This is a genomic window from Salipiger sp. PrR003, assembly GCF_010500785.1.
GTDB lineage: Bacteria > Pseudomonadota > Alphaproteobacteria > Rhodobacterales > Rhodobacteraceae > Salipiger > Salipiger pacificus_A.
On record NZ_JAAGOV010000098.1, the window covers coordinates 1 to 56199 of the forward strand.

At 67.8% G+C, this 56199-nt stretch carries 54 protein-coding genes (1 of these 54 only partly in view); 30 read left to right on the forward strand and 24 right to left on the reverse strand.

The annotated features are described in order from the left end of the window. Positions 1 to 324 precede the first annotated feature (324 nt). Positions 325 to 789, forward strand: coding sequence for a GNAT family N-acetyltransferase (locus tag G0D83_RS28210; RefSeq protein WP_164197819.1), 465 nt, complete (start codon positions 325 to 327; stop codon positions 787 to 789). Positions 790 to 793: 4 nt separating this feature from the next. Here G0D83_RS28210 and G0D83_RS28215 read toward each other — a convergent pair whose 3' ends face one another. Next, entirely contained in the window at positions 794 to 1309 is a 516-nt protein-coding gene (locus G0D83_RS28215) for a DUF2478 domain-containing protein (protein ID WP_164197820.1), read from the reverse strand. Positions 1310 to 1387: 78 nt separating this feature from the next. On the opposite strand from G0D83_RS28215, the gene G0D83_RS28220 reads away from it, so the two are divergent. The 4 genes from G0D83_RS28220 to glp are packed head-to-tail and all read left to right on the forward strand — an operon-like array spanning position 1388 to position 5557. Continuing rightward, on the forward strand, positions 1388 to 2263 hold the full coding sequence (locus tag G0D83_RS28220; RefSeq protein ID WP_164197821.1) for a formate dehydrogenase accessory sulfurtransferase FdhD: 876 nt from the start codon (positions 1388 to 1390) through the stop codon (positions 2261 to 2263). Then, positions 2260 to 2910, forward strand: a complete 651-nt coding sequence (gene mobA, locus G0D83_RS28225) for a molybdenum cofactor guanylyltransferase MobA (protein WP_164197822.1) — start codon at positions 2260 to 2262, stop codon at positions 2908 to 2910. The genes G0D83_RS28220 and mobA overlap by 4 nt, the downstream gene beginning before the upstream one ends. Further along, on the forward strand, positions 2907 to 3398 hold the full coding sequence (mobB, locus tag G0D83_RS28230) for a molybdopterin-guanine dinucleotide biosynthesis protein B (protein WP_164197823.1): 492 nt from the start codon (positions 2907 to 2909) through the stop codon (positions 3396 to 3398). Before mobA ends, mobB begins: the two co-directional genes overlap by 4 nt. Then, complete coding sequence (glp, locus tag G0D83_RS28235; protein WP_164197824.1) at positions 3395 to 5557, forward strand: gephyrin-like molybdotransferase Glp; 2163 nt, start codon at positions 3395 to 3397, stop codon at positions 5555 to 5557. Before mobB ends, glp begins: the two co-directional genes overlap by 4 nt. A 19-nt stretch (positions 5558 to 5576) precedes the next feature. Here the strand turns inward: glp and G0D83_RS28240 are convergent, their stop codons facing one another. Next, positions 5577 to 5804, reverse strand: a complete 228-nt coding sequence (locus G0D83_RS28240; RefSeq protein ID WP_164197825.1) for a sulfurtransferase TusA family protein — start codon at positions 5802 to 5804, stop codon at positions 5577 to 5579. Positions 5805 to 5956: 152 nt separating this feature from the next. Here G0D83_RS28240 and G0D83_RS28245 point away from each other — a divergent pair, with 152 nt between their 5' ends. Both G0D83_RS28245 and fdhF read left to right on the forward strand, forming a co-directional pair. Continuing rightward, a complete protein-coding gene (locus tag G0D83_RS28245; RefSeq protein ID WP_164197826.1) occupies positions 5957 to 7651 on the forward strand; it encodes an NAD(P)H-dependent oxidoreductase subunit E in 1695 nt (564 codons plus the stop codon). A 147-nt stretch (positions 7652 to 7798) separates the two neighbouring features. Further along, positions 7799 to 10567 carry a formate dehydrogenase subunit alpha gene (gene fdhF / locus G0D83_RS28250; protein ID WP_164197827.1) on the forward strand — a complete coding sequence of 923 codons (2769 nt, stop codon included), beginning with the start codon at positions 7799 to 7801 and terminating at the stop codon, positions 10565 to 10567. Positions 10568 to 10587: 20 nt separating this feature from the next. On the opposite strand, the gene G0D83_RS28255 is transcribed toward fdhF, so the two are convergent. The 6 genes from G0D83_RS28255 to G0D83_RS28280 all read right to left on the reverse strand — a co-directional run bounded on the left by G0D83_RS28255 (position 10588) and on the right by G0D83_RS28280 (position 17080). Beyond that, entirely contained in the window at positions 10588 to 12531 is a 1944-nt protein-coding gene (locus G0D83_RS28255) for a HAMP domain-containing sensor histidine kinase (protein ID WP_164198047.1), read from the reverse strand. Between the two features lie 103 nt (positions 12532 to 12634). After that, positions 12635 to 13132, reverse strand: a complete 498-nt coding sequence (locus tag G0D83_RS28260) for a DUF6505 family protein (protein ID WP_164197828.1) — start codon at positions 13130 to 13132, stop codon at positions 12635 to 12637. A gap of 10 nt (positions 13133 to 13142) precedes the next feature. Then, the gene (locus tag G0D83_RS28265; protein ID WP_164197829.1) at positions 13143 to 13853 is read right to left on the reverse strand and encodes a biotin/lipoate--protein ligase family protein; all 711 of its coding nucleotides are present in this window, start codon (positions 13851 to 13853) and stop codon (positions 13143 to 13145) included. Beyond that, positions 13850 to 14914, reverse strand: coding sequence for an Mrp/NBP35 family ATP-binding protein (locus G0D83_RS28270; protein ID WP_108970326.1), 1065 nt, complete (start codon positions 14912 to 14914; stop codon positions 13850 to 13852). Before G0D83_RS28270 ends, G0D83_RS28265 begins: the two co-directional genes overlap by 4 nt. 4 nt (positions 14915 to 14918) lie before the next feature. Further along, entirely contained in the window at positions 14919 to 15110 is a 192-nt protein-coding gene (locus tag G0D83_RS28275) for a DUF6494 family protein (RefSeq protein ID WP_108970325.1), read from the reverse strand. Positions 15111 to 15133: 23 nt separating this feature from the next. Next, complete coding sequence (locus G0D83_RS28280) at positions 15134 to 17080, reverse strand: 4Fe-4S binding protein (protein WP_164197830.1); 1947 nt, start codon at positions 17078 to 17080, stop codon at positions 15134 to 15136. A gap of 374 nt (positions 17081 to 17454) precedes the next feature. Here G0D83_RS28280 and G0D83_RS28285 point away from each other — a divergent pair, with 374 nt between their 5' ends. The 11 genes from G0D83_RS28285 (at position 17455) to G0D83_RS28330 (ending at position 28672) form a co-directional block, all read left to right on the forward strand. After that, positions 17455 to 17988, forward strand: coding sequence for a DUF3305 domain-containing protein (locus G0D83_RS28285; protein WP_164198049.1), 534 nt, complete (start codon positions 17455 to 17457; stop codon positions 17986 to 17988). After that, complete coding sequence (locus G0D83_RS28290; RefSeq protein ID WP_164197831.1) at positions 17985 to 18620, forward strand: DUF3306 domain-containing protein; 636 nt, start codon at positions 17985 to 17987, stop codon at positions 18618 to 18620. The genes G0D83_RS28285 and G0D83_RS28290 overlap by 4 nt, the downstream gene beginning before the upstream one ends. 17 nt (positions 18621 to 18637) lie before the next feature. After that, a complete protein-coding gene (locus G0D83_RS28295; RefSeq protein WP_108970322.1) occupies positions 18638 to 19252 on the forward strand; it encodes a molecular chaperone in 615 nt (204 codons plus the stop codon). Between the two features lie 50 nt (positions 19253 to 19302). Continuing rightward, positions 19303 to 19497 carry a twin-arginine translocation signal domain-containing protein gene (locus G0D83_RS28300; RefSeq protein WP_092424675.1) on the forward strand — a complete coding sequence of 65 codons (195 nt, stop codon included), beginning with the start codon at positions 19303 to 19305 and terminating at the stop codon, positions 19495 to 19497. Between the two features lie 124 nt (positions 19498 to 19621). After that, a complete protein-coding gene (locus G0D83_RS28305; RefSeq protein WP_164197832.1) occupies positions 19622 to 22600 on the forward strand; it encodes a formate dehydrogenase subunit alpha in 2979 nt (992 codons plus the stop codon). 12 nt (positions 22601 to 22612) lie between these two features. Further along, positions 22613 to 23206 (forward strand): formate dehydrogenase FDH3 subunit beta, encoded by a 594-nt coding sequence (gene fdh3B / locus G0D83_RS28310; RefSeq protein WP_095882707.1) that lies wholly within the window; start codon positions 22613 to 22615, stop codon positions 23204 to 23206. A gap of 113 nt (positions 23207 to 23319) precedes the next feature. After that, positions 23320 to 24540, forward strand: a complete 1221-nt coding sequence (locus G0D83_RS28315) for a formate dehydrogenase subunit gamma (protein WP_108970425.1) — start codon at positions 23320 to 23322, stop codon at positions 24538 to 24540. A 5-nt stretch (positions 24541 to 24545) separates the two neighbouring features. Then, positions 24546 to 25844 carry a c-type cytochrome gene (locus G0D83_RS28320; RefSeq protein ID WP_164197833.1) on the forward strand — a complete coding sequence of 433 codons (1299 nt, stop codon included), beginning with the start codon at positions 24546 to 24548 and terminating at the stop codon, positions 25842 to 25844. A 6-nt stretch (positions 25845 to 25850) separates the two neighbouring features. Next, positions 25851 to 25982: a hypothetical protein gene (locus G0D83_RS32605; protein ID WP_255455681.1), complete on the forward strand. Its 132-nt coding sequence runs from the start codon at positions 25851 to 25853 to the stop codon at positions 25980 to 25982. Positions 25983 to 25989: 7 nt separating this feature from the next. Continuing rightward, positions 25990 to 27366, forward strand: coding sequence for a sigma-54 dependent transcriptional regulator (locus G0D83_RS28325; protein ID WP_164197834.1), 1377 nt, complete (start codon positions 25990 to 25992; stop codon positions 27364 to 27366). Between the two features lie 40 nt (positions 27367 to 27406). Beyond that, positions 27407 to 28672: a lytic transglycosylase domain-containing protein gene (locus G0D83_RS28330; RefSeq protein ID WP_164197835.1), complete on the forward strand. Its 1266-nt coding sequence runs from the start codon at positions 27407 to 27409 to the stop codon at positions 28670 to 28672. Here G0D83_RS28330 and G0D83_RS28335 read toward each other — a convergent pair. The 5 genes from G0D83_RS28335 to pobA form a co-directional block, all read right to left on the reverse strand. Then, a complete protein-coding gene (locus tag G0D83_RS28335; protein ID WP_235940347.1) occupies positions 28669 to 29580 on the reverse strand; it encodes a helix-turn-helix transcriptional regulator in 912 nt (303 codons plus the stop codon). The two genes, G0D83_RS28330 and G0D83_RS28335, sit on opposite strands and share 4 nt — an antisense overlap. 34 nt (positions 29581 to 29614) lie before the next feature. After that, positions 29615 to 30436: a substrate-binding domain-containing protein gene (locus tag G0D83_RS28340; RefSeq protein ID WP_164197836.1), complete on the reverse strand. Its 822-nt coding sequence runs from the start codon at positions 30434 to 30436 to the stop codon at positions 29615 to 29617. A gap of 57 nt (positions 30437 to 30493) precedes the next feature. Beyond that, the gene (locus tag G0D83_RS28345; RefSeq protein ID WP_203595142.1) at positions 30494 to 31261 is read right to left on the reverse strand and encodes an ATP-binding cassette domain-containing protein; all 768 of its coding nucleotides are present in this window, start codon (positions 31259 to 31261) and stop codon (positions 30494 to 30496) included. A gap of 24 nt (positions 31262 to 31285) precedes the next feature. Beyond that, on the reverse strand, positions 31286 to 31993 hold the full coding sequence (locus tag G0D83_RS28350) for an ABC transporter permease (RefSeq protein WP_164197837.1): 708 nt from the start codon (positions 31991 to 31993) through the stop codon (positions 31286 to 31288). A 160-nt stretch (positions 31994 to 32153) separates the two neighbouring features. Beyond that, entirely contained in the window at positions 32154 to 33323 is a 1170-nt protein-coding gene (gene pobA / locus G0D83_RS28355; RefSeq protein ID WP_164197838.1) for a 4-hydroxybenzoate 3-monooxygenase, read from the reverse strand. 89 nt (positions 33324 to 33412) lie between these two features. Here pobA and G0D83_RS28360 point away from each other — a divergent pair, with 89 nt between their 5' ends. The 9 genes from G0D83_RS28360 to G0D83_RS28400 all read left to right on the forward strand — a co-directional run bounded on the left by G0D83_RS28360 (position 33413) and on the right by G0D83_RS28400 (position 42405). Continuing rightward, on the forward strand, positions 33413 to 34258 hold the full coding sequence (locus G0D83_RS28360) for a helix-turn-helix domain-containing protein (protein ID WP_164197839.1): 846 nt from the start codon (positions 33413 to 33415) through the stop codon (positions 34256 to 34258). 75 nt (positions 34259 to 34333) lie between these two features. Then, positions 34334 to 35317 (forward strand): type I glyceraldehyde-3-phosphate dehydrogenase, encoded by a 984-nt coding sequence (locus G0D83_RS28365; protein ID WP_164197840.1) that lies wholly within the window; start codon positions 34334 to 34336, stop codon positions 35315 to 35317. A 120-nt stretch (positions 35318 to 35437) separates the two neighbouring features. After that, complete coding sequence (gene uraH / locus G0D83_RS28370; RefSeq protein ID WP_164197841.1) at positions 35438 to 35791, forward strand: hydroxyisourate hydrolase; 354 nt, start codon at positions 35438 to 35440, stop codon at positions 35789 to 35791. 167 nt (positions 35792 to 35958) lie between these two features. Continuing rightward, positions 35959 to 37044 (forward strand): ABC transporter ATP-binding protein, encoded by a 1086-nt coding sequence (locus tag G0D83_RS28375; RefSeq protein ID WP_164197842.1) that lies wholly within the window; start codon positions 35959 to 35961, stop codon positions 37042 to 37044. A gap of 25 nt (positions 37045 to 37069) precedes the next feature. Further along, positions 37070 to 38038: an ABC transporter substrate-binding protein gene (locus G0D83_RS28380; protein WP_164197843.1), complete on the forward strand. Its 969-nt coding sequence runs from the start codon at positions 37070 to 37072 to the stop codon at positions 38036 to 38038. Between the two features lie 4 nt (positions 38039 to 38042). Then, a complete protein-coding gene (locus G0D83_RS28385; RefSeq protein ID WP_370457338.1) occupies positions 38043 to 39779 on the forward strand; it encodes an ABC transporter permease in 1737 nt (578 codons plus the stop codon). After that, positions 39767 to 40792 (forward strand): MBL fold metallo-hydrolase, encoded by a 1026-nt coding sequence (locus G0D83_RS28390; RefSeq protein WP_164197845.1) that lies wholly within the window; start codon positions 39767 to 39769, stop codon positions 40790 to 40792. The genes G0D83_RS28385 and G0D83_RS28390 overlap by 13 nt, the downstream gene beginning before the upstream one ends. A gap of 3 nt (positions 40793 to 40795) precedes the next feature. Further along, positions 40796 to 41377, forward strand: a complete 582-nt coding sequence (locus G0D83_RS28395; RefSeq protein ID WP_164197846.1) for a dual specificity protein phosphatase — start codon at positions 40796 to 40798, stop codon at positions 41375 to 41377. After that, positions 41374 to 42405: a LacI family DNA-binding transcriptional regulator gene (locus G0D83_RS28400; protein WP_164197847.1), complete on the forward strand. Its 1032-nt coding sequence runs from the start codon at positions 41374 to 41376 to the stop codon at positions 42403 to 42405. The genes G0D83_RS28395 and G0D83_RS28400 overlap by 4 nt, the downstream gene beginning before the upstream one ends. Here the strand turns inward: G0D83_RS28400 and G0D83_RS28405 are convergent. The 11 genes from G0D83_RS28405 to flgB all read right to left on the reverse strand — a co-directional run bounded on the left by G0D83_RS28405 (position 42395) and on the right by flgB (position 52424). Beyond that, on the reverse strand, positions 42395 to 42793 hold the full coding sequence (locus G0D83_RS28405) for a PIN domain-containing protein (protein WP_164197848.1): 399 nt from the start codon (positions 42791 to 42793) through the stop codon (positions 42395 to 42397). The two genes, G0D83_RS28400 and G0D83_RS28405, sit on opposite strands and share 11 nt — an antisense overlap. Before the next feature lie 15 nt (positions 42794 to 42808). Then, positions 42809 to 43033 (reverse strand): AbrB/MazE/SpoVT family DNA-binding domain-containing protein, encoded by a 225-nt coding sequence (locus G0D83_RS28410; RefSeq protein WP_108970304.1) that lies wholly within the window; start codon positions 43031 to 43033, stop codon positions 42809 to 42811. A gap of 726 nt (positions 43034 to 43759) precedes the next feature. Then, positions 43760 to 45964: an NADP-dependent isocitrate dehydrogenase gene (locus G0D83_RS28415; RefSeq protein WP_164197849.1), complete on the reverse strand. Its 2205-nt coding sequence runs from the start codon at positions 45962 to 45964 to the stop codon at positions 43760 to 43762. A gap of 202 nt (positions 45965 to 46166) precedes the next feature. Next, positions 46167 to 47291, reverse strand: coding sequence for a flagellar biosynthesis protein FlhB (gene flhB, locus G0D83_RS28420; protein ID WP_164197850.1), 1125 nt, complete (start codon positions 47289 to 47291; stop codon positions 46167 to 46169). A gap of 18 nt (positions 47292 to 47309) precedes the next feature. Next, complete coding sequence (locus tag G0D83_RS28425; RefSeq protein ID WP_164197851.1) at positions 47310 to 48065, reverse strand: flagellar biosynthetic protein FliR; 756 nt, start codon at positions 48063 to 48065, stop codon at positions 47310 to 47312. Continuing rightward, the gene (gene flhA, locus G0D83_RS28430; RefSeq protein ID WP_164197852.1) at positions 48066 to 50165 is read right to left on the reverse strand and encodes a flagellar biosynthesis protein FlhA; all 2100 of its coding nucleotides are present in this window, start codon (positions 50163 to 50165) and stop codon (positions 48066 to 48068) included. It lies immediately after the preceding gene. After that, a complete protein-coding gene (locus G0D83_RS28435; protein WP_164197853.1) occupies positions 50165 to 50971 on the reverse strand; it encodes a lytic transglycosylase domain-containing protein in 807 nt (268 codons plus the stop codon). The genes flhA and G0D83_RS28435 overlap by 1 nt, the downstream gene beginning before the upstream one ends. Next, positions 50971 to 51240 (reverse strand): flagellar biosynthetic protein FliQ, encoded by a 270-nt coding sequence (locus tag G0D83_RS28440; protein ID WP_108970298.1) that lies wholly within the window; start codon positions 51238 to 51240, stop codon positions 50971 to 50973. The genes G0D83_RS28435 and G0D83_RS28440 overlap by 1 nt, the downstream gene beginning before the upstream one ends. Before the next feature lie 19 nt (positions 51241 to 51259). Continuing rightward, positions 51260 to 51589 (reverse strand): flagellar hook-basal body complex protein FliE, encoded by a 330-nt coding sequence (locus G0D83_RS28445; RefSeq protein WP_108970297.1) that lies wholly within the window; start codon positions 51587 to 51589, stop codon positions 51260 to 51262. 11 nt (positions 51590 to 51600) lie between these two features. Beyond that, the gene (gene flgC, locus G0D83_RS28450) at positions 51601 to 52011 is read right to left on the reverse strand and encodes a flagellar basal body rod protein FlgC (RefSeq protein WP_108970296.1); all 411 of its coding nucleotides are present in this window, start codon (positions 52009 to 52011) and stop codon (positions 51601 to 51603) included. A gap of 11 nt (positions 52012 to 52022) precedes the next feature. Beyond that, entirely contained in the window at positions 52023 to 52424 is a 402-nt protein-coding gene (flgB, locus tag G0D83_RS28455) for a flagellar basal body rod protein FlgB (RefSeq protein ID WP_108970295.1), read from the reverse strand. 67 nt (positions 52425 to 52491) lie between these two features. On the opposite strand from flgB, the gene fliI reads away from it, so the two are divergent. From fliI to G0D83_RS28470, 3 genes are all read left to right on the forward strand, one after another. After that, positions 52492 to 53838 carry a flagellar protein export ATPase FliI gene (gene fliI / locus G0D83_RS28460; protein WP_164197854.1) on the forward strand — a complete coding sequence of 449 codons (1347 nt, stop codon included), beginning with the start codon at positions 52492 to 52494 and terminating at the stop codon, positions 53836 to 53838. Positions 53839 to 54343: 505 nt separating this feature from the next. Further along, entirely contained in the window at positions 54344 to 54952 is a 609-nt protein-coding gene (locus G0D83_RS28465; RefSeq protein WP_164198057.1) for a sugar transferase, read from the forward strand. A 136-nt stretch (positions 54953 to 55088) separates the two neighbouring features. Next, positions 55089 to 56199, forward strand: the 5' portion of a protein-coding gene (locus tag G0D83_RS28470; RefSeq protein ID WP_164197855.1) for an MFS transporter. Its footprint extends 128 nt past the window's final position; 1111 of the gene's 1239 nt are visible here — the first part of the coding sequence; its start codon is at positions 55089 to 55091; the stop codon falls past the right edge of the window.

Genomic DNA, 56199 nt, shown 5'->3' on the forward strand with positions numbered 1-56199 from the left:
CCCAACGCCATCCAGATGGACCCGGCGGCGCGCCGCGAGATCGTCCAGTGGTACCGCGCCGCGACAAAGGGCTGAGCACGCGCCGGCCCTGGCGTGAGCGTGGCACCATGTCCCGCGCCGCTCGAGTCGCGGCCCCCCCCGGGGTGGAAACAGCAGGATCAGGAAGTCCGCGGCGCGGCTCCGTCCCACGCCTTTTGTGCCAAGCGCCGCCGCCAGCTGATCACGTTGTTGTTATGACCCGGGTGCATGGCGGGATCTCCGAATTGTCGGTGGTCCGACAGGCCGCCCATCTCTATCTCACCGCCGGTGCAGAAAGGATGACCCATGGCGACCGCAGAGGCAGTGCTGACCACCGTAACGACCGAAGGCTCCGTCCATCGGGCGGCGGCGCTGCTCTATGGCCATTGGAAACGCCTCAGCGCCGCGGCGATCCGCAGCCGCTTTCACAGCCGCGTCGGCGACGAGTGGCTGAAGCGCCGCGCCGAGTCCTGCCGTCCTGATCTGGTTCTGGGACTGGAGGCCGACGGCGACACCCGCGCCGTGCTCGAGATTTACCGCGTTGCCAAGACCCATGCCGAGATCGCGCTCTCGGTCGAGGATGCCTACCAGGGGCGCGGCTACGGGCGGCAGCTCTTTTCCGCCGCGCTCGGCCATGCGCGGGACATGGGGATCGAGACCGTCGAGGCCAGTTTCTCCCACGACAACCGCGCCATGCTGCAGATCGCGCTCAGCGCGGGTGCCAAGATCATCGCCGAGAGCGGCAACCGCTGCGCGACGATCTGGCTCTGAGGCTTTAGGCCGCCTTCGCCTCGCGGATCCGCGCGCGGCACCAGTCGGTCACCGCATCGACATCCGGAGCAAGCGGCTCGGCCAGGTCCTCGGCGAAGGCGAGGAAGGCATCCAGGTTGCCGGCGTTCACTGCCACAAGCACCGGCACGCCCGCCGACAGCGCCTCGCCGATCACCGGACGGAAGCCGCGGCCGTCGACCTCCTGCTTGCCGAACTTGTTGACCAGCAGCAACGCCGCGCCCTTCTGCAGCCCGGCGCTCACCAGCCCGACAACCCTTTCGAGCCCCTGCGGATCGAGCCGACACCCGCGCGACAGCGCCCCGAGGTCCTGGCTGATGCGCACGACGTCCGTGCCGCTCAGGACCTGCAGGTCCATGTGGCACTTGCTGGTCGGCCCGGTCTCGATGTTGTGCTGCACAGCGCCGGCGAGCGGCACGCCCTCGGCGCGCAGGCGGTCCGCCACCTCGCGCATCAGCACATCGACCTCGCCGCGGCCCAGACCCGTTACGTACCCAAGCATGCTCGTCCCCTTGAAACTCCGCGTCGCAGGTTACAAGATGCCCGACGTGCAGGCCAGAGGAGGCGCAAGATCACCCGCATGCCCGAAATTCCCCTGCTCCCGAACCCCGCCGACCCGCGCCTCACCCGGCGCATCTCGGGCACCGACCAGACCGGTGCCGAGACCGAGATCTCGGTGGTCGAGGAGCGCCCGCTCACCATCTATCTCAACCGCCAGGAAATCGTCACCGCGATGACCATCGGCGACTATCCCGAGTATCTGGCGCTGGGGTTCCTGCGCAATCAGGGGATGCTGCGCGCCGATGACGTCGTGACCGGCGTCGATTACGACGACGAGATCGAGACCGTCGTCGTGCGCACCCTTCGCGAGACCTCCTACGAGGAAAAGGTGCAGAAGAAGACCCGCACCTCGGGCTGCGCCGTCGGTACCGTCTTCGGCGACATGATGGAGGGGCTCGAGGGGCTATCCCTGCCGCAAGCCGAGGTCCGCACCTCTTGGCTCTACGCGCTGGGGAAAGAGATCAACACCACCCCCTCGCTCTATCTCGAGGCCGGGGCGATCCATGGCACCGTGCTTTGCGAGCGGGACAAGCCCTTGGTCTACATGGAAGATGTCGGGCGGCACAACGCCGTCGACAAGATCTCGGGCTTCATGTTCCAACATGGGCTGGGGCCCGAGGACAAGATCCTCTACACCACCGGGCGGCTGACCTCGGAGATGGTGATCAAGACCGCGCTGATGGGCATTCCTGTGCTGGCCTCGCGCTCGGGTTTCACCGCCTGGGGCGTCGAGATTGCCCGGCAGGTGGGGCTGACGCTGATCGGCCGGATGCGTGGGCAACGCTTCGTGTGTCTTTCGGGCGAGGAACGGCTGGTACGCGATGTGGATCCTGCCTCGGTGCCCGAGGAAGACCGCAAGTCCCGTCGCAAATCCGCCGGTGAGGCCGCAGAATGAGCCGCCCGCTGCAACAGCCGCTTGGGGTGATCCTCGCAGGCGGCCTCGCCACGCGCATGGGCGGCGGCGACAAGGGGCTGCTGGAGATCGGCGGCGCGCCGCTGCTGCAACGCGTGATCGACCGGATCGAGCCGCAAGTGGGCGGGCTGGCGCTCAACGCCAACGGCGAGGCCGCGCGCTTTGCCCGCTATCGCCTGCCGGTGCTGCCCGATACGATCGCCGGCTTCCCCGGCCCGCTGGCGGGCGTGCTGGCGGGTCTCGACTGGGCCGCCGAGCAGGGGGCCGACAGCATCGTGACGGTGGCCGCCGACACGCCCTTCTTTCCCTGCGATCTGGTACCGCGCCTGCTGCTCGCCGCCGAGGAGGCGCCGCACCTGCTGGCGTTGGCCTGCACACCGCGCTCCGGGGACGAAGCGCTGAAGTCCGGCGGCGGCAAGAAGATCAACCGGCACCCCACGTTCGGCCTCTGGCCGGTGTCGCTGCGAAACGATCTGCGCGCGGCGCTCGAAGGCGGTCTACGCAAGGTTGTGCTCTGGACCGACCAGCACGGCGCGGGCGAGGCGCTGTTCTCCGCCGAGCCCTTCGATCCCTTCTTCAACGTCAACACGCCCGAAGATCTGGCGCGGGCGCAGGCTCTGGCGTCGTGAGGATCTACGGCGTCACGGGCAGCAAGAACTGCGGCAAGACCGGGCTGATGGAGCGGCTGGTGGCGGAGGTCTGCGCCCGGGGTCTGTCGGTCTCGACGCTCAAGCACGCGCATCACAGCACCGATGTCGATCAGCCCGGCCGCGACAGCTACAGGCACCGGCAGGCCGGCGCGCACGAGGTGCTGCTCGCCTCGCCGCATCGCTGGGCGCTGATGCACGAGCTGCGCGATGCGCCCGAGCCACCGCTGGAGGAGCTGCTGACCAGGCTGAGCCCGGTCGATCTGGTGCTGATCGAGGGCTACAAGACCGCGCCGCACCCGAAGATCGAGGCGCATCGCGCCGAGACCGGCAAACCGCTGCTCTCGCCCGCCAACGCCAGCATCCGCGCCGTGGCCGCCGACAGCGTGGTGGAGACCGCCCTACCCCGCTTTGACCTCGACGACACCGCCGCCATCACCGATTTCATCCTGCGCGAGGTGGGCTTGTGAGCTTCGACACTTTCGTCGTCGTGGACTGGTCGGGGGCCTCGAAACCCTCGCCCGCCAAGCCGTCGAAGGATGCGATCTGGATCGGCATCGCCCGCGAAGGAAGCGTCGAAGCCAGCTACCACCGGACCCGCGCGGACGCGACCGACACCCTCGCCACCCTCTTTGAGACCGAGCGCGATGCCGGGCGGCGGGTGCTGGCGGGGTTCGACTTCCCCTTCGCCTATCCGGGGGGCTTTGCCGAGGCGCTCACCGGTACGCCGGGTCCGCTGCGGCTCTGGGAGGCGCTGGCGGCGCGCATCGAGGATGCGCCGGACAATGCCAACAACCGCTTTCAAGTCGCCGCCGAGCTGAACGATCTCTTCCCCGGGATCGGGCCGTTCTGGGGCTGCCCCGAGACGTTTGACGACCCGCGCCTGCCGAGCAAGGGCACGCGCCGGGACGGCCACAGGATGCCTGAACGGCGCACGTGCGACGCCACCCCCGGCGCGCAGACGGTGTGGAAGCTCTACACCACCGGCTCGGTCGGCTCGCAGGCGCTGCTCGGAATCCCCCGCCTGCAGGCCCTGCGCGCGCGCTTCGGCGCCGATCTCTCGGTCCGCCCCTTCGAGCAGCACGACACGCCGATCACGCTGGTCGAGCTCTTTCCCTCGCTGATCGCGAAGACCGTGGCCGCGCTGGCCGAGCCGGACGAGATCAAGGACCGCGCGCAGGTACGCATCCTTGCCGGGGCGCTGCGCGCGCTCGACCCACAACAGCTTGACGCCATGACCCGAGAGGGCGACGCAGTGGAAGGCTGGATCCTCGGACTCGGCCACGAGGAGACCCTGACCCGGGCCGCGCATCGCGCCTTTCCCCAACCCTGCGAGGCCCCCATGCCCTCCGATCCCGACAGCCCCCTCCTTCCGCCGCGCCTGCGCGACGACTGTTTCGCCATGCCGCAGGGCGTGAGCTGGGTGCCCGTCGACGAGGCGCTCGCCAAGCTGCGCGCCGCGCTCAGCCCGGTGACCGGCACCACGACGATTGCCACGGCCCGCGCCGCGGGCCGCGTGCTGGCGGCGGATGTGGCGGCCAAACGCTCGAACCCTCCGATGCCGAACTCCGCGGTGGATGGCTACGGCTTTGCCCATGCCGCAACCGGCAGCGGCGTGCAGCACCTGCCGCTGGTGGCGGGCCGCGCGGCAGCCGGGCAGCCCTATGCCGACGCCGTGCCGCCGGGCGATGCGGTGCGCATCCTCACCGGGGCGATCCTGCCCGAGGGGGTCGATACGGTCGTGCTCGAGGAAGATACCAACACTGATGGCACAACTGTGGTCTTCGACGGGCCGCTCAAGCCGCGCGCCAACACCCGCAAGGCCGGCGAGGACATGGCTGCCGGCGATCTTGCCCTGCGCAAGGGCCGCCGCCTGCGCGCGCCCGACCTGGCGCTGGCCTCGGCGCTCGGCATCGCCGAGCTGCCGGTGCACCGTCCGCTGCGGGTGGGCGTGCTGTCGACCGGCGACGAGATCATCGCCTCGCCGGAGCTGCCCGCCGCGCCGCATCAGATCTGGGACGCCAACCGTCCCATGCTGCTGTCGCTGGCGCAGGGCTGGCACTACGAGCCGGTGGACCTCGGCCACGTCGGCGACGACGCCGCGGCAATCGCGGAGCGCCTGCACGAAGGCGCGCGCGAGGCGGATGTGATCCTGACGTCGGGCGGCGCCTCGACGGGCGACGAGGACCACGTCTCGGCGCTGCTGCGCGCCCGCGGCACCCTGTCGAGCTGGCGCATCGCGCTGAAACCCGGGCGTCCGCTGGCGCTGGCGATGTGGGAGGGCGTGCCGGTCTTCGGTCTGCCGGGCAACCCGGTGGCGGCGCTGGTCTGCGCGCTGATCTTCGCGCGCCCCGCCCTGTCGCTTCTTTCCGGCGCGGGCTGGACCGAGCCGCAGGGGTTCACCGTCCCCGCCGCCTTTGAAAAGCGCAAGAAGCCGGGCCGGCGCGAATACCTGCGGGCACGGCTGAACGAAGACGGCGCGGCGGAGGTCTTCGGCTCAGAAGGCTCGGGGCGGATCAGCGGGCTCTCGTGGGCGGACGGGCTGGTGGAGCTGCCGGACGGAGCGCGCGAAGTCACGCCGGGTACGCCGGTGCGCTACATCCCCTACGCGTCCTTCGGGCTGGTCTGAGGCAGGCCGAAGCCGGACCTCAGCCCTTGCGGATCAGGTAGACCTGCGCCGCGCCCTCGTCCGCCTGACCCACCAGCGCATGGCCGGCCTCGTTGCAGAAATGCGGCACGTCGATCACCGCCGCCGGGTCGGTCGCGACCACCCGCAGCACCTCGCCCGTTCCCATGCCCTGCAGGCGCTTGCGCGCCTTGAGCACCGGAAGCGGGCAGAGCAGCCCGCGCGCATCAAGTTCCTGATCCCAAGTCATGCCTTCTCAATAGCAGACGGCCCGGCGCTGTCCATCCGTCTGCTGCCGCCTTTGATAGAGAACGCCTATCAACTGACGGCACAGCGATATTGACCGGCAATGACCCTATGCCCCAAGAACGGATACCCACCGCGACGACAGGGAGGCATTCGATGGCGCTGGATCAGCAGCAGGGGATCTGGAAATCCGGCCGCAAGGGCGGCAAGGGACGCGCCACGCCGAAGGGCCGACAGCTCGACGACCGCGCATGGGACGAGGTGAAGGCGCTGCTCGGTGACCGTCCGCGCCGGCGCGATCTGCTGATCGAGTTCCTGCACCTGATCCAGGACCGCTACCACCACCTCTCGGCGGCCCACCTGCGCGCGTTGGCCGAGGAGATGCGGCTGTCGATGGCCGAGGTCTGGGAGGTCGCCACCTTCTACGCCCATTTCGACCCGGTAAAGGAAGGCGAGACCCCGCCGCCCGATCTGACCATCCGTGTCTGCGACTCGCTGTCGTGCGAGATGGCGGGGTCCGAGGCGCTCTTCGACGCGCTTTGCGCCGGGCATGACCCCGCAAAGGTCCGCGTGCTGCGCGCGCCCTGCATGGGCCGCTGCGACACCGGCCCGACGGTCGAGATCGGCCATCTGCACGTCGATCACGCCACGCCACAGAAAATTCGCTCGGCGATCGACAAGGGCGATTTCGAGCCGGTGATCCCCGCCTACGAGGACTTCAAGACCTATCGGGCGGGCGGTGGCTATGACCGGCTGCTGACCCTGCGCGAAAGCGGCGACTGGGAGAAGGTGCAGGAGGAGATCTTCGCCGCCGGCCTGCGCGGCATGGGCGGCGCAGGGTTCCCCTCGGGCAAGAAGTGGGGCTTTGTGCGCGCCAACCCCGGTCCGCGCTACCTTGCGGTGAACGGCGACGAGGGCGAGCCCGGCACCTTCAAGGACCGCTTCTATCTCGAACGCACGCCTCACATGATGCTCGAAGGCATGCTGATCGCCGCCTGGGCGGTCGAGGCCGAGACCTGCTTCATCTACATGCGCGACGAGTATCCGGCGATCCTTCACATCCTGCACAAGGAGATCGCCGCGCTCGAGGCGGCGGGGATCGTGCAGCCCGGCTTCATCGAGCTGCGCCGCGGCGCGGGCGCCTACATCTGCGGCGAAGAGTCCGCGATGATCGAATCCATCGAGGGCAAGCGCGGCATGCCGCGGCTGCGCCCGCCCTTCGTGGCGCAGGTGGGCATCTTCGACCGCCCGACGCTGGTGCACAATGTCGAGACCCTGCATTGGATCGGCCGCATCGCCCGCGAGGGGCACGCGATCAAGTCCAAGGTCGCGCACAACGATCGCAAGGGGATGCGCAGCTACTCGCTCTCCGGCCGTGTCGCCAATCCGGGCGTCTACGTGCTGCCTGCCGGCAGCACGATCAATGATCTTATCGAGGCCGCGGGCGGCATGGCCGAGGGCCATGTGTTCAAGGCCTATCAGCCGGGGGGGCCATCCTCGGGGCTGCTGCCGGCCTCGCTGGGCGACGTGCCGCTCGATTTCGACACGCTGCAGCCGCATGGCACCTTCATCGGCTCCGCAGCCGTGGTGGTGCTGTCGGACAAGGACAGCGCCCGCGGAGCGGCTCTCAACATGCTGAAGTTCTTCGAAAAAGAGAGCTGCGGCCAATGCACGCCCTGCCGTGTCGGCTGCGAGAAGGCGGTGAAGCTGATGCAGGCCGAAAGCTGGGACGGGGAGCTGCTCGAGGACCTCTGCCAGGTGATGACCGACGCCTCGATCTGCGGCCTGGGCCAGGCGGCCCCGAACCCGATCCGACTGGTGATGAAGCACTTCCCCGAGGAGGTGAAATGATGCGCGCGGTCCCCTCCCGTCCCCCTGCCCGCGCGCATTTTCCCGGGCCGCAGCCGTCCTCCGCTCAGTCGGACGCGGCCCGGGACCAATATCGCCGCACATTTCCTTGCGGCTCTCCCAAGACCCTGACCCCCGGAGCTGCACACAATGGCTGACGGATCGAACCTTCCCCAGACCTCCTTCATCCTCGACGGGCAGGAGGTCACCGCCCTCCCCGGAGAGACCATCTGGCAGGTCGCCAAGCGGCTCGGCACCACCATCCCGCACCTGTGCCACAAGGAGGCGCCGGGCTACCGGCCCGACGGCAACTGCCGCGCCTGCATGGTCGAGATCGACGGCGAGCGGACGTTGGCGGCCTCGTGCTGCCGCGCGCCCGCCGAGGGCATGAAGGTGACCACCGACAGCGCCCGCGCGAAGAAATCGCGCGAGCTTGTGATGGAGCTGCTTCTGGCAGACCAGCCCGAACGCGCGCAGGCGCACGACCGCGGCTCGCACCTGTGGGACATGGCCGACCTGACCGGGGTTTCCGACAGCCGTTTCCCCAGGCTCGAAGAGGCCCGCATCCCGCTGCTCGATGACAGCCACGTGGCGATGAAGGTCAATCTGGATGCCTGCATCCAGTGCAACCTCTGCGTCCGCGCCTGCCGCGAGGTGCAGGTGAACGACGTGATCGGCATGGCGGACCGGGGGCATGACGCTTTCCCCGTCTTCGACATGGACGACCCCATGGGCGAAAGCACCTGCGTCGCCTGCGGCGAATGCGTGCAGGCCTGCCCCACCGGCGCGCTGATGCCCGCCACCGTGGTGGACGCGGCCCAGCACGGCGACAGCCGTGACTTCGATGAGGCGGTGCAATCGGTCTGCCCCTTCTGCGGCGTCGGCTGCCAGGTCTCGCTGAAGCTGAAGGACGGCAAGGTCAAATACGTCGAAGGGATCAACGGCCCTGCCAACGAGGGTCGGCTTTGCGTCAAGGGGCGGTTCGGCTTCGATTACATCCACCACCCGCACCGGCTGACCAAGCCGCTGATCCGTCTCGAAGGCGCCGAGAAGGGGCTGAACGTCGATCCTGCCAACCCCTTCACCCACTTCCGCGAAGCGTCGTGGGACGAGGCAATGGAGGTCGCGGCCAGCGGTCTGGCGAAGCTGCGCGACCAGGGCGGCGAGACGGTGGCCGGTTTCGGCTCGGCCAAATGCACCAACGAAGAGGCCTATCTCTTCCAGAAGCTGATCCGGCAGGGCTTTGGCCACAACAACGTCGACCATTGCACGCGACTTTGCCATGCGTCGTCGGTCTCGGCGCTGATGGAGAACGTCGGCTCGGGGGCGGTCTCGGCCACCTTCAACGAGATCGAGAACGCCGATGTCGCCATTGTCATCGGCGCCAACCCGATCGAGAACCACCCGGTCGCCGCGACCTTCTTCAAGCAGTTCGCCAAGCGTGGCGGCAAGCTCATCGTCATGGATCCGCGCGGTCAGGCGCTGAAGCGCTTCGCCAGCCACATGGTGCAGTTCCGCCCCGGCGCCGACGTGCCGCTGCTCAACTCGATCATGTCGGTGATCGTCGAGGAAGGACTTTACGATCAGGCCTATATCGACCGCTTCACCGAGAACTGGGAGCACGAGAAGCAGCACCTCGCCGGTTTCGCCCCCGAAACGCTGGAGGATCTGACCGGCATCGACGCCGCCACGGTGCGCGATGTCGCCCGCACCTTTGCCAAGGGCAAGGCGGGGATGATCTTCTGGGGCATGGGGGTCAGCCAGCACATCCACGGCACCGACAATTCACGCTGCCTGATCTCCCTCGCGCTGATGACCGGCAACGTCGGCAAGCCGGGCGCCGGGCTGCACCCGCTGCGCGGCCAGAACAACGTGCAGGGGGCGTCCGATGCGGGACTCATCCCGATGTTCCTGCCCGACTATCAGGACGTGACTGACGACGGCGTGCGCTCGGCCTTCACCGAGATCTGGGGCTCGGAAGACTTCAGCGGCCAGAAGGGTCTCACGGTCACCGAGATCATGGACGCGGTGCACGATGGCGCGATCCGCGGCATGTACATCCTCGGCGAGAACCCGGCCATGTCGGACCCGGATGTGACCCATGCCCGCGCCGCGCTGGCCAAACTCGATCACCTCGTGGTGCAGGACATTTTCCTGACAGAGACCGCCAATTACGCCGACGTGATCCTGCCCGCCGCCGCCTTCTACGAAAAGACCGGCACCGTGACCAACACCAACCGGCAGGTGCAGATGGGCCGCGCCGGGGCCACGCCCCCGGGCGACGCGCGCGAGGACTGGGCGATCACCGTCGAGCTGGCGCAGCGGCTGGGGCTGGGCTGGACCTACAGCCACCCGCGCGAGGTTTTCGCCGAGATGGCGCGCGGAATGCCCTCGCTCGACAACATCACCTGGGAGCGGCTGGAGCGCGAGGACGCGGTGACCTATCCGTCGCTCTCGCCCGAGGATCCCGGTCAGCCCATCGTCTTTGGCGACGGCTTCCCGCGCGAAGGCGGCCGGGCGCGGTTCACCCCCGCCTCGGTGATCCCGCCGGACGAGACGCCCGACGCCGATTACCCAATGATCCTGACCACGGGGCGGCAGCTCGAGCATTGGCACACCGGCTCGATGACCCGCCGCTCGAAGGTGCTCGACGCGGTGGAGCCCGGCGCCAACTGCTCGCTGCACCCCTCGACCCTGCGCAAGCTCGGCGTCGAGCCCGGCGGCATGGTCAGGCTACAGACACGGCGCGGCGAGATCGAGGTCATGGCCCGTGCAGACCGCGCGGTGGCGCCCGACATGGTGTTCCTGCCCTTCGCCTATGTCGAGGCGGCGGCGAACATCCTCACCAACCCGGCCATCGACCCCTACGGCAAGATCCCCGAGTTCAAGTTCTCGGCGGTGCGGGTCACGGCGGCGTAGCGGAGCGGCGCGCCCCGCCGTCAGCCCGCCTCTGGCAGCCAGACGGTGAAGACCGCCCCGCCGTCCGGCGCATTGGCGGCGGTGATCAACCCGCCCGCCCGCTGCACGATGCTTTGCGAGATCGACAGGCCCAGCCCGGTGCCTTCGCCGCGGCGGGTGGTGAAGAAGGGATCGAAGAGCGACGGCAGGTTCTCTGGCGGGATGCCAGGCCCGGTATCGCGCACCACCAGCGCCACGCCCGGCAGGCCGTCCCGCGCCTCTTCGGAGAGCAAAAGCGAAAGACGCCCTGTCTCGCCCATCGCCTGCGCCGCGTTGAGGATGAGGTTGATCACCACCTGCTGCATCTCGCCCGCGTCGATGGCCACCTGCGGCAGGGCGGGCAGTTCGGTCTCGACCGTGATCGCGCCCTTGCTCAGCGCGTGCTCGACCAGCAGCAGGGAATCCTCGACCAGAGGCGCCAGATCGACGGTCTCGCCGCAGTCAGAGAACTCGGCAGGGCGGGCGAATTTCAGCAGTTTTCCGACGATGGCCTCCATCCGCATGATCTGCCGGTCGATGAGCGACAGCTCGGTCTCGACTTGCGCGGCGGCCTGGCCCAGTTCCATGCGGATCACCTCGACGTTGCCCTGGATCACCGCCATCGGGTTGTTGATCTCATGCGCAACCCCTGCAGTGATTTCGCCGATCGAGGCGAGTTTCTCGCTCATCACGAGCTGGCGGTAGGTGTCTTCGAGCTTGGCATTGGCCTCGCGCAGTTCGGCTGTGCGCTGATCGACCCGGTCCTCCAGCTCCTCGGCCCAGGCCCGCAGTTTCAGGTCCCGGTCCTGCACCTGATCGAGAAGCCCGTCGAGATGCGCCGCCACCTGGCCGATCTCGTCCAGTCCCACCGGGCCGATGCGCGCCGAGAGGTTGCCCCGGCCCACCCGCCGCATGGTGTGGGTCATCCGCTCGAGCGGGGCGAAGATGCCCTTGGCCATCCACAGGAACACCGGCGCGGAAAGCGCCAGCACCGCCGCGAAGGCCGCCATCATCCACAGGTAGGCGGCGCGCTTGGCCTCGGCGAAAGGCGCCTCGAGGAAGCCGACGTAGAGCATGCCAACCCGCTTGCCGAAACTGTCGGTGAGCGGCAGATACCCCGAGATGTACCAGTCGTTGACCACGAAGGCGCGGTCGAGCCAGGTCCGCCCCTCGCCCAGCACCGCCTGCCGCACCGATGCCGAGACCCGCGTGCCGAGCGCCCGCACGTCCTCGAACAGCCGCACGTTGGTCGAGATGCGCACGTCGTCGAGGAAGAGCGTCGCGGTGCCCTGCCGCGCGCCGCCGGTGACCGGGTTGAGATAGACCAGCGCATTGATCGCATCGATGAAGCCGAGGTTGCTGTTGAGCAGGATGCCCCCGACCAGCACGCCCTCGCGACCCGGCAGCGAGACCGGGCTGGCTGCATGAACCACCATGCCGCGGTCTTCGACCCTGCGCTCGGTGGGCACGGCGGCCTGTGTCTTGATCAGATCGATACGCGCCCGGGCCGCGAGGTTGCGCGGCAGCGCCGCGAGCGCCTCTTCCGGGAAGATGTCGATGGCGGTGCGGGTCGTGCCCTGCCCCGCGGCGGCGATCACCGGCCAGTCGGCGGCGGCCTCGGGCACCTCGGAGGCTGGCAGGTAGTAGAGGAAATCCAGGAGCAGTTCAGAGCGTTTGTTGAGCAGGAACTGCCGGTCCGGCACGCCGTCTGCAAAGGCTTCGGCAAAGGCGACGGAGCCCGACACCCCCGACAGCTCTTCGCCGGTGCGCGCCATGAGCTGCGAGAGGTATTGCTCGGCGATGCGCAGGTCGCTCTGCACGTTGGCCGCCAGCACCTTGTCGTAATCCTCGGTCCAGCGGGTCATGCCGAGCAGCAGCAGGAGCGGCATCAGCAGGACCAGCGGCGCAAGCGCAAGGATCAGCAGGCGCAGGCGGACGGAGATCATCGGGCGGGACTTGGCTTTCATGTCGGAGCGAGCCTAGCACGGCCCTCGCCCCCGGTCAGTCTGGATCGTCGGGCCCGATTTGGGGGCCGGATTTGGGCGCGGCTCAGTGGTGGTGGTCGTGCGGGTCGTCGAGCGAGCCGTGAATGGCGAACTGCTCGAGCCCGGCGTCGCTGGCCTCGATCACCCGGTAGCTTTCGCGCACCCCGGCCTCGGTCAGCTCGCGGGCGACGGTGAGCAGGGTGTTGGCCGGGTGGTCGTCGCAGAGCTCGACCATCTGCGCCAGCTCTTCGGCGGCGACCGGGCGCGCGGCCTCGACCGAAGGCGCGCCGTAATAGGTCACGAAGTGCTCGGCCAAGAGGTCGGTCAGCGCCTGCATCTCGGCGGGCTCGGCATTGGTCACCGCGACGAAGGTCACCCGGCCGAAGGTCTCGAGCCCCAGCCAGCCGTTGGCAAAGGCCTGTCGCGCCTTGCCGGTAAGATCGCCCTCGGTCCAATTGGAGAACTCGAAGCCGCCCGAGATGCACCATTCCCCGGTGCGGGCGGGCGAGGCGAAGACACGGGTGTCGCTTTCGTCGAAATGGATGGCGCGGGCGAGCTTCATGCAAAATCCTTCAAGGGGCGGGCTCAAGCAGGGTGGTGAGCGGAATGAGATGGGTGGTCTCGCCGTCGCGCAGCAACATGCCGAAGTCCTCGTCGACGCCGAGGAAGGTGCCGGAAAGCCCGTTCTGCGTGACCTCCTCGCCCATGTCCTGCGCCAGTGCGCGCCAGTCGGTGTGCAGCGCGCGGCTGCCCTCGTCCTCCCAGCGGTTGACCCAGTTCAGCGTGTGACGCGCCCAGGCTTCCAGCAACGCGGGCGGCTGCACCTCGGCGCAGCCCTCGGCGAAGAGCGAGGTCTGGTCGGGGGTGTCGCCGGGACGGTCGCTCTCGGGGATCAGCGGCAGGGTGAAGCCGATGACCAGCCAGTCCGGCACTTGGGCGGGATCGCTCGTCGAGGCCATGCAGCGGAACCGCCCGCAGGCGGCGCCGTTGATCCGGATGCCGCCGTCCCAGTCCAAGTGCACCGAGACCTCGGGCGGCGCCATGACGCCAAGCGCGTTCTGGAAACCGACGCCGCAGAGCGGCAGCATCGACAGGGCCTGCTTGAGCGGCACCTCGGGGGCAAAGACCAGCGCGCCCTGAAGCACATCGGCGGTTATGCGATAGGCGACCAGCCCGGCATCGCAGCCCAGAAGGGCGCGCTGGCAGGCGTGGTCAAAGGCATCAGTGGTCACCTCCTCGCCCCACAGAAGGGGCGGGAAGGCAAGCGCGTCGGTGGTGCTCATGCCACCCCCTGCGCCACCAGCGCGGATGCGATCGCATGGAACGCCTGTGCCTGCGCGCTGTCGGGCTGGCTCACCACGATCGGCGCGCCGCCGTCCGAGGCGAGGCGGATCTGCAGGTCGAGCGGCACCTCGGCGAGCAGCGGCACGCCGAGCTTCGCCGCCTCGGCGGCGACGCCGCCATGGCCGAAGACATGCTCTTCATGGCCGCAGTTCGAGCAGACGTGGGTGCTCATGTTCTCCACCATGCCGAGGATCGGCACGTTCAGTTGCTTGAACATGTCGATGCCCTTGCGCGCATCGAGCAGCGCCACGTCCTGCGGCGTGCTGACCACGATGGCCCCGTCCACATGCGCCTTCTGGCTCAGCGTCATCTGCACGTCGCCGGTGCCCGGCGGCAGATCGACGATCAGCACGTCGAGCGCGCCCCATTGCACCTGCATCATCATCTGCTGCAGCGCGCCCATCAGCATCGGGCCGCGCCAGACCACCGCCTGATCCTCGTTGGTCATCAGGCCGATCGACATCATGGTGACGCCGTGGTTGCGCAGCGGCAGGATGGTCTTGCCGTCGGGCGAGGCAGGACGGCCCGAGACACCCAGCATGCGCGGCTGGCTCGGCCCGTAGACATCGGCATCCAGCAGACCTACGCGCCGCCCCTGCTGCGCGAGCGCGCAGGCGATGTTGGACGAGACGGTGGACTTGCCGACCCCGCCCTTGCCCGAGGCAATCGCGATGATGTGGTTTACCCCCGGGATGCGCTGCGGGCCTTGCGGCTCGGCCTTGCGCATCTTCAGATCGGGCGGCGCCTTCTCGGTGTGGCCGGTCAGCACGATCGAGACCGCCGAGACACCCTCGGTGGCCTTGAGCGCGTTCTCGGCCTGATCCTTGATCTTGGTGTAGGCGGCGCTCTGGCTGGGCGGGATCTCCATGACGAAACGCACCGCGCCCGCCTCGTCCACATTCAGCGCGCGCACGACGCCGCTCGACATGATGTCGCCGCCCGCAACCGGATCGGCGACGCTCTTCAGGACGGCCTGAACCGCCTCTCTGCTGGCTGGCAAGGGTTTACTCCTGTCCCTTGATCTCGCCCGTGACCTCATGGGTCAGACCGAGCTCTTCGATGGTGATCACGGCTTTCACGGCAAAACTCTTCCCGGCCGTGTCGCTGCCGCGCATGGCCTCCTCGATGGCCTGCTGCGAGGTGACGCCCACCTGCTTGAGGAACTTGCGCATGGACATGTTGAAATCGTCGCTCATTCGGGCCTCCTGTGGCTCGGCATTCAGTGGTCGCGCCGTTTGCTGAGGTAATCGTCCGTGGTCCGGGGACGCGGACGCTCGCCGGCGGCAAACGGGTTGTCCTGCGCATGATACTGCGCATTCACCCGGCAGTCGTCACACATCTGGATCATCCGCAGCTTGTCGCCGCCGAACATGGCGTGGGACTGAAGCTTTTCGGTGATCCGGTCAATGGTCGATTTCACCCCGAAAAGCGTGCCGCACTCGATGCAGGCAAAGGGCTCTTCCTCGTTGACCACGCGCTGCTCGAGCGCCTCGTCGCTGAGCAGAAGGCGCGGCTCGTAGGTGATCGCATCCTCGGGGCAGACGTTGGCGCAAAGCCCGCACTGCAGGCAGGCGTCCTCCTGGAAGCGCAGCTGCGGCAGGTCCGGGTTGTCGCCGAGCGCGCCGGAGGGGCACAGCGAGACGCAGGACAGGCACAGCGTGCAGGCGTCGGTATCGACCAGCACGGCGCCATAGGGCGCGCCCTCGGGCAGCGGAAGGCTCTCGGCACCGGGATGCAGCGCCTTCGCCGCCTGCCGGGTGATCTGGCGGCGGGTGCCCATCGGGCGCACCGGCGTGGCGACCGGCGCGGGGGCCTCTTCGGCGTAGAGCGCGGCGGACATGGCGTCGGGATCCGGTGTTTCCAGCAGGCGCACCTTGCCGCCACCGCTGATCGCATCCGACAGCGCCACCTGCGCCTGCAGCGCCGGCAGGTCGGCCCCCGGCCCTGGCAAGATTGTGACCGAGGCAAAGCCGGCGGCCAGCGCAGCCACGCTCTCGGCATGGCCGAAGGCGCCGATGGCGCGGATTTCCAGCGGGATCACGTCGGCGGGCAGCCCGTCGCCGTGGCGCGCCGAAAGCCGGATCATCTCGGCCCCATGCGCGTCGTGCACCAGAAGGCGCGGCGCTTGGCCCCCAGCGTCGAGGAAGGTCTTGGCCAGCGTCTGCACGCGGCGCATGGTGAGATCCACCGGCGGCGCATCGTAGCTGATCGCCCCCGACGGGCAGGCCGAAGAACAGGCCCCGCAGCCGGCGCAAATCATCGGATCGACCGTTACATGCTCGCCATCGGGCGAGATCGCCCCGGTGGGGCAGAGGTCGAGGCAATTGGTGCAGCCGGTCTGGCCCGCGCGGGAATGGGCGCAAAGCAGAGATTCGAGCCGCACGTAGAGCGGTTTCTCGAATGTGCCGACAAGGTGCGACGCCGCCATGACCGCTGCCGCCACCGCCTGCGGGCGCCCGGGATCGGCGCGCAGGTAGCCCTCGCGCTTTTCATGCGCCGGGAAGAGCGGCGGCTCGCGGCGCAGGTCGAGGATCACGTCGCACTGCGACACGCCACCATCACGTGGCTCGGTCAGGGTGAAGCTGCCGCGCCCGCCGGGCTCCACCTGGCGCAGCGCATCGATGGTCACCTTGAACTGGCCAAGCGCGCCCTGGGCCTTGCGCAGACGACCGGTGACCACGTCGAAGGCGCGGGTGTCGGGGATCTCGTCCGCCCGCTCGAGCAGCACCGTCACGCCAAGATGCGGGGCCAGCTGCGCTGCCGCCTCGAGCGCTACCTCCGGCGCGCCGAGGATCAGGCACAGCCCCTCGGAGATGACGTCGAGGGTCTTCTCCGGTGCCGCGGGCAGCATGGCCTCGGCGGCGAGGGCGGACATTTTGGGTAGTTTGGATGCGCCGTCGGCGCTCCAGCCGGCGCGGTCGCGCAGGTCGAGCAGCGGCGCGGCCTCCACCTCCAGCTCCTCGGCCAACGCCTCGAAGGTGCGGCTCTCCTGGGTGCAGCAGAGGACAACATTCCCCTGCGTCAATCCCTTGGCGGCGCGCTCGATCTGGCTGGTGCAGAGTGCCTTGCAGGGCGGCGCGACCTCGAATCCCGTGGCTTTGGCGAGTGCCTCGGCATCGATGGACTGCGTGCCCATACAATCACATGTAATCAAGGTCTTGGTCATGACTTCCTTCCTGGCGAACGGCGCGGATCCGGGCCGTTTTGCGCTCGGTATTGGGGCTAGCTAGCCCCGATTCGCCCTATCCCACAACTCAATTCCGCGAGCGGAAAGCCGCCCACGACCAGACCTCTGCACCGCTCCGCGCCGGTGTGATTCGCATGCCGCGTCGCAGCACCTTTTCGGAGTAAAAAGGTCGGATTGGACAGTTTGACCTTGCCGCATTTTTGCCCCCTCGACGACTACCCAAAATGTCCACCATCGGTCACAGAATACCGCTGTGCACAAATTGGCCCTTCCCCGAGGCGCTCTAGTTGCTTCAATCACAGTGGGAGGAAGGATACATCACTGTGACAGGTCATCCGAGCAACGATCAATACATGCCCGTGGGGGTGGTCCTGCGCCGCACTCCCGGCGTCACCCGGTGGGCCAAGTGGGCCTGGCGGGCCGTTGCCGTACTGCCCGGCGCCGGCCCTGCCGACTGGCGCGAGCTGCGCCGCGAGGGCGATGCGGTCGAGTATCACGCCGCGACGCTCTCGCTCGAGCTCTACCGTGCCGAAACCGAGGCCTACCTGCATGGCATCACTGCCCGCGAACCCAGCGTCTACGTCGTGATGCGCAAGACCCTCGGCGAACACCCCTTCGAGGTCGTGCTGATCACCGCCTCTCCCTACGAGGCGCAGGACTATTGCGACAGCGGCGAGGACATCGTCGAGAAGGTGCCGATGCCCGCCGGGCTGCTGGCATGGGTTGGCGATTTCGTCGAGCGTTACCACGAAGAGGAAGAATTCGTGAAACGCCGCCGGGATCGTGCCAAGGTGGATGGCCAGCAGGACGGCATCGGCGATCCGCGCATTTCCAAGCCCGCAGATATCTACGCCTCGCCCGCCCTGAAAAGAGGGAGGCTGCAATGAAGGATTTCTGGTCCCGCCGAAAAGCCGCCGTCGCGGCCGAGACCCGCTCCGACGAGCAGGCGCAGGACACCGCCCGCCGCGCAGAGACCGAGGCGCAACTGGCCGAGCGCAGCGACGAGGAACTGCTGGCCGAGGCCGGGCTTCCCGCGCCGGAAGAGATCACCGACGGCGAAATGGTCCGCAAGTTCCTCGAGTCGCAGTTGCCCAAGCGGCTGAAGAACCGCGCCCTGCGTGCCCTCTGGCGGTCGAACCCGGTGCTGGCCTGCCTCGATGGGCTGAACGACTATGACACCGACTTCACCGGCGTGACCCCTGCTGCCGACTTCAAGACGACCTATCAGGTCGGCAAGGGGCTGCTGGCGCATCTCGAATACGTCGGACGACAGCAGACCGAGACCGAGAGTGCCGAGCCCCAGGCGGAGGAGGATCAGGCCGAGATTGCCGACGCCGACAGCACGTCGATCCGCGCACCTGAAACCCTCGGCCCGACCATCGAGGCGCAGCCGGAGATCCCGCCGCTGCATACCACCGAGCCGCAGGTGGCCGAGGCCGCCCAAATTGACCCCGAGCCCGAGGAAAGCGCCCTGCCCGCCAGCGCGCGCCGCATGCGCTTTTCCTTCGAGGCCAGCTGATGACGGACACGCCTGACATGACCGCAGCCGCACAAGCCACTGCCCCGAAGATCGCCGACGAGGACCGCCTGCGCGCCGACCTCTACAACTTCCTCGGCCTGCTCCTCTCCCGGCCCGCCGACCAGGGTCTGATCGATCAATGCGCCGGGCTGACCGGCGATGCCAGCCCGATCGGCGAGGCGGTGACCACGCTGGCAAAGGTGGCGAAGATCTCCAAACCCAAGGCGGTGGAGAGCGAGTACAACCGCCTCTTCATCGGTCTCGGGCGCGGCGAGCTGCTGCCCTATGCCTCCTACTACCTGACGGGCTTTCTGAACGAGAAGCCGCTCGCCCTTCTGCGCCAGGACATGACCGCGCGTGGCCTCGCCCGCGCCGAGAACGTCTTCGAGCCCGAGGACAACATCGCCTCGCTGATGGAGATGATGGGCGCGATGATCGTCGGGCGCTTCGGCACCCCGGCCACGCTGAGCCAGCAGAAGAGCTTCTTCAACAAGCACATCGCCCCCTGGGCGAGCCATTTCTATTCGGATCTCGAGGGCGCCAAGAACTCGGTCTTCTATGCCCCGGTCGGACGTCTCGGCCGGGCCTTCATGGAGATCGAGACCGAAGCCTTCCGGATGAGCGCGGAGTGATCCGCACAAGGGCGGGCAACCGCCGCAACCCTGAGAGAGGAGGTCTCTCGATGAAGCGGAAAGACGAGGAGGCGACCAGCCGCCGCGATTTCCTGAAACTGGCCTCGACGGCAGCGCCGCTTGCGGCGGTCGCCGTGGCGACCACCACCGGGACCGAGGCGGAAGCCGCCGAGCCCGACCTGTCGTCGAACAAGATGCAGGACACCGCGCACACGCGCGCCTATTACGCCGCCGCCCGGTTCTGACCGGACGAGGCACTTCCCGCCAAGGACGACTGGTTGCGTGACGCCCGACTGTCCGAGGCACCCGATCAACACCAAGCAAGCCAGGCACCATGCGGGGGCCTAGCGCGCAAGGGGAGAGAGAAACATGTTGAGGAAAAAGACCAACGGGGTTGCGCGACGCCCCCAGCGGACAAGTATCCTTTCCGAAGTGGCGAACACTTCGGTTGACCGTCGCGCCTTCCTGCGCGGGTCCGGTCTGGCGATCGGCGGCCTTGCGGCCGTGGCCGCCACCGGAGGTACGGTAACCCAGGCCACCGCGGCCACCGCCACCGGCGGCGAGATCAAAACGGTGAAATCCGTCTGCACCCACTGCTCGGTCGGCTGTACCGTGATGGCAGAGGTGCAGGGCGGCGTCTGGATCGGGCAGGAGCCCGGCTGGGACAGCCCGTTCAACCTCGGCTCGCATTGCGCCAAGGGCGCCTCGGTGCGCGAGCACGCGCATGGCGAGCGGCGCCTGAAGTACCCGATGAAGAAGGTGGGCGGCGAATGGCAGCGCATCTCTTGGGAGCAGGCGATCAACGAGATCGGCGACCAGATGCTGTCGATCCGCGACAGCTCCGGCCCTGACTCGGTCTACTGGCTGGGCTCGGCCAAGCACAGCAACGAGCAGGCCTACCTGTTCCGCAAGTTCGCCGCCTACTGGGGCACGAACAACGTGGATCACCAGGCCCGGATCTGCCACTCGACCACGGTTGCGGGCGTTGCGAACACATGGGGCTACGGCGCCATGACCAACTCCTACAACGACATCCACAATTCCAAGGCCATCTTCATCATCGGCGGCAACCCGGCCGAGGCGCACCCCGTCTCGCTGCAGCACGTGCTGAAGGCCAAGGAACAGAACAACGCGCCGCTGATCGTCTGCGACCCGCGCTTCACCCGCACCGCCGCCCACGCGGACGAATACGTGCGGTTCCGTCCGGGTTCGGACGTGGCGCTGGTCTGGGGCCTGCTGTGGCACATCTTCGAGAACGGCTGGGAAGACAAGGACTTCATCCGCAGCCGCGTCTGGGGGATGGATCAGATCCGTCCCGAGGTCGCCAAGTGGACCCCGGACGAGGTCGAGCGTGTGACCGGCGTGCCGGGCAGCCAGCTCGAGCGCGTGGCGCGGACGCTGGCCAACAACCGTCCGGGCACCGTGATCTGGTGCATGGGCGGCACCCAGCACACCAACGGCAACAACAACACCCGCGCCTACTGCATCCTGCAGCTGGCCCTCGGAAACATGGGCACCGCCGGCGGCGGCACCAACATCTTCCGCGGCCATGACAACGTGCAGGGCGCGACCGACCTCGGCGTGCTCGCCGACACGCTGCCGGGCTACTACGGCCTGACCGCGGGCGCATGGGCGCATTGGGCGCGTGTCTGGGGAGAGGACCTCGACTGGCTCAAGTCCCGCTTCGCCATGCTGAAAGGCAAGGACGGCAAGGACAAGGAGATGATGGGGCTGACCGGCATCCCCGTCTCGCGCTGGATCGACGGCGTGCTCGAGGCGAAGGAAAACCTCGAACAGCCCGACAACACCCGCGCGATGGTCTTCTGGGGCCACGCCCCCAACTCGCAGACCCGCCTCAAGGAAATGAAGACGGCGATGGAGAAGCTCGACCTCTTGGTCGTGGTGGACCCCTATCCCACCGTCTCGGCGATCCTGCACGACCGGACCGACAACACCTACCTGCTGCCGGCCGCGACGCAGTTCGAGACCTACGGCTCGGTCACCGCGTCGAACCGCTCGCTGCAATGGCGTGACAAGGTGGTGGACCCGCTCTTCGAGTCCCTGCCCGACCACATCATCATGCACAAGTTCGCCACCAAGTTCGGCTTTGCGGATCGCATGTTCCGCAACATCGAGGTGAACGGCGAGGAGCCGCTGATCGAGGATCTGACCCGCGAGTTCAACAAGGGCATGTGGACGGTGGGCTACACCGGCCAGTCGCCGGAGCGCCTCAAGACGCACATGGCGAACCAGCACACCTTCGACCGCACGACGCTGCGCGCGAACGGTGGCCCCGCGGATGGCGACTTCTACGGGATGCCGTGGCCCTGCTGGGGCACTGCCGAGATGAACCACCCGGGCTCGGCCAACCTCTATGACATCTCTCTGCCGGTGGCCGAGGGCGGTCTGCCCTTCCGCGCCCGCTACGGCGTGGAGCGCAACGGTGAGAACCTCCTCGCCGAAGGCTCCTACACCGTCGGGTCGGAGATCGAGGATGGCTATCCCGAGTTCACCATGCAGATGCTGATCGATCTCGGCTGGGACAAGGATCTCACCCCCTACGAGCGTCGGATGATCGAGTGGGTCGCCGGGTACACGGACTCGCGTCCAGAGACCGACACCGAAGTTGGCGAGCAGTCGCAGACCGGCCCCTACCCCTCGGACTTCGCCGAGCAGATCGGCGGCGTGAACTGGAAGACCGACCTTTCGGGCGGCATCCAGCGCGTGGCGATCAAGCATGGCTGCGCCCCCTACGGCAACGCCAAGGCCCGCTGCGTGGTCTGGACCTTCCCGGATCCGATCCCGCTGCACCGCGAGCCGCTCTACACCAACCGGCGCGACCTGGTGGAAGACTACCCGACCTACGAGGACAAGACCTTCTGGCGGGTGCCGACCATGTACGCCTCGATCCAGAAGAACGACTTCTCGAAGGACTATCCGATCATCCTCACCTCCGGCCGACTGGTCGAATACGAGGGTGGCGGCGACGAGACACGGTCCAACCCGTGGCTCGCCGAGCTCCAGCAGAACATGTTCGTCGAGATCAACCCGCGCGACGCCAACAACCTTGGTGTGCGTGACGGGGCGGACGTGTGGGTCGAGGGCCCCGAGGGCGGCAAGGTCAAGGTCATGGCCATGGTCACCCCGCGGGTCGGAGAGGGCGTTGCCTTCATGCCCTTCCACTTCGGTGGCCATTTCGAAGGGGTCGACCAGCGGTCGAAATACCCCGACGGGGCGGACCCGATCGTGCTGGGCGAATCCACCAACACCGCGCAGACCTATGGCTACGACTCCGTCACGCAGATGCAGGAGACCAAGGCCACACTCTGCAAGATCATGCCGGCGTAAGGAGAGCGAGACATGGCACGAGCTAAATTCCTCTGCGATGCCGAACGCTGCATCGAGTGCAACGCCTGCGTCACCGCGTGCAAGAACGAGCACGAGGTGCCGTGGGGCATCAACCGTCGGCGGGTGGTGACCATCCAGGACGGCCAGCCGGGCGAACGCTCGATCTCGGTCGCCTGCATGCACTGCTCGGACGCGCCCTGCATGGCCGTCTGCCCGGTGGACTGCTTCTACCAGACCGAAGAAGGTGTGGTGCTGCACTCCAAGGACCTGTGCATCGGCTGCGGCTACTGCTTCTACGCGTGCCCCTTCGGCGCGCCGCAGTACCCGCAGGCGGGCAACTTCGGCTCCCGCGGCAAGATGGACAAGTGCACCTTCTGCAACGGTGGTCCGGAAGAGAACAATTCCGCGGCCGAGTTCCAGAAGTACGGGCGCAACCGGATCGCCGAGGGCAAGCTGCCCATCTGCGCCGAGATGTGCTCGACCAAGGCCCTGCTGGCCGGTGACGGCGACCAAGTGTCGGCGATCTACCGCGAGCGCGTGGTGGCCCGTGGCTTCGGCTCGGGCGCCTGGGGCTGGGGCACCGCCTACGACGAAAAGGCCAACTGAGCCAAGGACGGCGGGCTTTCGGGCCCGCCGGCAACGCAACGAAGTCCCGCGCGGGGCGGCGCCTGCCGCCGTTCCGCGCGATTCTCGCGTGACCCTACTTCATGGAGACGACCATGCTGCGCCACCTGCTGGCACTTTTCGCACTGGTCCTGCTGACCGCCGCCCCGCTGGGCGTCGCGGCGCAGGGCACTCTTCTTCCGCCCGAGCCCGACCGCTCCGCCACCGGCGGCGCGCAGACGCTCGAGGACATCATGCGCAGGCAGGCAGGCATCAAGGTCGATGACAGCTTCCGGCGCGAGAACATCGGCGGCGATGCCGTCAACGCTCCGGGCATGGGGCCGCTCGGCGGCGCCTCGGACCCGGACCTCTGGCGCGCCCTGCGCTACAACGAGGCCGACGTGCGCGCCTCGACGATCAACCCCAACGGCAAGGTGCTGATCCAGGACGGCGGCATGTGGTGGCTGACCTTCCGCCAGGGCCCGCTGGCCACCTACGGCGGCTGGCTGCTGCTCGGCACCATCGGCGTGCTGGCAGTGTTCTTCCTGCTGCGCGGCCGCATCAAGATCGACGGCGGCAAGACTGGCAGCACCGTGCTGCGCTTCAAGTGGATCGAGCGTTTCGCCCACTGGACGCTGGCCGGCTCCTTCCTGCTGCTCGGCTTCACCGGGCTCTTCACCCTCTTCGGGCGCAAGTACCTCGTGCCGCTGCTGGGCCATGACTTCAACGCCGCGCTGCTGCACTACTCGAAGCTGATCCACAACAACGTCAGCTGGGCCTTCATGCTGGCGCTGATCATGGTCTTCGTCATGTGGGTCTGGCACAACATCCCCGACCGCACCGACATCACCTGGTTCGCCCAGGCCGGCGGCATCATCGGCAAGAAGCACCCGCCCGCGAAGAAGTTCAACGCCGGCCAGAAGATCATCTTTTGGAGCGTGATCCTGCTCGGGGCCTCGGTCTCGGTCTCGGGGCTGTCGCTGCTCTTCCCCTTCGACATGCCCCTCTTTGCCCACACCTTCTCGGTGCTCAACGACTGGGGCGTGCCCGGCTGGTTCGGCATGGACACCTTCCCCGTCGAGCTCGCCCCGCAGGAGGAAATGCAGTTCGCGCAGCTCTGGCATGCCATCGTCGCCTTCCTGCTGATGGCGGTCATCATCGGCCACATCTACATCGGCACGATCGGCATGGAGGGCGCCTATGACGCCATGGGCTCCGGCCAGGTCGACGAGAACTGGGCGCATCAGCACCACTCGATCTGGTACGAGAAGGTCAAGGAGCGCGAGGCCGCCGAAGGTCATGGGTCGGCCCGCAAGTCGGCCACGCCCGCGGAGTGACCGAGATGGGCCGCCTGGCCTTGATCCTGAGCCTGATGCTCTGCGCCGCCCCCGCGGCGGCGCAGGAGTTCGCCACTCTGAAGGGCCACGGCGGACCGATCATGGGCATCGCCGTTTCTCCCTCGGGGCAGGTGGCGACCGGCAGTTTCGACAATTCCGTGGGTCTTTGGGACGCGCTCACGCCGACTTGGCTCGAGGGACATGCGGCGGCGGTGACCGCCCTGGCCTGGGGGCCCGAAGGCACGCTGGTCTCGGGCGGCGACGATTTCGCCGTGCGCGCCTGGGGCGATCCCCCGCGCGTGATGGGCCAGCACCAGGGAAAGGTCGCGGCGCTGGCGGTTTCGCCGGATGCCACGACCGTCGCCAGCGGAAGCTGGGACGGCTCGATCATCCTCTGGCCGCTCGACGGCGGCGAGGACACAAGCGGGGCCACTGGCGCGGGCACCGCCCTGCCCCCCCCGGGCGCCGGCGTCAACGCCCTGGCGTTCGAGGGGCCCGACACGCTCTATGCCGCGACGATGGCCGGGGCGCTGCTGCGCTATGATCTCACCACCGCAGAGGCACCTCTGGCCATCGCCCAGCATGGCTTCGGCATCAACCGGCTGGCCGTGGGTCCGGGCTGGATCGCCTATGGCGCCGTCGACGGCGGCACCCGGGTGCTCGATCTTGCGAGCGGCGCGCAGCTCGCCGACCTGACGCTCGACCGCCGGCCGATCCTCGCCCTGGCCTACAATGCTCCCTCGCATCAGCTCGCCGTGGGCGACGGCGAGGGGTTCATCATGATCGTCGACACCGAAAGCTGGCAGATCACCCGCGACTTCCGCGCCACCCGGCAGGGGCCGGTCTGGGCGTTGGCCTTCTCGCCCGACGGCACGGTGATCCACGCCGGGGGCCTCGACGATGTCGCCTATGCCTGGCCGGTCGAAGCACTGGACGCCTTCGAGCCCGGCATCACGGGCGAACGCAGCTTCCTGCGCGCTGCCGAGACCATGCCCAACGGCGAGCGGCAATTCATGCGCAAATGCTCGATCTGCCACGCGCTGACCCCCGGCCCCTCGCGCAAGGCGGGTCCGACGCTGCACGGCGTTTTCGGCCGCCGCGCGGGCACGGTGCCGGGCTACAGCTATTCGCCAATCCTCGACGGCTCCGACATAACCTGGACCGAGACCACGATCGACGCGCTTTTCGATCAGGGCCCGGACCACTACATTCCCGGCTCGAAGATGCCCATGCAGGTGATCGCGGGCGGCAGCGACCGGGCCGATCTGATAGACTACCTCAAACAGGCCACCAAAGGAGAGTGACCGCACATGAAAGCCATGTTCACAGGCTTCGCCGCCATCATCGTCATCGGGATCGTCGCCTATTTCGGCCTGCATGAGATGAATTTCTCGTCCGCCGAGGTCTATTCGAGCTCCAACGTCCGGCTCGACGACCACTGAGGCACGCATGACGCCGAAGGACGCCGCCACCGACGACTACGGCCCGACGCTTGCCGGCGCCTCGATCCTCGTGGTCGATGACGAGCCGGGCATGCGCAACTTCCTCGTCAAGATGCTGGGCCCCAAGGTGCAGCGGGTCGAGGAGGCGGGCTCGGCGCTCGAGGCGACGCAGAAACTCGACGCGGCGCATTTCGACCTCGTCATCCTCGACAACGTGATGCCGAGGATGACCGGGCTCGACTGGCTGGCCGAACAGCAGCGCAAGGGGTTCTTTGGCGACACCATCCTGATCACCGCCTATGCGGATCTGGAAACCGCGATCACCGCGCTGCGCGCCGGGGTCAGCGATTTCGTGCTGAAACCCTTTCGCGCCAACCAGATTCTCGGCGCCGTGGCACGCACCCTCGACCGCAAATATCTGCGCCGCGACAACACGCTGCTGCGCCGCGAACTGCGCACCGGGCAATTCCAGGGCAAGCTGCTCGGCAAGTCCGAAGTCATGGTCGCGGTCCGCGCGCTCTTGGCCAAGCTGGCGCCGCTGCCGACCCCGGTGCTCTTCACCGGCGCCAGCGGCACCGGCAAGGAGATGGCCGCGCGGCACCTCCACCAGCTGTCCGACCGCTCGGACAAACCCTTCGTGCCGGTCAACTGCGCCGCCATCGCCCCCGACCGCATGGTGCAGGAGCTTTTCGGCAGCCTCGAGAACGGCGAGCGGCTGAAGCCCGGCCTGTTGCTGCTGGCGGACGGCGGAACGCTATTCCTTGATGAAGTTGCGCAGATGCCCGAGCCGCTGCAGGCGGCGCTGCTGCGGGTGCTCGAGGACCAGCGCATCCGCCCCACCGGCGCCGAGCGCGAGATTCCGCTGAACCTGCGCTTTCTCTTCGCCACCAATGCCGATCTCGAAGCGCTTGTGGCCCAGAACAAGTTCCGCGCCGATCTCTATCACCGCATCAACGTGCTCAACGTCGAGATGCCACCCCTCTCCGACCGCTCCGACGACATCCTCGAGCTGGCCGCGCTGTTCACTCGGCAATTCAGCCAGGCGCTCGGCATGCAAGGGCTCGAGCTTGACGAGCAGACCCTGTTGAAACTGCGCCGCTACGCCTGGCCCGGCAACGTGCGCGAGCTGCGCAACCTGATCGAACGCTCGGTCATCCTTGGCGGCTTCCCCGAAGAGTTCTCGGGCGCGGGCGAGGTGATCGGGGCGCGGGCAATCGAGGATCTCGACCTCGTGGTGCAGCGCCACATCCTGCACATGCTTGACCTCTGCGACGGCAACCGGGCAGAGGCGGCGCGAAGGCTCGGGGTCTCGCGCAAGACCATCGACCGCAAGATGGTACAATGGGGCGAAGAGAGCGTGGCCCCGCCCCAGGCGCTGCGTTAGGCTGGGGCAAAATCCGCCCGAGCAGCCCCCCGGAGTCCCCATGAACAGCCCCCTCACCTTCCACGGATGGCGCAAGGCCGTCGCGGCCGCGCTCCTGGCCTGCGCCTGCTTTGCCTCCCCTGCCGCCGCGCTCGACCGCGGTGCCGTCGAGCGCCAGTTCCGCGGCTGGCTGGAACAGACGGTCTGGCCGCAGGCGGCGCGCAGCGGCGTCTCGCGCGCAACTTTCGAGGCAGCCTTTGCGGGCGTGCATCTCAACTGGGACCTGCCGGACCTCGTGCCCCCCGGCACCAAGCCGCAGACCCCCAAGCGGCAGCGCCAGGCCGAGTTCGGCCAGCCGGCGAAATATTTCAACCGCGGCTCCCTCGACAGCGCCACCTCCATCGGGCGGCAGATGGCGCGGCAGCACGCCTCGGCCCTCGCGGCGACGGAAAAGGCCACCGGTGTGCCCGGCCGGATCATCCTCGGCATCTGGGGGCGCGAAAGTGGCTATGGACGCGTGGCGATCCCGCACAGCGCCTTCGAGGTCCTGGGCACCAAGGGCTTCATGTCCACCCGCGCCGCGTATTTCACTGGCGAGCTGATCGCCGCGCTGCAAATCGCACAAGCCGGGCATGCGCCCGCCGGGGTGATGAAAAGCTCCTGGGCCGGGGCGCTCGGGCAGCCGCAGTTCATGCCATCGAACTTCCTGAAATACGCTGCCGACGGCAATGGTGACGGCCATGCGGACATCTGGCGGTCCGAGGCGGACACCATCGCCTCGATCGGCACCTACCTCGCCAAACACGGCTGGCAGAGCGGGCGCGACTGGGGCTTCGAGGTGCGCGTTCCGGCCTCGGTCTCCTGCACGCTTGAGGGCCCGGATCAGGGCAAGCGGATCTCGGACTGGGAGAAGATGGGGATCAGCCGCGTCTCGGGCCGCCCCTTCCCCGAGCACGAGCGGCGCGGCGAGGGCTTTCTGCTGATGCCCGCCGGGCGGCATGGGCCGGCGTTCATTGTCACCCCCAACTTCTACGTGCTGAAGGATTACAACATGAGCGATCTCTACGCGCTCTTCGTCGGCCACGTGGGGGATCGAATCCAGTACGGGTCCGGCGATTTCAGCGCGGGCTGGGGCAAGGTGGGCGGCCTTTACCGCTCAGACGTTGCCGCCATGCAGCGGGCGCTGGAAAGCATGGGCCATGACGTCGGCGGCGCCGACGGGCTGCCGGGGTTCAAGACCCGCCGCTCGATCGGCCTCTGGCAGGAGGCACAGGGGCGCCCGGCCACCTGTTTCCCCGAGACCGCGATGAAGAGCGCGCTGCGCTAGGCGTTCCAGACCACCTCGCCGAGCCGCGACAGGTCATAGCCCCCAAGGCTTTCGGCACGGCTGCGGAAGGTCTCGGAGCGGCAGAAGGCCATGAGCGTCTGCAGAGGCGGCTCGAAATAAGCCTTTCGGTCGATGAGCAGGTCGAAGCGCTCTTCGATCACCGGCACGAAGGGCAGCCCGTAGGTCCGCGCCACCGACTCGAGGCCGAAGGTCACATCCGCTTCGCCGCGGCGCACGCTTTGCACCGCCTCGTCCTCCGTGCGCTCCAGCGAGGTCAGCGTGACGGTGCCCAGCTCGAGCCCGGCCTCTGCGGCGAGATCGCGCAGCAACCCGGCAGTGCCGGAACTGTCCTGCCGCGGCGCCAGACGCAGTCCCGCAAGATCCGCGAGCACCTGCGGAGCAGGCCCGTCTTGGCGCAGCACCAGCCCGCGCCTCCGGGCCGCGAAGCCCACCAGCACCGCGTTCTGCCCTGAGGCCGCCTCGCGCGCCGCGCCAATGTTCCAGCCGCCCTCGGTATCGCGCACGTGAAGACCCGAGGCGACGCCCTCGCCCGCAGCAAAGCGGGCCAGCCCATCGAGCGAGCCGTCGAAATAGGTGGCAAGCCCGCAGCGCGACTGGCGGATCGCCCAATCGAGCAGAGGATCGTGGGAGCCGAGGAAGACCCCGGGGCGCACCACGGGCGCCGCGACGAACCCGCCCCTTTGCGCGCCCTCGATCCAGGCGCGGATCTCGGCGGCGGGGAAGAGCAGCTTTCCGGTGGCGCGCGAACAGGGAACCTCGCCCGAAGCGGCAAGATCGTAGACCTTGCGCTCCTTCAGGCGGAGCAGATCGGCCAGCTCTCGGACGGTAAGGTATTCGTGGGGATGGTCTGGGGGCGGGCTCTGCAGGTCAGTCATCGTCTCGGGCATGTTGGGGGCGGCACCGTGCCGCCCCCGAACCCTATCAGTTCTTCGGTGCGTTGGGGAAGAACAGCTGCTGGCCCTCGATCTTGTACTCCGCGATGGCCTGCTGGCCCTCGTCCGAGACCAGCCAGTCGGCGAAGTCCTGCGCCGCGTCGATCTTCACCGAGGGGCATTTCTCAGGGTTCACCGGGATCACGCCGTACTGGTTGAAAAGATCCTCGTCGCCCTCGACCTCGACCGCGTAATCCTGCTTGTTCTGGAAGCTGATCCAGGTGGCACGGTCGGTCATCACGTAAGCGCCCATGCCGATACCGGCGTTCAGCGTCGCGCCCATGCCCGACCCGGTTTCGCGATACCAATCGCCCGAGGCCGCCGTGGTGTCGATGCCCGCGGCCTTCCAGAGCGCAACCTCTTTCTTGTGGGTGCCGCTGTCATCCCCGCGCGAGGCAAAGAGCGCGCCCGCCTCGGAGATCTTGGTCAACGCCGCCTCGACGTCGGTCATGCCCTTCACGCCCGCCGGGTCGCTCTCCGGGCCGACGATGACGAAGTCATTGTACATCAGATCCGTGCGCGTGGTGCCGAAGCCTGCCTCGACGAATTTCTCCTCCGACGGCTTGGCGTGCACCAGCAGCAGGTCGCCGTCGCAGTTCTCGGCGTTCTTGATCGCCTGCCCGGTGCCCACGGCGACGACGTTGACGGTGATGCCGCTCTCGCCGGTGTAGATCGGCAGCAGGTAGTCGTAGAGCCCCGAGTTGGCGGTCGAGGTGGTCGACTGCACGATGATCGACTGCTCCTGCGCGAGGGCGCCGCCGGCGAGTCCGAGGGTCAGCGCGGTCGAGGCGATCAGTCTTGCGATGGTCATGAGGAACGTCCTTCTGTCCTTGGTAATCAATAACTTGGTGAGAGTGTGGCCGACGGGTCAGAGCACGATCCGACCCGCGAGATAGTCCCGCGCCGCCGCGCTGCGTGGCTCGGGGAAAAAGACATCGGCGCTGCTGTGCTCGGCGACGCGGCCGCGGTGCAGGAAAACCACCTCGTCGGCCATGCGACGGGCCTGCCCGATGTCATGGGTGACAAAGATGATCCGCGTCCCCCGGTCGCGGGCGGCGGCCACGATGCGCTCGATCACCAGCACCGAGGCGGGATCGAGGCTGGCGGTGGGCTCGTCGAGGAACAGCACCTCGGGATCGATGGCCAGCGCCCGGGCCAATGCCAGCCGCTGCGCCTCGCCGCCCGAAAGCATCCGCGCGGGTTGGCGCGCCTTGTGCAGAAGCCCGACCTCGCGCAGCAGCGCATCGCGGCGCGCGCGGTCGCGGCGCCGGGTCTTCAGCACGAAATCAAGATTGGCAGCCACCGAGCGGCGCAGCAGCACCGGTTTCTGGAACACCAGCGCCTGCCGCGCTGTGGCCCGCGCGGCGGGGGTGCCGTTCCAGCTCACCTCGCCGCCTCCGGGCACCAGCAGCCCGTGCAGCATCTTCAGCAGCAGGCTCTTGCCCGCGCCGTTCGGCCCCATGATCACCGTGCAACCGCCGGTCGCGAGCGTCAGATCCACCCCGTCGAGCAGCGCCGCGCCGCCCGAGGCCAGCCGCAGGCCAGAGACACGCAGGGGCAGAAGCGGGCGTTTCATCGCAGCCTCGTCGCGGGGGCGCGCCACGGGCGGCACGGCGGTGATCGGCAGGTCAGACATGGGTTTGCTCAGACATCGGACACCTCAGACATGCGCCTGCCGTGCCGCGGTCATGCGCAGGGTCTGCACCCCGGCGTTCACCCCGAGCGCCAGAACCAGCAGTATGATCCCCAGCGCCAGCGCCAGCGGCAGGTCGCCCTTGGAGGTCTCGAGCGCGATCGCGGTGGTCATCACGCGGGTCAGGTGGTCGATATTGCCGCCGACGATGATCACCGCGCCGACCTCGGCCACGGCCCGACCAAAGCCCGCCAGCCCCACGGTCAAGAGCGCGTAGCGCCCGTCCCAGAGCAGCGCGGCAATGCTCTGCCAACGCGTGAGGCACAGCGAGCGGAACTGCTCGGCGTATTCGGCGTGCAGGTCTTCCAGCACCTGCCGCGACAGCGCGGCGACGATGGGCACGATGAGGATGGTCTGCGCGAAGATCATCGCGCCCGGCGTGTAGAGCAGCCCCAGAAAGCCGAGCGGTCCCGAGCGGGAGAGGTAGAGATAAACCAACAGGCCGACGACCACCGGCGGCAGCCCCATCAGCGCGTTCATCACGACCAAGACGACACCCCGACCGCGGAACCGGCTCACCGCGACCAGCGCGCCGACCGGCAGGCCGATCACGCAGGCAAGCACCGTGGCGCTAAGGCTGACCCGCAGCGAGAGGCCGACGATCTCGTAGAGATCGGCCTCGCCGGACAGGACCAGCGACAGCGCCAAGTGGAAGGCCTCTCCGATGTTTTGCAAAATTTACCCTCCCTGCGGAAATTTTGCCTCATTCGACTATGCACCCTCTGGCCCATGACGCAAGGGTCGTCAATGGCCTGAACAAGATACGGCCCGCTCAATGGAGCGGGCCGCGGTCTATGGCATACTGCAAAATTTCCCAGGATCTGGCCGAGACGCCTCAGAAAGGCAGGCCGACGTAGTTCTCGGCGAGGTCCTTGCGCGCGGTTTCCGAGTCCGCCAGATGCTGCAGAGTGGCGCGGCGCATCTCCGCGGCGAAGCTGTCCTCGCCCTCGAAACTGTGCAGCATGGTGGTCATCTGCCAGCTGAAGCGCATCGCCTTCCAGATCCGCGCCAGCGCGCGCTCGGAATAGCCGTCGATGCCCGCCGTCTGGCCCGCCTTCAGCGCCGAGATCAGCGCCTCGTGCAGGTAATAGACATCCGAAACCGCGAGGTTCAGCCCCTTCGCCCCGGTCGGCGGCACGATATGCGCGGCATCGCCGACAAGGAACAGCCGGCCCCAGCGCAGCGGCTCCGAGACGAAGCTGCGCAGCGGCGCGATGGATTTCTCGATCGACGGGCCGGTGATCAGCTTGGCGGCCGCCTCCGAGGGGATGCGGCGCTTGAACTCGGTCCAGAAACGCTCGTCAGACCAGTCCTCGACCTTGTCGGTCAGCGGCACCTGCACATAGTAGCGCACCAGGTTCTCGTTGCGCATCGAGGCCAGCGCGAAACCATGCGGTGAGTTGGAATAGATCAGCTCGTCATGCACCGGCGGCGTGCGCGAGAGGATCCCCAGCCAGCCGAAGGGGTAGACCCGCTCGAACTCGCGGCGCTTCTCTTCGGGGATGGTCTTGCGGCTGACGCCGTGGAAGCCATCACATCCGGCCACATACGCGCAGGTGATGCGGTGCCGTTCGCCGTTCAGCGTGTACTCAACCGCGGCCTCGGACGCGTCGAGGTCATGAATGGTCACATCCTCGACCCCGTGGATCACCGTGGTCCCCATCGCGTCTTGCGCTTCGTAGAGGTCATGGGTCACCTCGGTCTGACCGTAGACCATGACCTGCTTGCCGGTGAGCGCCTTGAAGTCGATATGCACCATCAGCTCGGCATCGGTCAGGTAGGTGCCGTCGTGCGGATACCCTTCGGCATCCATGCGCGCGCCGACCCCGGCCTCGCGCAGCAGCTCGACCGTGCCCCATTCGAGGATGCCCGCCCGGATGCGCGACAGCACATGCTCGCGGCTCGACCGTTCGAGCACCACGGTTGCGACCCCGGCCTTGTTCAGCAGCTGCGAAAGCAGCAGGCCCGAAGGGCCGCCGCCGATGATCACGACTTCGGTTTTCATGCAGTCTCCTCCGATAATTGTTGGCAGCCTACGCCCTGCAGGGCCGCGCGCGAATAGACGGGAGCCGCATAGGCTGGTACTATTCATGCATGACCCAGCGTCCAGACATCCCCTTTTTCGATCTCTTCGGTGAGACCGGAGGCTTCCCCGACACGGTGCATTGCGAGCGCATCTGGGACCGGGCAAGACTTCACGATTGGGTGATTTCCCCGCACAGACACGCAGAGATCACCCAGGTTTTCTTCATGCGGCAGGGACACGCCGAGGTCCGGATCGACGGTCAAGACGCGACGCTCGATGACGGGCAGTTCCTCCTGATCCCGGTACAGATCGTGCATGGCTTCGAGTTCCAGAAGCTGAGCGAAGGTCTGGTGCTCTCCTTCCCCGCACCTGTGCTCGCGGGGATGCGGCCCACCTCGCCGGGGCTTGCCGCCCGGCTCTCGCGCCCAGTGGTCGGCACGGCCTCGGACACGCTGGTCACCCTTTCCGAGCAACTCGTCGCTGCCTTTGCCCGCCCCGGCCCCTACCGCGCAAACCTGCTGGTCTCGCTGGCGCAGGCGCTGCTTGCCGAGATCTGCGCGCTGGCCCCGACCGAGGAGGCCGCCGCCCCCGGCGGGGCGAAGATGATGGCGCTCGACCGGCTGATCGCCGAACATCTTGCCGAGGGCTGGCGCGCCGGCGACTACGCCGCGGCCCTGTCGATCACCCCCGGCCATCTCACCCGGATCTGCCGCGCCGCCACCGGCCTCAGCGCCTCGCGCTACATCGAGGGCAAGGTGATGACCGAGGCCAGCCGGATGCTCGCCTTCACCCAGGTGCCCGTGGCCGAGGTCGGCTACCGGCTGGGCTTTGCCGACCCGGCCTATTTCTCCCGCCGCTTCCGCGCGTTGCGCGGCCAGAGCCCGAGCGACTACCGCGGCCGCTTTGTCGGCTGAGCCGCGGCCCACCCGCTTGACCCCGGCGCGCAGAGGCGTATCGCTTGCCCGGTACAAGTTCCGCGGAGGCACCCCATGACCCGCATCATGATCAACGGCTTCGGCCGCATCGGCCGCACCCTGCTGCGCCAGCTCCTCACCGATCCGGCCCATGCCGATCTCGAGCTGGTGGCGATCAACGACATCGCCTCGCCCGAAATGTGCGCCTATCTTTTCCGCTACGACAGCGTCTTCGGCCCCTACCCCGGCACGGTGACCGAAGAGCCCGGCACGCTGGTCGTAGACGGACGCCGCATCCCCTTCCACACCACGCGCGACCTGCGCGAGCTCGACCTGAGCCATGTCGACGTGGTGCTCGAATGCACCGGCGCCGCCTCGAACCGCCCGCATGCCGAGGCCGGGCTGCTGGCCGGGGCGAGGTCGGTGCTGCTCTCTGGCCCCTCCGAGGCCGCCGACGTGACCTGCGTCCTGGGCGCCAACGAGGCCGAGATCGGCGACGCCCGCATCGTGTCGAACGCCTCCTGCACCACCAACGCCATCGCGCCGATGCTCAAGGCGCTCGACACCCGCTTCGGCATTGCCCGCGCCCATGTCACCACGATCCACTGCTACACCGGCAGCCAGCCGACGGTGGATGCCCCCGGCGCCAGCTACGAGCGCAGCCGCGCCGCCGCCGTTTCGATGGTGCCGACCAGCACCAGCGCCGCGAAGCAGGTGATCAAGGTGCTGCCCGGGCTCGACCAGCGTCTCAGCGTGACGGCGGTGCGCGTGCCCTGCATCTCGGTCTCGGCGGTGGACGCGGTGCTGCAGCTCGACACCATGCCCGAGGATGCCAATGCCGCGCTTGTCGACCTCTTCGCGGGTTCTCCGCTCGTCGGCCTCACCGGGGATCCCTGTGTCTCGACCGACCTGCGCGCCCGGCCCGAGTCGCTGGTGCTGTCGACCCGCGAGACCCGCGTGGTCGAGGGAGGCCAGTTCAGGCTCTTCGGCTGGTACGACAATGAATGGGGCTTCTCGGCGCGGATGCTCGACATGACGCGGCGCATGGCGACGCGCTGATCTTCAAACCGCGTTTGAAACTGCCTCGGGCGCAGGGGCCTTTGCTGGGACCTTTACCCGGCCCCCGCTTCTGCCACTATGACCCGCGACACCACCGAGATACCTTATGGAGACCCGCCGATGACCGGATACCTGACGACCCACGTGCTCGACACCGCCCGCGGCTGCCCCGCCGAGGGTCTGAAGATCGAGCTCTTCCGGATCGAGGACGGAACCCGCAGCCTTCTCAAGACGCTGGTCACCAATGAGGACGGGCGCACCAATGAGGAGATCCTGCCCGCCGCCGAGTTTGCGCCCGGCACCTATGAGCTTGTGTTCCACGCCGGGGCCTATCTCGACGCCTGCGGCACGCCGCCGGAGGAGCCGCGTTTCCTCGACGTGGTGCCGATCCGCTTCGGCATGTCCGAACCCGCGCATTACCACGTACCGCTGCTGCTCTCGCCCTTCGGCTATTCGACCTATCGCGGCAGCTGATCCCCGGATCCCGAACTGACACGACCGGCGCCCCTCGCGGGCGCCGTTTTCGTTTTCGCGGCTGATTTCACCAATCTGTCACGCCCCTGTCGCCCGCCTGTCGCAGCCCGCCGCCACAGATCGCCGCGACGCTGCACAGCTGTGCAGCCCGGCAAACAGGGCAGACCATGAGCGACATTCGCATCTCGGGGATCGACAAGAGCTACGGCCAGACGCAGGTGTTGCGGCAGGTCTCTCTGAGCATCGAGGCCGGGGAGTTCGTCGCCGTCCTCGGCCCCTCGGGTTGCGGCAAGACCACCCTGCTGCGCTGCCTCGCCGGCTTCGAGCGGCTCAACGCCGGCCGTATCGAGATCGGCGGAGACATCGTCTCGGCCCCCGGCCGTCACCTCGCCCCCGAGCATCGCGGCATCGGCGTGGTGTTCCAGAATTACGCCCTTTGGCCGCATATGTCGGTGGCGCAGAATGTGGCCTACGGGCTGAAGATCGCCGGCGTTCCTAGAACCGAGAGGAAGTCCCGCGTCGCCCGGGTGCTCGATCTGGTCGAGTTGGGCCCGCTCGCGCACCGCCGCCCCGCAGATCTCTCGGGCGGCCAGCGCCAGCGCGTCGCCCTCGCGCGCTGCCTCGCCATGGAGAGCCGCGTCGTGCTGCTCGACGAGCCGCTGGCCAATCTCGACGTGCACCTGCGCGGCGCGCTGGAAGAGGAATTCGCCGCCTTCCACGCCCGCTCCGGCGCCACCATGTTCTACATCACCCACGACCAGTCCGAGGCGCTGGCCCTCGCCGATCGCGTGGCGGTCATGGACAAGGGCCGCATCCTGCAGTTCGACCGCCCCGAAGCGCTGTTCAGCCAGCCGCAGACCGAGACCGTCGCGGGCTTCATCGGCGAGGGACGGGTGCTCGAGGCCGAGGACATCCGCCCGCTCGGGCAGGGCCGCGCCGCCGCCTCGCTGCTCGGCCAGCGCATCGAACTGCGCTGCGCCCCCGGCCAGACCGCCCGCCGCCGCGCCAAGATCTCCTTCCACCCCGGCGACCTCCAGCTCACCGATGCGGCGGAGGCCATCGCGGGCAACGTCACCCGCGCCACCTACCGCGGCGCCTTCCTGCGCGCCGAGGTCATGGCCGGGCCCGCGGGGGACATCCCGCTCTCCGTGAACATCGCCGCCCCCGCCGCGCTGAGCCGCGGCCAGAGGGTCTCGCTCGCCCTGCGCGACGGCTGGGTCATTCCCGACGCCGCCGCGTCTCACCCCTCCTGAACACGCAACCGCAAGGACACCGAACATGCGTCTTCTCTCCCTCTCCCTCGCCGCGTCGCTGCTCTCCAGCGCCGCCTTTGCCGAAACCACGCTGACGCTCTACACCAGCCAGCCCCCCGAGCAGGCGCAGCAGACCGTGGACGCTTTCGAGGCCGCCCACCCCGACATCAAGATCGAATGGACCCGCAACGGCACCTCGGCGCTGATGAACGTGGTGCGCGCCGAGATCGAGGCGGACAACGTGCAGCCCGATATCCTGCTGGTCGCCGATGTGATCAACCTCGGCGAGCTCAAGGCGGGCGGTCACCTGATGGCCTACGAAGACGCACCCGTGGCGGACTACGACCCAGCCACCTATGACGCCGACATGACCTATTTCGGCACCAAGGCGATGACCACCGGCATCGCCTACAACACCGAGATCGCCGAGCCGGTCAGCCATTGGATGGACCTCGTCACCGAAGACAACCGCGGCATGATCGGCGTGCCGTCGCCGCTCTACTCCGGCGCGGCGCTGAACCACCTGCATGCGTTGCTGAACGCCGAGGGCATCGGCTGGGCGTTCTACGAGGGGCTCAACGAGCTCGACATCGTCCCCGAGGGCGGCAACGGCCCGGCGACCAAGGCCGTCGCCTCGGGCATGGCGAAATACGCGATCATCGTCGATGCCAATGCCCTGCGCGCCAAGGCCGACGGCTCGCCGGTCGATTTCATCGTGCCCGAGGATGGCGTGAGCTTCATCACCGAGCCCGCCGCGATCATGGCCGGCACCGAGCACCCGGAAGAGGCCAAGCTCTTCATCGACTTCCTGCTCAGCAAGGAAGGCCAGGAGCTGGTTGCCAAGCAGGGCTCGCTGCCGATCCTGCCCGGCGTCGAGGGCCCCGAGGGCTTTCCCAAGCTCGAGGACATGACCCTGCTCGGCTACAACGTCGATGCCGCGCTCGAGACCAACGAAGCCGTGCGCGCGCAGTTCGCCGAGCTCTTCGGGCTCTGATCGCGTGAGCCTCGTCCAAGACCAAGCGGCGCGCCCCTCTCGGGCGCGCCGACTGCTCGGGCGCCTCGGCGGCGAACGCGCGCTGACGCTGGTGCTGATCCTTTTTGTCGGGCTGCTCTCCATCGCGCCGCTCGCCCGGCTCCTCTATGCCGCACTCTTCCCCCAAGGCACCTTCGACGCCGAGCGCATCGCCGCGATCCTCGGCGGTCGCCGGGTGCTGGAGGCAACGCTCAACACCCTCTGGATCGCCTGCGCCGCAACGCTGCTGGCCACGGCGGTCGGCACGATGGCCGCGCTGCTGACCTCGCTCACCGATATGCGCCGCCGCACGCTCTGGGTCTTCGGCTTCGTGCTGCCGCTGATGATCCCGCCGCAGGTGACCGCGCTGGCCTGGGTTCAGGCCTTCTCTCCGGCAAGCCCGATCCTCGGCCCGCTCGGCCTCGCGCTGCCTCCCGGCACCCGCCACCCGCTCTATTCCATGGGCGGCATCATCTTCCTGCTCGGGCTCTACAATGCGCCCCTCGTGTTCCTGTCGGTCCGCGCCTCGCTGCAGCGCCTCCCGGCCTCGCTGGTCGAGGCCGCCCACGCGAACGGCGCCAGCGCGGGACAGGTCACGCGCGACATCATCCTGCCGCTGATCCGCAGCGGCGTTTTCGCCGGGGCCGCGCTGGCCTTCGTCTCGTCGATCGGCAACTTCGGCATCCAGGCGATGCTCGGCATCCCCGCCCGCGTGCCGACGCTGATTACCCTCATTTACCAGCGGCTCAACGCCTATGGCCCCTCGGCGCTGAACGACATGGCACTTCTGGCGCTGCTGCCGGCCCTGCTGACCGTGCTCGGCATGACCCTCACCGCCTGGCTCGGACGCCGCGGTGACCAGCGCGTCGATGCCGCGCAGCGCCCGCCCCGCATGAAGCTCGGAGCCTGGCGCCTGCCGGTCAGCGGCGTGGCCTGGCTCTACCTCGCGCTCTGCCTCGTCCTGCCGCTCTCCGCCCTTCTCGGCACCGCGCTGGTGCGCGGCTACGGCCAGCCCTTGACGCCGGACACGCTCACCTTCGAGAACTTCGCCAACGCCCTCTTCCACCACGAGGGCATCCGAAGCGCCTTTCTCACCTCGCTCTGGCTGACGCTGCTGACCGTGGCGGTATTGATCCCGGCGGCGGTCGCCCTCGGCTACGTGCTGAGCTGGCGCCGCGGCTGGGTGGCGCGGCTGCTGCGCCTCGCGTCAGAGCTGGCCTATGCGCTGCCCGGCATCATCATCGGCGTGGCGATGATCCTCTTCTTCCTGCGCCCCCTGCCCTTTGTCGGCACCGGGCTCTACGGCACGGTCTGGGTGATCCTCGCCGCCTACCTGTCGAACTTCCTCGCCCTTGCGCTGCGCCCCATCCTCGGCGGCTACGCCCAGATCGACCGGGCGCTGGACGAGGCCGCGCAGCTCGCCGGCGCCGGGGTCTTCGCGCGGCTGCGTGACATCGTGCTCCCCGCCCTCGCCCCCTCGGCCATGGCGGCGGCGATCCTCGTCTTCATGACGGCGGTGAACGAGATCCAGGTTTCGGTGCTGCTGGTCAGCTCGCGGGCCACCACCATCGGCCCGATGATCATCTTCCTCGAAGAGGCGGGCTCCTCGACCCTCGCCGCCGCGGTCGGATGCCTGATGGTGCTCATGGTGCTGGCGCTCATGGGGCTGTCGCTGCTCGTCGGCCGCCGCCTGCCCGAGGGGGTGCTGCCATGGCGCGACTGACCGCCCTCAGCGGCCTCGGCCGCAAAAGCGCCGCGCTCTTCCTGCTCGAGATCGAGGGCCGCAGGCTGCTGCTCGACATGGGCGGCGGGCTCGAGGCCGGCGAGCGGCCCGATCTCTCGCAGGCCGGGCGTGTCGACGCGGTGCTGCTGAGCCACGCCCACGTCGATCACGTCGGCGCGCTCGACCGGCTGGCCGAGATCGGCAACCCGCCGGTCTACGCCACCCAAGAGACCCAACGCCAGCTCCCCTGCAACCTGCGCCCGCCACGCCTCGCAAAGCTGCCCGACCGTGGCTGTGCCGAGGTTCTGGGCGTCCGCCTCGACACCGGCCGCTCCGGCCATGCGCCCGGCGGCATCTGGATGCGCTTTCCGACCCTGCGCGGCGGCTTTCTCTACACAGGCGATTTCAGCACCGAGGCCCCGCTGCTGCGCTGCGATCCCTTCCCGCGCAGCGCCACGGTGCTGGCCGACGCCTCCTACGGCGACCGCGAGGACTCGCTCGCCGATCAGATCGCCGCCCTGACCAAAGCAGCGCGCGGCGGCGCGGTGCTGCCCTGCCCGCTCGGCGGGCGCGGCCCGGACATGGTGGCGGCGCTCGGGGCCGCCGGGCTGACTGTCCACGCTTGCCCTCAGATCGCCGATGAGACCGAAAGACTCACCGGCACCCCTCCGCCCGTCGCCACGCCCGAGACCGCAACCCCAGCGCAGATCATTGTCGCCGACGGGCCGAACGCCGAGCATGGACTCTGCGCCGCGCTCCGGGAGCGCCCCGGCTTCCGCTTCATCTTTTCAGGCCATGTGCCGCGCAGCAGCCCCGCGCATGCGATGCTCGCCGAGGGTCACGCCCGCTGGATGGGCTGGAACGTGCACCCGCGACTCTCGGACATCCTCGCCATGGCCGAGACCACCCGGGCCGAACGGGTGCTGCCGGCCTTCGTCGATCTGCGCGCCGCCCCCCGCCTGACCGCTGCGCTTGGCCCGCGCCTGCGGCAGTGCCCCAGTCTCGAGGTCTGACCCATGATCCGTCACCACCTGCCCGACACCGTTCCCGCAGCCGAGGCCGCCGAGGACCAGAAGCCGCTGATCTGGCGGGCCGCAGGCGAAATCGGCCCCGGCCTCGACGGGCTGTGGCTTGGCAACCTACCGGCCGCAGAGGATGGCGACGCCCTGCAGCAGGCAGGCATCGGCGCCAGCCTCAACCTCGCGATGAACATCTTCCCCGGCCCTCTCCTTCGCCCCGACGGCACCCATCTGCGGCGCTACCAGATCGGCCTGCTCGACGGGCCGGGCAATGCCGCCGAGACGCTGGCCGCGGCGGTCACGCTGATCGACGGGCTCGCCGCGGTCTATACCGCGGGCAAACCGCACTACCCCGCCCACAAAAGGGGCGGGCTGCTGGTGCATTGCCGCGGCGGGCGCTCGCGTTCGGTCACCGTGCTGGCGCTCTGGCTGCACCTGCGGCGGCCCGGCACCTATCCGAGCTTCGACGCCGCCCTCGCGCACCTTCACGCGCTGCGCGGGCTCGAGCAAAGCTACCCGCTGCCGCCGATGCTCGCGCTTGCGCAAGAGGTGCTGAACCGGGGCCTCTGCGCCCGATGACACCGCCCCGCCCGCCGCTCGGACCTCCCCGGAGCCGCTTCGTCTCGGCCGCCGACGTGGCACGGCTGGCCGGGGTCTCGCGCTCGGCAGTGTCGCGCGCCTTCACGCCCGGCGCGCATGTGTCAGAGCAGGCCCGCGCCCGCATCCTCGAGGCCGCCGAAGAGCTCGGCTACCGGGTCAACCGCCTCGCCCGCACCTTGCACCAGGAGCGCTCGGACCTCGTCGGCGTGGTCGGCGGCAACTTCTCCAACCCCTATATCTCTGCCCAGCTCGACGCCCTGTCGAAGGCGCTGCACGCCCACCGCCTGCAATGCCTGCTGATGAACGGCACCGGCGGCGTGGCCGAGGACCTCAAACGCCTGCTCGACTACCGGGTGCGCACCGTCGTGCTGCTCTCGGGGGCCGCGCCCGACGCGCTGATCCGGCTATGTGCGCAGAACGGCGCGCGCATGGTGCTGATCAACCGGCCGCGCCCGCCAAAAGGCGCGCGGGCCGATCTCATCCTCGCGGACAGCGCCCGCGGCGGCCGGCTGGCGGCCGAGCGGCTGACCCGGGCCGGTTGCCGCAACGTGGCGGTGGTGATCTCGGGCTCGCGCACCTCGGCCAAGATCGACCGGGCCGAGGCCTTCTGCTCGGAAATGGCCCTGCGCGGCATCCCGGTGACCCGCTGGGTCGACGGGCCGAACAGCTACGAAACCGGGGCCGAGGCGGCCCGCGTGCTGCTGCAAGGGACCGGCATCGACGGCATCTTCGGCGTCACCGACGAGATCGCGCTCGGGGTGCTCAACACCGCCCGCTTCGAGCTCGGCCTGCGGGTGCCCGAGGATCTGTCGGTGATCGGCTTCGACGACGCGCCAATCTCGGGCTGGTCCTCGCATGCGCTGACCACGGTCAGCCAGTCGCTCGAGGATCTCACCCGCGCCACGATGGAGGCCATTGCCCTGCCCGCCGAGGCCGCGCCCATGCTCTACGAGGTGCCGGTGCGGCTGGTCGAGCGCGGCTCGGTGCGCGCGCCGCTCAGCCCTTGAACGGGTTGAGGATGCGCAGGCGCCCCTCGACCAGCAGCCCGTGATGCATGTCCTCGGACCAGAGCGTGTCGCAGCCTGCTTCGAGCGCCGCGCCGACGATCATCGAGTCGTAGACCGAAAACCCGTAGCGCATCCCGAGCGCCCGGCCGATGTCATGGGTCAGCTCGGTCAGCGGCACCACCTCGCAGAGCGCCCGGACGCCGGCAAGAAACGCCCCCGCCTCCTCGGCGCTCAGCTTCGCCTTGCGCAGGCAGTTTACCAGCGCCTCGTTCAGCACCTGCACGCTGATCACCCCGCCCTGCTGCAGCAGCGCCTCGGCGCGATCCGCCTTCGGCGCCTCGCCCAGAAGGTAGAGGATCACGTTGGTGTCGAGAAAGGCCCCCGCCATGGATCGGCCCCGGGATCAGCGCGCGTTGGCCTCGTCGCGGGGCAGCGGTCCGTCGGGCAGCCGCCCCCGGAAACGGCGCAGACCGGCGAGGATCTCCTCGGGCCGCGCGGCGCGGCTCACCGCGAGCCCCCGGTCGTCGGGATGCAGCTCGATCCGGTCGCCCTCTTTCAGCCCCAGTTCGCGCACGAGTTCGGCAGGCAGGCGGACCGCCAGGGAGTTCCCCCATTTCGAGATCTGCATCACAGCCTCCTGACATTAAGATATACGTTCCGAAAATGTATATCCATGCACCGCGGTGATCAACCGCTTCGGCGACCCGCGGCGCCGGAAAAAAAATAGGCACCCGGAGATGACCCCGGGTGCCGCTCATAATTATCAAAAGACTAAGGATACTTAGGCCAAATGGCCTCCCCCCTTCACCTGAACGAAACTCGCCGCCCTGCCAATATGGGCATGAAGCTGCCATCAGGAGAGAAAACTCCGATTTGCTCAGTCATAGCAGCACCACCAGGCAGAATTACAGTAGCGCGATTTCGCCGGTCGCGAGCAGATTTTTGGGCCCGCGGCGCATGTTTCATGCAAGCCCCTGCAAGGACGAATTTTTTCCACAATCTGTTCACAGTTCAGTTTCAACCTCTGCGCGAACGACTCGGTCGGGGGCACCACGCGCCCGGGAAGGCAAGGCAGAATCACTTGCAGACGCGCGGATTTTTTAGCGCTCCAAATATCTAACATACTGTTAATGTTCTGAATTTATTGAACCTCTCGCGGGGAGCCACCACATGCAGTAGGTAATCTTTGAGCACCTACACTCTGCGGTATGTTGTCGCAGAACGCCCCGGCGCAACACTGTCGGCTTGTGGACAAACGGCGGATAAGTCCCACGGAACCCGCGAAGCATTGCCCCGAACGCAAACACCCCCGGCCTTTCAGCCGGGGGTGCCCATCTCGTCAGCGGTGTCGATTTCAGCCGAGGATGCCGTTCAGCGTTGCCGAGGGGCGCATCACGGCAGCGGTCTTCTCCGCGTCACCGTGGTAGTAGCCCCCGAGATCCGCGGGCTTGCCCTGCACCGCCGCCAGCTCTGCCACAATCGCAGCCTCACCATCGGCCAGCGCCTTGGCGATGGGCGCGAAATGCGCCGCCAGCTCGGCGTCGTCCGATTGCGCCGCCAGCGCTTCGGCCCAGTAGCGCGCGAACCAGTAGTGGCTGTCGCGGTTGTCGGGCTCACCCACCTTGCGCGAGGGCGAACGGTCGTGGTCGAGAATGCCCTGCGTCGCGATCTCCACCGCATCGCCCAGCACCCGCGCCTTGGCGTTGTCCTTCTGGTCGGCAAGGAACTTGAAGCTCTCGCCAAGGGCGCAGAACTCGCCCAGCGAATCCCAGCGCAGGTGGTTCTCTTCCACCAGCTGCTGCACGTGCTTCGGAGCCGACCCGCCGGCACCGGTCTCGAAGAGGCCGCCGCCGTTCATCAGCTTCACGATCGAGAGCATCTTGGCCGAGGTGGCCAGCTCGAGGATCGGGAAGAGGTCGGTCAGGTAATCGCGCAGCACGTTGCCGGTGATCGCGATGGTGTTCTCGCCCTTGGTGATGGTCTCGAGCGAGGCGATGGTCGCTTCGCGCGGGGCCATGATCTCGAACTTGTCCGACACGCCCTTCGCCTCGAGGATCGGCTTCACGTAGGCGATCAGCTCGGCATCATGCGCGCGGTTCGCATCGAGCCAGAAGATCGCGCGGTAGCCGGTGGCCTTCTGACGCTCGATGGCGAGGTTCACCCAATCTTCGATCGGCGCCTTGCGGGCCGAGGCCGAGCGCCAGATGTCGCCCGCCTGCACCTCGTGCGAGTGCAGAACGGTGCCGTCGTCGAGGATCATCTTGACGGTGCCTGCCTCGGGCATCTCGAAGGTGGTCGGGTGCGAGCCGTATTCTTCCGCCTTCTGCGCCATCAGGCCGAGGTTCTGCACGGTGCCGGCGGTGGCCGGGTTCAGCTTGCCGTTCGCCTTGAAGAACTCGATTGCTGCGTCATAGACCGGCGCATAGGAGTTGTCGGGGATCACGCAGTTGGTGTCGGCTTCCTTGCCGTCCGGGCCCCAGCCCTTGCCGCCGGCGCGGATCAGCGCGGGCATCGAGGCGTCGATGATCACATCCGACGGCACGTGCAGGTTGGTGATGCCCTTGTCCGAGTTCACCATGTACATCGGCGGACGCGACGCGGTCACTTCCTCGATCGCGGCCACGATCTCGGCGTTGTCCTTCACCCGCTCCAGCAGGTCGCCAAGGCCCGAGTTCGGGTTGACGCCGAGCGCCTTCAGCTCGTCGCCGTACTTGTCGAACACCGGCTTCAGCCAGGCCTTCACCGCGTGGCCGAAGATGATCGGGTCCGAGACCTTCATCATCGTGGCCTTCATGTGCAGCGAGAAGAGCGTGCCCTCGTCCTTGGTCTTGGCGATCTCGTCTTCCAGGAAGGCGTCGAGCTTCGCCGCGCTCATGTAGGTGGCATCGACCACGGTGCCCGCCGGATAGGAGACGCCCTCTTTCAGCACGGTCTCGCCCGAGGCAGTCTCCAGCACGATCTTCGCGGTCGCGGCCTTGTCGAGCGTCGCCGAGACCTCGTTCGAGAAGAAGTCGCCGCCGTCCATCGCGGCGACGCGGGTCTTGCTGTCCTTGGTCCACTCGCCCATGCGATGCGGGTTCGACTGCGCGAATTTCTTCACGGCGGCGGCGGCGCGGCGGTCAGAGTTGCCCTCGCGCAGCACCGGGTTCACGGCCGAGCCCTTGATCCCGTCGTACTTGGCCTGAATCGCCTTTTCCTCGTCGCTCGAGGCCTCATAGGGGTAGTCGGGCAGCGCGTAGCCCTGGCCCTGCAGTTCCTTGACCGCGGCCACCAGCTGCGGCACCGAGGCCGAGATGTTGGGCAGCTTGATGACGTTGGCTTCGGGCGTCTTGACCCACTCGCCAAGCCAGGCCAGGTCGTCCGACTGGCGCTGCGCCTCGGTCAGCGCCTCGGGAAAGGTCGCGAGGATGCGGCCCGCGAGCGAGATGTCCTTGGTGCCGACCGACACACCGGCGGCAGCGGCAAAGCTGCGGATGATCGGAAGCAGCGAGGCCGAGGCCAGCTCGGGCGCTTCGTCGACCTTGGTGTAAACGATGTCAGGAGTGTTGTTCTCAGCCATGATGCGATGCCTTTCCTGGGGGTTTCGCCCCCTTTAGCCGTTCTGCATACAAAGGTCTACAGTCGCGGTGCCGCATCGGATCGCCGCACCGCGCCCCCCTGCCCTAGCGTGGATTTCCGTCCATTTCCACGCCGCGCAGGCCCCATGCGCGGGCGCGCGCCGGTGCACCGTCCCCGTGGCCCCTCGTGCGGGACCGGGCCGTTCAGTCCTCCTCCCGCAAGCTCGACCCTTCCGGCATCGGACGCTTGATGTTGCGCTGCATGTCCATGACGTAGCCGATGATCGCGGCCACGGCCTCCCAGTGTTCGATGGGGATCTGCTTGTCGATCTCGGCCGCACCGTGCAGCGCCCGCGCCAGCGGCTTGTTCTCGATGATCGGCACCTCGGACTCGCGCGCGAGCTCGCGGATCCGCGCCGCGAGCAGGTCGGCCCCCTTGGCGACGCAGACCGGCGCCATGTCGACGCCGCTCTCGTATTTCAGTGCCACGGCAAAATGCGTCGGGTTGGTCAGCACCACCGTCGCCCGCGGCACCGCCTGCGCGATGCGCTGGCGCGCCCGCTCGCGGCGCAGCTGCATGCGCTTTGCGCGGATGTGCGGATCGCCCTCGGTGTCCTTGTGCTCGTCCTTGATCTCCTGCATCGACATGCGCTGCTTGCGCCGGTACTCAAAGCGCTTCCACAGCACGTCCGCCACGGCGATCACCAAGAGGATCGACAGCACCACCATCAGCATGCGCGAGGCCGCGTGCCGGGCGAACTCCGTCACCATCTCGGGGAGGATCCCCTGCACCTGCCAAAGCTCGCGCACCCCCTGATAGGTGATCCAGAGCCCGATCCCGCCGACCACCAGCACCTTCAACATGCTCTTGCCGAACTCCACCATGGCGCCGAGCGAGTAGATCTTCTTGAACCCCGACATGGGCGAGATCTTCGACAGTTTCGGCCGGATCCGCTCGCCAGCCACCACGATGTCGCCCTGCAGCAGCGCGCCGGCGACCGCCCCCAGCACCATCAGCGCCAGCAGCGGTGCCAGCAAGAGCCCGACCCCGCGCAGCATGCCCCAGCTCACCCCGCCGATATCGCGCATGCCCTGCACGTCCTCGCCGATACTCACCTGCCCGGCGGTCTCGAAAACCCCGCGCAGCACCCCGGCAAACGTCGCCGAGACGCCGGGCATGACAAAGTCGGTGATGGCAAAGAGCGACAGCACCGCGGTGACATTGCCGACCTCCTTGGAGCTCGGCACATCTCCCTTCTCGCGGGCCTTTCGGAGCTTTCGCTCTGTCGGCTCCTCGGTCTTGTTGTCCTTGTCCTCACCCTCGGCCATGCCCGGACGTCCCCTGCCTCAGAACACCAGCAGGCCGAGCCACTCGGCAAAGCGCTCGGCGAACTCGCGCAGCATCATCGGCGCGGCCATGACCAGGACCAGAAGCCCCGAGAAGATCAGCACCGGCCCGGCGACGAAAAACACCGGCGGCGTCGGCATCATCCGCGCGGTCAGGCCCATTGCGAGGTTGAGCAGCAGGCCCATGACGAAGAAGGGCGCGGCGATCGACAGCCCCATGTAGAAGCTCGCGCTCACCGCCCGGACGATCTGCTGCGCCAGATCCCCGGTCAGGATCCGCCCCGGCGGAAAGACGTCGTAGCTCATCACCATGGCGCCGATGATCAGGTGGTGCAGGTCGGTGGCAAAGATCACCGCCACCGCCGCCATCATCAGCGCGGTGGAAATTAGATCGGCCCCCTCGAAGGAGCCGAGACTGGGCGAGAAGGCATTGGCAAGCCCCGAGATCGTGCCGATCTGGTAGCCGGCGAACTGCAGACCCGACAGGAGGATCCGCGCGCTGACACCGATCCAGACCCCCAGCGTCAGCTCGATGGCAAGAATGCCGATGAAGGCGGCGATGTCATCGAAATCCACCGGGCCCAGCGGGGCCAGCGGGTAAAGCGCCAGCGACAGGACCAGCGCCATGGCCAGTCGGTGGCGCACCGGAAACAGCGCCTCGCCGAGACCGGGCATGAACATCAGGATGCCGCCGATCCGGGCAAAGACCAGCGCCACCCCAAGGAACTCGGTGGTGATCAGCGCCGAGACGTTCATCTACTTGCCGATGGTGGCGACGGTGCGCAGCGCCGCCTTGCGGTGGATCTCGTTGTGCGACAGCACGGTGGTCATCGGGCTCACCCGTTCCAGCATCGAGCGCACGAAGCTGCGCACCTCGGGGCTGACCAGCAGCGCCGGCCATTCGTCGCGTTCGGCAAACTGCTGGATTTCGCGCCGGGTCTGCAGCACGAAATCCTGCACCCGCTGCGGCGACATGACGAAGTTGCGCTCGTCGCCGCTGACCCGCAGCGCCTCGAGGAACTCCTTCTCCCAGGCCGGCCCCATGGTGATCACCGGAATGAAGCCCGAGCCGTCCATCATCGACTTGCAGATCTGGTTGGCCAGGCGCCGGCGCACCTGCTCGGTGATCTGCGTGACGTTCGACGTGCTGCGCTTGGCCTCGGCGATGGCCTCGACGATCAGCGGCAGGTTTCGCACCGAGACCCGCTCGGCCAGCAGCCCCTGCAGCACCTGCTGGATCAGCACCATTGGCGCATTGCCGGGAATGTCCTTGGCGAGCTTCTGGTACTCGCGGTCGAGCCCCTCGATCAGTTCCTGCGTCGCGCCATAGGTCATCAGCTCGGGCAAGTGTTCCTTCACCACCTCGGTCAGATGGGTGATGATCACGCTCTCCGGGTCGACCACGGTCAGCCCCATGCCCTCGGCGATCTTGGCGGTCTCGGGATCCACCCAGAGCGCATCGAGCCCAAAGGTCGGATCCTTGCCGCGCTCGCCCTTCAGCCCGCAGTCGCCGGGGTTAACCACCATCATGCCGGTCGGACGCACGTCGCCGCGCGCCACCTCGACCCCCTGCACCATGAGCGCATAGCTCTGCGAGGGCAGCATCGGCTCGTCCTTGATCCGGACCGTCGGGAGCACGAAGCCGAACTCGCGCGCAAAGAGCCCGCGCAGGCTTTTGATCTTGCCCGCCAGCGCCGCGTCGGGGCTCGAGATCAGCGGCACCAGCGCCTGACCCAGGTCGAGCCGGAGCGTGTCGAGCTTCAGCGTCTCCTTGATGCTGTCCTCGGCGGGAGCGGCTTCGGCCTTCTGCCGCTGCGCCTCTTCGCGCGCGGCACTGCGGGTGGCTTCCTCGGCGCCGCGCTGCACGGTGATGCCGAGAAAGATCATCAGCCCCGCGAGCCCCGCAAAGACCAGCGCCGGAAACCCCGGCAGCAGCCCGATGGCAAAGAGCAGCGCCGCCGCCATGAACAGCGCCTTGGGGAATTTCGACAGCTGGCCCAGAACCGCCTCGTTGGCCGCGCCCTCGGTGCCGCCCTTGGTGACGATGAGACCCGCCGCCAGCGACACCACCAGCGCCGGGATCTGCGACACCAGTCCGTCGCCGATGGTCAGCACGGTGTAGAAGTTTGCCGCCTCGGACAGCGACAGCCCATGCTGCGCGACGCCGATGAGGATGCCGCCGATGACATTGATCAGTGTGATGATGATCCCGGCCACAGCGTCGCCGCGCACGAATTTGCTTGCGCCGTCCATCGCCCCGAAGAAGCCGCTCTCGTCCTCCAGTTCCTTGCGGCGCGAGCGCGCCTGCTCCTCGTCGATCAGCCCGGCGCCGAGATCGGCGTCGATGGCCATCTGCTTGCCGGGCATGGAATCCAGCGAGAAGCGGGCCGAAACCTCGGCGATTCGGGTCGAGCCCTTGGTGATCACCACGAAGTTGATCACCACGAGGATGGCAAAGATCACGATGCCGATGATGAAATTGCCGCCGACGATGAAGCGCGAGAAGCCCTCGATCACCCCACCCGCGGCGCTGGGACCGGTGTGCCCCTCGGACAGGATCAGCCGCGTCGAGGCAACGTTGAGCGACAGCCGCAACATGGTGACCATCAGCAAGAGCGACGGGAAGGAGTTGAACTCCAGCGGCTTCGGGATCCAGAGCGCCACCATCAGGATCAGCACCGAAACCGAGAGCGACACGGCCAGCCCGAGGTCGAGGATCACCGGCGGCAGCGGCACGAAGAGCACGCCGAGCATGAGCGTCACGCCGATGGCGAAGGCGACGTCGCGGTTCGCCAGCCCCCGGGCCTTCAGGCTGGGGCGCTTGCGCGAGGCGGTGAAGGGATCGGTCAGGGCCATCAGAACATCTTTCGGAAGGCAGGCAGCACGGGTTGCATCACCTCGCGCCCGTAAAGACTGCGTGCGCCCTCGTCGGCGGCGCCGCTGCGCGTGGTCAGCCAGGAGGTCCAGAAGTGCCCCTCGGGCAGCGGCTCGGCGGCGGCCATGGCGACCGGCGGCGGGGCGCCGCCCCCCTCCCCTGCCGCCAGCGCGCGGAAGATGTCGAGGCGGTCATTGGCAATGCCGACGTTCTGCTTCAGCCGCCCGAGATAGGCCTGCCGGTGCTCCGGCGTGGCCGAATGGTAGCGCCCCGCCGCCTCGACCCAATCGCCGGTCTGCTCATAGAGAGACACCAGCAGCCGCGCGGCGTAATCGACGTTGCGCGCCGGATCGAACCCATGCTCGAGCGAGACAAAGGCGTCGGGATGCCAGCGCAGGTTCACCTGCATGCAGCCGACGTCGACCGAGGCCACCCCATCGGCCTGCCGCGCCCGCACCCAGCTGGCGGCGGTCTCGGGGCTGGTGAAATAGCGCCCGTCACCCTCGGCATTGGCGGTCCATGGCCAGATGGTCAGCTCGCCCTCGTGCATCATGCCCGATTCCTGCAGGCCGATGCCCAGCAAGAGGTTGCCGGGGATCTGGTGCCGCAGCTGCGCGCGCAAGATCTCGCGGATACAGAGGCCCGAGGGCGCTGCCTGCGCGGGCAGCGCCGGAGCAGGCTGCCCCGTCCGCGCGGTCGGCCGATAGAAATCGCTCCAGTCGGCCCGCGCGCCCTGCCCCGTCACCAGCAGCAGCAGCGCGACCAGCATCCCCGCCAGCGCCCGCATCAGAAGCCCCCGCTGATGATCAGGTCAAACGCGGTGTCCGACAGCTTCTTGACCATGGCGTACATGAACGGAAGGAACGCCAGCAGCCCGAGGAAGATCGCCACGATCTTCGGCACGAAGGTCAGCGTCATTTCCTGGATCTGCGTCAGCGCCTGGAAGAAGGCGACGATGAGCCCGACCACCAGCGCGATGCCCATGATCGGACCGGACGCGTAGAGCACGGTCAGAAAGGCATCCGACAGGATCGTATGCGTATCGGCTTCGGTCACCGCGCCCCCATTCGCCGGATCAGACCGGCATGCGCATGATTTCCTGGTAGGCCTCGACCAGCTTGTCGCGCACCGCAACGGCGGTGTTCACCGTGGTTTCGAGCTCCAGCGTGGCCAGCACGACCTGCTGGGTGTCGATGTCGCCGCGCATGCCGTTCTGCGCGACCGCCTCGGCCTCGCGGATGGTCTGCACGGTGTCGGCGCCGGCCTTCGAGATCATCTCGGCAAAGCTGGGCCGCTCGGCCTGGTCCGGCGCGATCGCCGGCATCTTCTCGGCGACCATATCGCGCGACGCGCGGTAGGCGCCGCTGGCCGAGTTCAGCGAAAGGAGCGAGGAGGGTCCCGCCATACGTCAAAGTCCTATTTCAGCAGGTCGAGAAGCTGCGTGCGCATGGTGCGCCCGGTCTCGAACATGTTCAGGTTGGCCTGGTAGCTGCGCGAGGCCTCGCGCATGTTGGCCAGCTCGAGGATCGTCTTCACGTTCGACACCTTCACGAAGCCGTCCTGGTCGGCGGCCGGATGCGCGGGGTCGAAGCGCAGTTCGAAATCGGCGGAGTCGCGGGTCACGTCCGACACCCCCACCATGGAGGCCCCGGTTTCCCGGTCCACCAGCTCCTCAAAGGAGATCACCTTGCGGCGATAGGGATCGCCGCCCTCGGTGTTGCCGGTGGAACTGGCGTTGGCGACGTTCTCGGAGACGACCTTCAGGCGCTCGCCCTGGGCACGCATGCCGCTGGCGGCGACGTTCAATACGGATTTCAGCGGATCCATGGTGTCCCCTCTCAACGAATGCCGGTGACCGCGACGGTCAGCAGGTTGTGGCCCTTGCGATACAGCTCGGCCGCCAGCCGGTAGCTGCCCGCCACCTCCGCGGCCTTGATGGTCTGCTGCTCGACCGACACGGTGTTGCCGTCGAGGCTGGCTTCCCAAGCGGTCTCGTCGCGCTCGATTCGCACGCCGTCGGGCGTGCTGTGGCCGCTCTGGATGTGCTGCGCGTTGGTCACCTCAAGGCCGCTCATCGCGCGTTGCCCCTCGAGCGCCTGCGCAAAATCGTTCACCTCGCGGGCCTTGTAATTCGGCGTATCCGCGTTGGCGATGTTCTCGGAAATCACACTCTGCCGCGCTCCGAGCCACGTCATGCGCTCGGAGGCCAACTGGAAAAAGGACATACCATCAAGTTTCATGAAGAGTTTCCTTTCGGCTCAAACAAGGATAGCATGAATAAAACGGACACATCAATGGATAGTGACCATGCACACCGCGTTTTCGGAGCTTTCAAGCCTTACCCGGACCCTTGAAAGGTCAAGCATTACCAGCGAGGTGAAATCCGCGCTCGGCCTGGTCCTGACGGTGTCGGGCCTCGAGCGCGCGGTTGGGATCGGCGCGCATTGTCTCGTCCAGGGCCGCGAGGGACCGGTGCTGGCGGAAGTTGTGGGCATCGACGAGCGGGGCACCCGGCTCTTGCCTTTCGGCAGCTGGGACGGGGTGCGCACCGGCGATCCGGTACAGGTCAGCCACAGCGCCAACGAGATCCGCCCCGATGACGCCTGGATCGGAAGGGTGGTGAACGCCCTCGGCCAGCCGCTCGACGGCAAGGGGCGCCTGCCCGAGGGCGATACCCCCCGCAGAATTCGCGCCGCGCCCCCGCCCGCTTTCGAGCGCCGCCGGGTGGGCCAGCGGCTCAACACCAAGGTCAAGGTGATGGACGTCTTCACCCCGCTCTGCCGGGGCCAGCGCATGGGGGTCTTTGCCGGCTCCGGCGTCGGCAAGTCGACCATGATGGCGATGCTGGCGCGCGGCGCCCAGGCCGATGTGATCGTCGTCGGCCTCGTCGGCGAGCGCGGCCGCGAGGTGCAGGACTTCCTGCAGGAAGATCTCGGCGAGCAAGGCTTGGCGCGCTCGGTGGTCGTCGTCTCCACCGGCGACGAGCCCCCGCTGATGCGCCGCCAGGCCGCCTGGACCGCCACCGCCGTGGCCGAGCATTTCCGCGATCAGGGCAAGCAGGTGCTGCTGCTGCTCGACAGCGTCACCCGCTTTGCCATGGCGCAGCGCGAAATCGGCCTCGCCGGGGGCGAGCCGCCCACCGCCAAGGGCTACCCGCCTACCACCTTTGCCGAGCTGCCGCGCATGATGGAACGCGCCGGTCCCGGCTCTGGCAGCGGCGGCGACATCACCGCGCTCTACACGGTGCTGGTCGACGGCGGCGACATGGAAGACCCGATCGCCGACGCGGTGCGCGGCATCATGGACGGGCACATCGTGCTCGACCGCAAGATCGCCGAACAGGGACGCTTCCCGGCGGTGAACCTCTTGCGCTCGATCTCGCGGATGCTGCCCGACTGCCACCACCCGGACGAGTATGCCATCTACAAGGCCGCCCGCCGCGCCGCCGCGCGCTATGCCGACATGGAGGAGCTGATCCGCATCGGCGCCTATCGGCGCGGCAGCGACCCCGAGGTGGATTCCGCCATCGATCTCGCCGAGCCGCTCGACCGCCTGCTCAGCCAAGGCAAACGCGAGGCCATGGACGCGTCGGAAACCTTCGCCCGGCTGCACGGCGCCCTCTCGGACGCGGACATCGTCGTGGAAGCGCCCTGAAGGCAGGCGTCGGCGCGCCCTAAGCCGCGACACTCCGACCCGGCAGCCCGTTGCTGGTTGCCCCCTGCCCCGTTCCGCTCCGGCTCGGTGGCAAAACCATTTCGGCGCGCCTGCCTCGGGATTTCCGGAGCCATTTCACAGATCCTTTGCAGTAGAGATCCGTTAATCTTTCCTTAACGAAGTCGTTTAAAAAGCGGACATCCGCTGACGCAATTTCTCGGAATTGATGTTCATTTGGATATACCTTTACTCTCTGGGTTGACTCGTGATTAAAGCTGGATCAACAAGCCGATTATGACCAATTCGTGTCGTGAGACGCGGTCGCGGCCACCAAGGGTGGCCCAGAGCGCATTTTGTCGTCGTTCAGGTGGCCAAAGAGGCCGGACTGTATCGCGTAAGAGTTAAGAGTTCTTGGGGTTTGACAGTGTTTGATGCAGCATTTTATTCCGCGGACGCAGGGTTTCTCGGCGAGCAGCGCCGGCTCTACCGCAAAAAGGCGCAAGGCATCTACCGCCAATTCGCCAAGCCGATTTTCGACACGCTTCTCGCCCTCGCGCTTCTGCCGCTTCTGGCGCCGGTGATTGCCGTCCTGTGGCTGTTGGTGCGCCTCGAAGGCGGGCCGGGTTTCTTCGGCCACCGCCGGATCGGTAAGAACGGCCGGGTCTTCCGCTACTGGAAGATCCGCACCATGGTGCCCAACGCCGAGCAGAAGCTGCAGCAATATCTCGCCAGCAACCCCGCTGCCCGCGCCGAATGGGAACGCGATCACAAGCTGACGAATGACCCGCGCATCACCCGCCTCGGCCGCTTCCTGCGCGAGACCAGCCTCGACGAGCTGCCGCAGATCTGGAACGTGCTGACCGGCGAGATGAGCTTCGTCGGCCCCCGTCCGGTCGTCCGCGCCGAAATGACCAAATACGGCATGCACCGCACCGCCTACCTGCTGATGAAGCCGGGGATCACCGGGCTGTGGCAGGTCTCCGGCCGCAACGACGTCACCTACGACGAGCGTGTCGAGATGGACGTGCGCTACCTCTGCGAGCAGTCCTTCACCACCGACAGCCGACTGCTGCTGCTCACCGCGAAGACCGTGCTGGACCGCACCGGCCGCTGAGCTTTCTCCCCTGTTTCGAAAAAGAGACCCCGGGCCCAAGGTCCGGGGTCTCTTTGCATCCGCGCCGGGCGATTGCGCAGCGCCCGGCGCTCCGGCAGAGTTGCGGCGCAACCCCCTCAAGACGAAAGCCTTCCGCATGAGCCACCAGAGCGCCCCCCTCCCCCCTCCTGCCCCGGGCCGCTGGTCGATGCTGGCGCTGATCTGCCTCGGCGTCGTCGGAGTGCTCTGCACCTGGTTCTCGGCCACCGCGATCATACCCGAGCTTGTCAGCGACTGGCAGCTCAGCCCGACCCAGGCCGCCTGGCTGACCAACGCCGTGCAGCTCGGCTTCGTGGTCGGCGCCCTCGGCTCGAGCCTCGTCAACCTGCCCGACATCCTGCCGATGAAGCGGCTGATGACCGGCGCAGCGATCATCGCCGCACTGGCCAATGCCGCGCTGCTGGTCTCCGACCCGACCACGGCGATCCTCGCCCGCTTCGTCACCGGCATCGCGCTGGCCGGCGTCTACCCTCCGGCGCTCAAGCTGATGTCCACCTGGTTCTCGCGAGGCCGCGGCCTCGCCCTCGGCTTCCTGATCGGCGCGCTGACCCTCGGCTCGTCCATGCCGCACCTGATCCGCGCGCTCACCACTGGCATCAACTGGCAGGCCGTGGTCTGGGGCACCTCCGGCGCGGCCCTCGCCTCGGCCATCCTGTTCGCGGGTACCTTGCGTGAAGGCCCCTATGGCTTCGGCCGCGCCGCCTTCGACCCTCGCCAGTCGCTCGCGGTCTTCAGAAACCGCCCGCTGATGCTCGCCAACCTCGGCTACTTCGGCCACATGTGGGAGCTCTACGCCATGTGGGCCTGGTTTCTCGCCTTCGCCGCCGCGGCGCAGGAAAGCGGCCTCGCGCCCTTCCCCTTCGGCACCGCCTCGATGCTGAGCTTCGTGGTGGTTGCCAGCGGCGTCATCGGCAGCCTGCTCGGCGGCTGGCTTTCGGATCGCATCGGCCGGTGCCTGACCTGCGCCGGGATGATGATCGTCTCCGGCGCCTGCGCCGCCCTCATCGGCTTCGCCTTCGAGGGTCCGACCCTACTGCTCGCCGCCCTTGCCCTTATCTGGGGGGTCAGCGTCGTCGGCGACAGCGCGCAATTCTCCGCCGCGGTCACCGAGCTTTCCGAGCCGCATTTCGTCGGCACCGCCCTCGCCCTGCAACTCGGCATAGGCTTTGCCCTGACCGTCGTGGCGATCTGGCTTCTGCCGATCTTTG

Excerpts from the sequence above, each read along its gene's own strand:
- G0D83_RS28210 (WP_164197819.1), top strand. The coding sequence starts at position 325 with ATGGCGACCGCAGAGGCAGTGCTGACCACCGTAACGACCGAAGGCTCC.
- G0D83_RS28215 (WP_164197820.1), bottom strand. The coding sequence starts at position 1,309 with ATGCTTGGGTACGTAACGGGTCTGGGCCGCGGCGAGGTCGATGTGCTG.
- G0D83_RS28220 (WP_164197821.1), top strand. The coding sequence starts at position 1,388 with ATGCCCGAAATTCCCCTGCTCCCGAACCCCGCCGACCCGCGCCTCACC.
- mobA (WP_164197822.1), top strand. The coding sequence starts at position 2,260 with ATGAGCCGCCCGCTGCAACAGCCGCTTGGGGTGATCCTCGCAGGCGGC.
- G0D83_RS28240 (WP_164197825.1), bottom strand. The coding sequence starts at position 5,804 with ATGACTTGGGATCAGGAACTTGATGCGCGCGGGCTGCTCTGCCCGCTT.
- G0D83_RS28245 (WP_164197826.1), top strand. The coding sequence starts at position 5,957 with ATGGCGCTGGATCAGCAGCAGGGGATCTGGAAATCCGGCCGCAAGGGC.
- fdhF (WP_164197827.1), top strand. The coding sequence starts at position 7,799 with ATGGCTGACGGATCGAACCTTCCCCAGACCTCCTTCATCCTCGACGGG.
- G0D83_RS28255 (WP_164198047.1), bottom strand. The coding sequence starts at position 12,531 with ATGATCTCCGTCCGCCTGCGCCTGCTGATCCTTGCGCTTGCGCCGCTG.
- G0D83_RS28260 (WP_164197828.1), bottom strand. The coding sequence starts at position 13,132 with ATGAAGCTCGCCCGCGCCATCCATTTCGACGAAAGCGACACCCGTGTC.
- G0D83_RS28265 (WP_164197829.1), bottom strand. The coding sequence starts at position 13,853 with ATGAGCACCACCGACGCGCTTGCCTTCCCGCCCCTTCTGTGGGGCGAG.
- G0D83_RS28275 (WP_108970325.1), bottom strand. The coding sequence starts at position 15,110 with ATGAGCGACGATTTCAACATGTCCATGCGCAAGTTCCTCAAGCAGGTG.
- G0D83_RS28280 (WP_164197830.1), bottom strand. The coding sequence starts at position 17,080 with ATGACCAAGACCTTGATTACATGTGATTGTATGGGCACGCAGTCCATC.
- G0D83_RS28285 (WP_164198049.1), top strand. The coding sequence starts at position 17,455 with ATGCCCGTGGGGGTGGTCCTGCGCCGCACTCCCGGCGTCACCCGGTGG.
- G0D83_RS28290 (WP_164197831.1), top strand. The coding sequence starts at position 17,985 with ATGAAGGATTTCTGGTCCCGCCGAAAAGCCGCCGTCGCGGCCGAGACC.
- G0D83_RS28295 (WP_108970322.1), top strand. The coding sequence starts at position 18,638 with ATGACCGCAGCCGCACAAGCCACTGCCCCGAAGATCGCCGACGAGGAC.
- G0D83_RS28300 (WP_092424675.1), top strand. The coding sequence starts at position 19,303 with ATGAAGCGGAAAGACGAGGAGGCGACCAGCCGCCGCGATTTCCTGAAA.
- G0D83_RS28305 (WP_164197832.1), top strand. The coding sequence starts at position 19,622 with ATGTTGAGGAAAAAGACCAACGGGGTTGCGCGACGCCCCCAGCGGACA.
- fdh3B (WP_095882707.1), top strand. The coding sequence starts at position 22,613 with ATGGCACGAGCTAAATTCCTCTGCGATGCCGAACGCTGCATCGAGTGC.
- G0D83_RS28315 (WP_108970425.1), top strand. The coding sequence starts at position 23,320 with ATGCTGCGCCACCTGCTGGCACTTTTCGCACTGGTCCTGCTGACCGCC.
- G0D83_RS28320 (WP_164197833.1), top strand. The coding sequence starts at position 24,546 with ATGGGCCGCCTGGCCTTGATCCTGAGCCTGATGCTCTGCGCCGCCCCC.
- G0D83_RS32605 (WP_255455681.1), top strand. The coding sequence starts at position 25,851 with ATGAAAGCCATGTTCACAGGCTTCGCCGCCATCATCGTCATCGGGATC.
- G0D83_RS28325 (WP_164197834.1), top strand. The coding sequence starts at position 25,990 with ATGACGCCGAAGGACGCCGCCACCGACGACTACGGCCCGACGCTTGCC.
- G0D83_RS28330 (WP_164197835.1), top strand. The coding sequence starts at position 27,407 with ATGAACAGCCCCCTCACCTTCCACGGATGGCGCAAGGCCGTCGCGGCC.
- G0D83_RS28335 (WP_235940347.1), bottom strand. The coding sequence starts at position 29,580 with ATGCCCGAGACGATGACTGACCTGCAGAGCCCGCCCCCAGACCATCCC.
- G0D83_RS28340 (WP_164197836.1), bottom strand. The coding sequence starts at position 30,436 with ATGACCATCGCAAGACTGATCGCCTCGACCGCGCTGACCCTCGGACTC.
- G0D83_RS28345 (WP_203595142.1), bottom strand. The coding sequence starts at position 31,261 with ATGTCTGACCTGCCGATCACCGCCGTGCCGCCCGTGGCGCGCCCCCGC.
- pobA (WP_164197838.1), bottom strand. The coding sequence starts at position 33,323 with ATGAAAACCGAAGTCGTGATCATCGGCGGCGGCCCTTCGGGCCTGCTG.
- G0D83_RS28360 (WP_164197839.1), top strand. The coding sequence starts at position 33,413 with ATGACCCAGCGTCCAGACATCCCCTTTTTCGATCTCTTCGGTGAGACC.
- G0D83_RS28365 (WP_164197840.1), top strand. The coding sequence starts at position 34,334 with ATGACCCGCATCATGATCAACGGCTTCGGCCGCATCGGCCGCACCCTG.
- uraH (WP_164197841.1), top strand. The coding sequence starts at position 35,438 with ATGACCGGATACCTGACGACCCACGTGCTCGACACCGCCCGCGGCTGC.
- G0D83_RS28375 (WP_164197842.1), top strand. The coding sequence starts at position 35,959 with ATGAGCGACATTCGCATCTCGGGGATCGACAAGAGCTACGGCCAGACG.
- G0D83_RS28380 (WP_164197843.1), top strand. The coding sequence starts at position 37,070 with ATGCGTCTTCTCTCCCTCTCCCTCGCCGCGTCGCTGCTCTCCAGCGCC.
- G0D83_RS28390 (WP_164197845.1), top strand. The coding sequence starts at position 39,767 with ATGGCGCGACTGACCGCCCTCAGCGGCCTCGGCCGCAAAAGCGCCGCG.
- G0D83_RS28395 (WP_164197846.1), top strand. The coding sequence starts at position 40,796 with ATGATCCGTCACCACCTGCCCGACACCGTTCCCGCAGCCGAGGCCGCC.
- G0D83_RS28400 (WP_164197847.1), top strand. The coding sequence starts at position 41,374 with ATGACACCGCCCCGCCCGCCGCTCGGACCTCCCCGGAGCCGCTTCGTC.
- G0D83_RS28405 (WP_164197848.1), bottom strand. The coding sequence starts at position 42,793 with ATGGCGGGGGCCTTTCTCGACACCAACGTGATCCTCTACCTTCTGGGC.
- G0D83_RS28410 (WP_108970304.1), bottom strand. The coding sequence starts at position 43,033 with ATGCAGATCTCGAAATGGGGGAACTCCCTGGCGGTCCGCCTGCCTGCC.
- G0D83_RS28415 (WP_164197849.1), bottom strand. The coding sequence starts at position 45,964 with ATGGCTGAGAACAACACTCCTGACATCGTTTACACCAAGGTCGACGAA.
- flhB (WP_164197850.1), bottom strand. The coding sequence starts at position 47,291 with ATGGCCGAGGGTGAGGACAAGGACAACAAGACCGAGGAGCCGACAGAG.
- G0D83_RS28425 (WP_164197851.1), bottom strand. The coding sequence starts at position 48,065 with ATGAACGTCTCGGCGCTGATCACCACCGAGTTCCTTGGGGTGGCGCTG.
- flhA (WP_164197852.1), bottom strand. The coding sequence starts at position 50,165 with ATGGCCCTGACCGATCCCTTCACCGCCTCGCGCAAGCGCCCCAGCCTG.
- G0D83_RS28435 (WP_164197853.1), bottom strand. The coding sequence starts at position 50,971 with ATGCGGGCGCTGGCGGGGATGCTGGTCGCGCTGCTGCTGCTGGTGACG.
- G0D83_RS28445 (WP_108970297.1), bottom strand. The coding sequence starts at position 51,589 with ATGGCGGGACCCTCCTCGCTCCTTTCGCTGAACTCGGCCAGCGGCGCC.
- flgC (WP_108970296.1), bottom strand. The coding sequence starts at position 52,011 with ATGGATCCGCTGAAATCCGTATTGAACGTCGCCGCCAGCGGCATGCGT.
- flgB (WP_108970295.1), bottom strand. The coding sequence starts at position 52,424 with ATGAAACTTGATGGTATGTCCTTTTTCCAGTTGGCCTCCGAGCGCATG.
- fliI (WP_164197854.1), top strand. The coding sequence starts at position 52,492 with ATGCACACCGCGTTTTCGGAGCTTTCAAGCCTTACCCGGACCCTTGAA.